General features: G+C 62.4%; 55 protein-coding genes (1 of these 55 cut by a window edge). 12 read left to right on the top strand and 43 right to left on the bottom strand.

The window, feature by feature from the left end; all coding sequences use genetic code 11:
* From ACNFBR_RS15975 to ACNFBR_RS15965, 3 genes are all read right to left on the bottom strand, one after another.
* On the bottom strand, nt 1-563 hold the 5' end (the start) of the coding sequence (locus ACNFBR_RS15975; RefSeq protein WP_416735801.1) for a formate dehydrogenase beta subunit. It extends 997 nt beyond the left edge of the window; the window shows 563 of its 1560 coding nt (coding positions 1-563); it begins with the start codon at nt 561-563; its stop codon lies off the left edge, out of view.
* Nucleotides 557-1039 (bottom strand): formate dehydrogenase subunit gamma, encoded by a 483-nt coding sequence (locus ACNFBR_RS15970; protein WP_416735800.1) that lies wholly within the window; start codon nt 1037-1039, stop codon nt 557-559. The genes ACNFBR_RS15975 and ACNFBR_RS15970 overlap by 7 nt, the downstream gene beginning before the upstream one ends.
* A gap of 352 nt (nt 1040-1391) precedes the next feature.
* A complete protein-coding gene (locus ACNFBR_RS15965; protein ID WP_416735799.1) occupies nt 1392-1973 on the bottom strand; it encodes a hypothetical protein in 582 nt (193 codons plus the stop codon).
* Between the two features lie 293 nt (nt 1974-2266).
* Here ACNFBR_RS15965 and ACNFBR_RS15960 point away from each other — a divergent pair, with 293 nt between their 5' ends.
* Nucleotides 2267-4192 (top strand): AMP-binding protein, encoded by a 1926-nt coding sequence (locus tag ACNFBR_RS15960; RefSeq protein WP_416735798.1) that lies wholly within the window; start codon nt 2267-2269, stop codon nt 4190-4192.
* Nucleotides 4193-4260: 68 nt separating this feature from the next.
* On the opposite strand, the gene ACNFBR_RS15955 is transcribed toward ACNFBR_RS15960, so the two are convergent.
* From ACNFBR_RS15955 to fabG, 3 genes are read right to left on the bottom strand one after another with little or no spacing between them, the layout of a single operon-like run.
* Nucleotides 4261-5571 carry an aspartate aminotransferase family protein gene (locus ACNFBR_RS15955; RefSeq protein WP_416735797.1) on the bottom strand — a complete coding sequence of 437 codons (1311 nt, stop codon included), beginning with the start codon at nt 5569-5571 and terminating at the stop codon, nt 4261-4263.
* Nucleotides 5572-5582: 11 nt separating this feature from the next.
* Nucleotides 5583-7133: an APC family permease gene (locus tag ACNFBR_RS15950; protein ID WP_416735796.1), complete on the bottom strand. Its 1551-nt coding sequence runs from the start codon at nt 7131-7133 to the stop codon at nt 5583-5585.
* Nucleotides 7134-7173: 40 nt separating this feature from the next.
* Nucleotides 7174-7947 (bottom strand): 3-oxoacyl-ACP reductase FabG, encoded by a 774-nt coding sequence (fabG, locus tag ACNFBR_RS15945; RefSeq protein ID WP_416735795.1) that lies wholly within the window; start codon nt 7945-7947, stop codon nt 7174-7176.
* A 229-nt stretch (nt 7948-8176) separates the two neighbouring features.
* Here fabG and ACNFBR_RS15940 point away from each other — a divergent pair, with 229 nt between their 5' ends.
* Nucleotides 8177-9187 (top strand): phosphotransferase enzyme family protein, encoded by a 1011-nt coding sequence (locus tag ACNFBR_RS15940; protein ID WP_416735794.1) that lies wholly within the window; start codon nt 8177-8179, stop codon nt 9185-9187.
* A gap of 195 nt (nt 9188-9382) precedes the next feature.
* The gene (locus tag ACNFBR_RS15935; RefSeq protein WP_416735793.1) at nt 9383-10462 is read left to right on the top strand and encodes an AraC family transcriptional regulator; all 1080 of its coding nucleotides are present in this window, start codon (nt 9383-9385) and stop codon (nt 10460-10462) included.
* A gap of 13 nt (nt 10463-10475) precedes the next feature.
* On the opposite strand, the gene ACNFBR_RS15930 is transcribed toward ACNFBR_RS15935, so the two are convergent.
* Nucleotides 10476-11108, bottom strand: a complete 633-nt coding sequence (locus tag ACNFBR_RS15930) for a hypothetical protein (RefSeq protein WP_416735792.1) — start codon at nt 11106-11108, stop codon at nt 10476-10478.
* A gap of 554 nt (nt 11109-11662) precedes the next feature.
* Here ACNFBR_RS15930 and ACNFBR_RS15925 point away from each other — a divergent pair.
* Nucleotides 11663-12223 (top strand): nucleotidyltransferase family protein, encoded by a 561-nt coding sequence (locus ACNFBR_RS15925; RefSeq protein WP_416735791.1) that lies wholly within the window; start codon nt 11663-11665, stop codon nt 12221-12223.
* Between the two features lie 3 nt (nt 12224-12226).
* On the opposite strand, the gene ACNFBR_RS15920 is transcribed toward ACNFBR_RS15925, so the two are convergent.
* From ACNFBR_RS15920 to ACNFBR_RS15885, 8 genes are all read right to left on the bottom strand, one after another.
* On the bottom strand, nt 12227-13438 hold the full coding sequence (locus ACNFBR_RS15920; protein ID WP_416735790.1) for an MFS transporter: 1212 nt from the start codon (nt 13436-13438) through the stop codon (nt 12227-12229).
* 166 nt (nt 13439-13604) lie between these two features.
* On the bottom strand, nt 13605-14114 hold the full coding sequence (locus ACNFBR_RS15915; protein WP_416735789.1) for a ProQ/FinO family protein: 510 nt from the start codon (nt 14112-14114) through the stop codon (nt 13605-13607).
* Between the two features lie 111 nt (nt 14115-14225).
* On the bottom strand, nt 14226-14780 hold the full coding sequence (locus ACNFBR_RS15910) for a helix-turn-helix domain-containing protein (protein ID WP_416735788.1): 555 nt from the start codon (nt 14778-14780) through the stop codon (nt 14226-14228).
* A gap of 373 nt (nt 14781-15153) precedes the next feature.
* A complete protein-coding gene (locus ACNFBR_RS15905) occupies nt 15154-16512 on the bottom strand; it encodes an aspartate aminotransferase family protein (protein ID WP_416735787.1) in 1359 nt (452 codons plus the stop codon).
* 68 nt (nt 16513-16580) lie between these two features.
* A complete protein-coding gene (locus ACNFBR_RS15900; protein ID WP_416735786.1) occupies nt 16581-17354 on the bottom strand; it encodes a gamma-glutamyl-gamma-aminobutyrate hydrolase family protein in 774 nt (257 codons plus the stop codon).
* Between the two features lie 72 nt (nt 17355-17426).
* A complete protein-coding gene (locus tag ACNFBR_RS15895) occupies nt 17427-18773 on the bottom strand; it encodes a glutamine synthetase family protein (RefSeq protein ID WP_416735785.1) in 1347 nt (448 codons plus the stop codon).
* A gap of 27 nt (nt 18774-18800) precedes the next feature.
* Entirely contained in the window at nt 18801-19355 is a 555-nt protein-coding gene (locus ACNFBR_RS15890) for a helix-turn-helix domain-containing protein (protein WP_416735784.1), read from the bottom strand.
* A 109-nt stretch (nt 19356-19464) separates the two neighbouring features.
* Nucleotides 19465-20370 carry a LysR family transcriptional regulator gene (locus tag ACNFBR_RS15885; protein ID WP_416735783.1) on the bottom strand — a complete coding sequence of 302 codons (906 nt, stop codon included), beginning with the start codon at nt 20368-20370 and terminating at the stop codon, nt 19465-19467.
* Between the two features lie 158 nt (nt 20371-20528).
* Here ACNFBR_RS15885 and ACNFBR_RS15880 point away from each other — a divergent pair, with 158 nt between their 5' ends.
* The 3 genes from ACNFBR_RS15880 to ACNFBR_RS15870 all read left to right on the top strand — a co-directional run bounded on the left by ACNFBR_RS15880 (nt 20529) and on the right by ACNFBR_RS15870 (nt 22907).
* Nucleotides 20529-21638, top strand: a complete 1110-nt coding sequence (locus ACNFBR_RS15880; RefSeq protein ID WP_416735782.1) for an S-(hydroxymethyl)glutathione dehydrogenase/class III alcohol dehydrogenase — start codon at nt 20529-20531, stop codon at nt 21636-21638.
* Between the two features lie 43 nt (nt 21639-21681).
* The gene (locus tag ACNFBR_RS15875) at nt 21682-22080 is read left to right on the top strand and encodes a VOC family protein (RefSeq protein WP_416735781.1); all 399 of its coding nucleotides are present in this window, start codon (nt 21682-21684) and stop codon (nt 22078-22080) included.
* Nucleotides 22081-22214: 134 nt separating this feature from the next.
* Entirely contained in the window at nt 22215-22907 is a 693-nt protein-coding gene (locus ACNFBR_RS15870; RefSeq protein ID WP_416735780.1) for a tellurite resistance TerB family protein, read from the top strand.
* Nucleotides 22908-22923: 16 nt separating this feature from the next.
* On the opposite strand, the gene ACNFBR_RS15865 is transcribed toward ACNFBR_RS15870, so the two are convergent.
* On the bottom strand, nt 22924-23640 hold the full coding sequence (locus ACNFBR_RS15865) for a murein L,D-transpeptidase catalytic domain family protein (protein WP_416735779.1): 717 nt from the start codon (nt 23638-23640) through the stop codon (nt 22924-22926).
* 85 nt (nt 23641-23725) lie between these two features.
* On the bottom strand, nt 23726-24760 hold the full coding sequence (locus ACNFBR_RS15860) for a L,D-transpeptidase (protein ID WP_416735778.1): 1035 nt from the start codon (nt 24758-24760) through the stop codon (nt 23726-23728).
* Nucleotides 24761-25056: 296 nt separating this feature from the next.
* Here ACNFBR_RS15860 and ACNFBR_RS15855 point away from each other — a divergent pair, with 296 nt between their 5' ends.
* Nucleotides 25057-26577 carry an NCS1 family nucleobase:cation symporter-1 gene (locus ACNFBR_RS15855; RefSeq protein WP_416735777.1) on the top strand — a complete coding sequence of 507 codons (1521 nt, stop codon included), beginning with the start codon at nt 25057-25059 and terminating at the stop codon, nt 26575-26577.
* 103 nt (nt 26578-26680) lie between these two features.
* Here the strand turns inward: ACNFBR_RS15855 and ACNFBR_RS15850 are convergent, their stop codons facing one another.
* The gene (locus tag ACNFBR_RS15850) at nt 26681-27550 is read right to left on the bottom strand and encodes a DMT family transporter (RefSeq protein WP_416735776.1); all 870 of its coding nucleotides are present in this window, start codon (nt 27548-27550) and stop codon (nt 26681-26683) included.
* Between the two features lie 121 nt (nt 27551-27671).
* Between ACNFBR_RS15850 and ACNFBR_RS15845 the strand changes: the two genes are divergently transcribed.
* The 4 genes from ACNFBR_RS15845 (at nt 27672) to ACNFBR_RS15830 (ending at nt 31186) form a co-directional block, all read left to right on the top strand.
* On the top strand, nt 27672-29054 hold the full coding sequence (locus tag ACNFBR_RS15845) for a PLP-dependent aminotransferase family protein (protein WP_416735775.1): 1383 nt from the start codon (nt 27672-27674) through the stop codon (nt 29052-29054).
* Between the two features lie 90 nt (nt 29055-29144).
* Nucleotides 29145-29537 carry a GFA family protein gene (locus ACNFBR_RS15840; RefSeq protein WP_416735774.1) on the top strand — a complete coding sequence of 131 codons (393 nt, stop codon included), beginning with the start codon at nt 29145-29147 and terminating at the stop codon, nt 29535-29537.
* A 148-nt stretch (nt 29538-29685) separates the two neighbouring features.
* Nucleotides 29686-30555 (top strand): AraC family transcriptional regulator, encoded by an 870-nt coding sequence (locus tag ACNFBR_RS15835; RefSeq protein ID WP_416735773.1) that lies wholly within the window; start codon nt 29686-29688, stop codon nt 30553-30555.
* Between the two features lie 208 nt (nt 30556-30763).
* Nucleotides 30764-31186, top strand: coding sequence for an anti-virulence regulator CigR family protein (locus tag ACNFBR_RS15830; RefSeq protein WP_416735772.1), 423 nt, complete (start codon nt 30764-30766; stop codon nt 31184-31186).
* Nucleotides 31187-31941: 755 nt separating this feature from the next.
* Here the strand turns inward: ACNFBR_RS15830 and ACNFBR_RS15825 are convergent.
* The 25 genes from ACNFBR_RS15825 to ACNFBR_RS15705 form a co-directional block, all read right to left on the bottom strand.
* Nucleotides 31942-33291, bottom strand: coding sequence for an SGNH/GDSL hydrolase family protein (locus ACNFBR_RS15825; RefSeq protein ID WP_416735771.1), 1350 nt, complete (start codon nt 33289-33291; stop codon nt 31942-31944).
* Nucleotides 33292-33358: 67 nt separating this feature from the next.
* Entirely contained in the window at nt 33359-35731 is a 2373-nt protein-coding gene (locus tag ACNFBR_RS15820; protein WP_416735770.1) for a GDSL-type esterase/lipase family protein, read from the bottom strand.
* Between the two features lie 65 nt (nt 35732-35796).
* Entirely contained in the window at nt 35797-38352 is a 2556-nt protein-coding gene (locus ACNFBR_RS15815; protein WP_416735769.1) for a hypothetical protein, read from the bottom strand.
* Nucleotides 38352-40322, bottom strand: coding sequence for a hypothetical protein (locus ACNFBR_RS15810; RefSeq protein ID WP_416735768.1), 1971 nt, complete (start codon nt 40320-40322; stop codon nt 38352-38354). The genes ACNFBR_RS15815 and ACNFBR_RS15810 overlap by 1 nt, the downstream gene beginning before the upstream one ends.
* Nucleotides 40319-42358, bottom strand: a complete 2040-nt coding sequence (locus tag ACNFBR_RS15805; protein ID WP_416735767.1) for a hypothetical protein — start codon at nt 42356-42358, stop codon at nt 40319-40321. The genes ACNFBR_RS15810 and ACNFBR_RS15805 overlap by 4 nt, the downstream gene beginning before the upstream one ends.
* A 2-nt stretch (nt 42359-42360) precedes the next feature.
* Nucleotides 42361-42822 carry a hypothetical protein gene (locus ACNFBR_RS15800; protein ID WP_416735766.1) on the bottom strand — a complete coding sequence of 154 codons (462 nt, stop codon included), beginning with the start codon at nt 42820-42822 and terminating at the stop codon, nt 42361-42363.
* On the bottom strand, nt 42822-43265 hold the full coding sequence (locus ACNFBR_RS15795; protein WP_416735765.1) for a hypothetical protein: 444 nt from the start codon (nt 43263-43265) through the stop codon (nt 42822-42824). The genes ACNFBR_RS15800 and ACNFBR_RS15795 overlap by 1 nt, the downstream gene beginning before the upstream one ends.
* Before the next feature lies 1 nt (nt 43266).
* Nucleotides 43267-45591, bottom strand: a complete 2325-nt coding sequence (locus tag ACNFBR_RS15790; RefSeq protein ID WP_416735764.1) for a hypothetical protein — start codon at nt 45589-45591, stop codon at nt 43267-43269.
* On the bottom strand, nt 45588-46223 hold the full coding sequence (locus tag ACNFBR_RS15785; RefSeq protein ID WP_416735763.1) for a hypothetical protein: 636 nt from the start codon (nt 46221-46223) through the stop codon (nt 45588-45590). The genes ACNFBR_RS15790 and ACNFBR_RS15785 overlap by 4 nt, the downstream gene beginning before the upstream one ends.
* 54 nt (nt 46224-46277) lie before the next feature.
* Entirely contained in the window at nt 46278-46733 is a 456-nt protein-coding gene (locus tag ACNFBR_RS15780) for a hypothetical protein (RefSeq protein WP_416735762.1), read from the bottom strand.
* Nucleotides 46734-46742: 9 nt separating this feature from the next.
* Nucleotides 46743-47189 (bottom strand): Bbp16 family capsid cement protein, encoded by a 447-nt coding sequence (locus tag ACNFBR_RS15775; RefSeq protein ID WP_416735761.1) that lies wholly within the window; start codon nt 47187-47189, stop codon nt 46743-46745.
* A 39-nt stretch (nt 47190-47228) separates the two neighbouring features.
* Complete coding sequence (locus tag ACNFBR_RS15770) at nt 47229-48221, bottom strand: major capsid protein (protein ID WP_015269594.1); 993 nt, start codon at nt 48219-48221, stop codon at nt 47229-47231.
* 10 nt (nt 48222-48231) lie between these two features.
* Nucleotides 48232-48942 (bottom strand): hypothetical protein, encoded by a 711-nt coding sequence (locus tag ACNFBR_RS15765; RefSeq protein WP_416735760.1) that lies wholly within the window; start codon nt 48940-48942, stop codon nt 48232-48234.
* Nucleotides 48939-49337: a Gp49 family protein gene (locus ACNFBR_RS15760; RefSeq protein WP_416735836.1), complete on the bottom strand. Its 399-nt coding sequence runs from the start codon at nt 49335-49337 to the stop codon at nt 48939-48941. The genes ACNFBR_RS15765 and ACNFBR_RS15760 overlap by 4 nt, the downstream gene beginning before the upstream one ends.
* Before the next feature lie 2 nt (nt 49338-49339).
* Nucleotides 49340-49639 (bottom strand): hypothetical protein, encoded by a 300-nt coding sequence (locus ACNFBR_RS15755; protein ID WP_416735759.1) that lies wholly within the window; start codon nt 49637-49639, stop codon nt 49340-49342.
* Nucleotides 49640-51334, bottom strand: a complete 1695-nt coding sequence (locus tag ACNFBR_RS15750) for a portal protein (RefSeq protein WP_416735758.1) — start codon at nt 51332-51334, stop codon at nt 49640-49642.
* Nucleotides 51335-51336: 2 nt separating this feature from the next.
* Nucleotides 51337-51600: a hypothetical protein gene (locus tag ACNFBR_RS15745; protein ID WP_416735757.1), complete on the bottom strand. Its 264-nt coding sequence runs from the start codon at nt 51598-51600 to the stop codon at nt 51337-51339.
* 11 nt (nt 51601-51611) lie between these two features.
* Entirely contained in the window at nt 51612-53108 is a 1497-nt protein-coding gene (locus ACNFBR_RS15740; RefSeq protein WP_416735756.1) for a terminase, read from the bottom strand.
* Nucleotides 53086-53628: a terminase small subunit gene (locus ACNFBR_RS15735; protein WP_416735755.1), complete on the bottom strand. Its 543-nt coding sequence runs from the start codon at nt 53626-53628 to the stop codon at nt 53086-53088. Before ACNFBR_RS15735 ends, ACNFBR_RS15740 begins: the two co-directional genes overlap by 23 nt.
* A 6-nt stretch (nt 53629-53634) precedes the next feature.
* Nucleotides 53635-53880 carry a hypothetical protein gene (locus ACNFBR_RS15730; RefSeq protein ID WP_416735754.1) on the bottom strand — a complete coding sequence of 82 codons (246 nt, stop codon included), beginning with the start codon at nt 53878-53880 and terminating at the stop codon, nt 53635-53637.
* Nucleotides 53877-54329 carry a lysis system i-spanin subunit Rz gene (locus tag ACNFBR_RS15725; RefSeq protein ID WP_416735753.1) on the bottom strand — a complete coding sequence of 151 codons (453 nt, stop codon included), beginning with the start codon at nt 54327-54329 and terminating at the stop codon, nt 53877-53879. Before ACNFBR_RS15725 ends, ACNFBR_RS15730 begins: the two co-directional genes overlap by 4 nt.
* Nucleotides 54326-54838: a glycoside hydrolase family protein gene (locus tag ACNFBR_RS15720; protein WP_416735752.1), complete on the bottom strand. Its 513-nt coding sequence runs from the start codon at nt 54836-54838 to the stop codon at nt 54326-54328. Before ACNFBR_RS15720 ends, ACNFBR_RS15725 begins: the two co-directional genes overlap by 4 nt.
* Entirely contained in the window at nt 54835-55080 is a 246-nt protein-coding gene (locus ACNFBR_RS15715; RefSeq protein WP_012271404.1) for a holin, read from the bottom strand. The genes ACNFBR_RS15720 and ACNFBR_RS15715 overlap by 4 nt, the downstream gene beginning before the upstream one ends.
* A gap of 174 nt (nt 55081-55254) precedes the next feature.
* Nucleotides 55255-55596, bottom strand: coding sequence for a hypothetical protein (locus ACNFBR_RS15710; RefSeq protein WP_416735751.1), 342 nt, complete (start codon nt 55594-55596; stop codon nt 55255-55257).
* Entirely contained in the window at nt 55593-56222 is a 630-nt protein-coding gene (locus ACNFBR_RS15705; RefSeq protein WP_416735750.1) for a hypothetical protein, read from the bottom strand. Before ACNFBR_RS15705 ends, ACNFBR_RS15710 begins: the two co-directional genes overlap by 4 nt.
* Between the last annotated feature and the right edge of the window lie 11 nt (nt 56223-56233).

The following is a 56233-nucleotide window of genomic DNA, read 5'->3' as shown; positions in this document are numbered from 1 at the left end:
AACGTGCCGGAGTCACCCTCGTCGGCGTTGCACACCACGTATTTCTGCCCGGCGCCGGCGTCACGCACGGTGCGCCACTTGATGCCGGCCGGGAACGCCGCACCACCACGGCCGCGCAGGCCGGAATCGAGCACGGCGGCGACCACCTCGGCAGCGTCCAGGGCCACAGCAGACTCAAGGCCGGCGAAACCACCGTGGGCACGGTAGTCGTCCAGCGACAACGGGCAGGTGATGCCGGCGCGGGCGAATAGTAGGCGTTGCTGGGTCTTGAGATAGGGTATTTCTTCGACCGCCCCCAGCGCCAGCGAGTGCCCTCCGGGCTCACCGGCCAGAGCATCGAGCAGTGACGGCACGTCTTGTGGGGTAACCGGACCGAAGCCCAGGCGCCCTTGCGCACTGTCGCACTCGACCAGCGGCTCCAGCCAGTACAGCCCGCGTGAACTGGTGCGCTGGATGTGCAGCGGCAACTGGCGGCGCTCGGCCTCATGCTGCAGGGCCTGGGCGACCTGGTCGGCGCCCACGGCGCGGGCTACCGAGTCACAGGGAATGTACAGTTTCAGCATGCTGCGTCCTCCCGGCACCCGTTGACCAGTGCGCGCAGGCGCTCGGGAGTGAGGCGCGCGTGCACTTGCCCGTCCAGCTCCAGCGCCGGCGAGCAGGCACAGGCACCCAGGCAGTAAACCGGGCGCAGGCTGATGGCGCCGTCGGCACTGGTGCCATGGTCGTCCAGTGCCAGTTGTTCACGCAGCTGCGCGGCCAGGGCCTCGGCGCCACGGCTCTGGCATGACTCGGCGCGGCACAGGCGCAGGGTGTGGCGCGCAGGCGGCGCGGTGCGGAAATCATGGTAGAAGCTGATCACCCCGCGCACCTCGGCCAGGCTGAGGTTCAGGGCATGGGCGATTTCGGGGACAGCCGCATCGGGGATGTAACCGATGTCGTGCTGGATGGCATGCAGGATGGGCAACAGGGCCCCAGGGGTGGCCTTGTCGCGGGTCAGGATGCGCTGGATCGCGGGCAGGTGGAGCACTTCATCAGGCATACAGCGGACCTCGGCATCACGGACCCTGCCTGAATTATTGTGAGGGCAGGTATCCGGCGTGTTCTGCTGCGGCGCACCGGCCACGTCACGGTTACGTGTACTGGCGGCCTCCTCGCCCACGGCCGCACGTCTGCGCGTGCTGGTCCTTGGGCATCCTGCAAGCATGGCACTTGTGGCGCCGAGGGGTTGCGTGCGAACGACCAGGCGCATCCTGAAACCGACCTAAGGTCAACAAGCTGGCCACCCAGCTTCGACCCTGTTCCAAACCGCACAGGCTTGCTCAAAATCTAAAAGTCCACCCGCCCCTGTGGGAGCAGGCTTGCCTGAGAAGCTGCTGGAGCCAAGGGTGACCTCAAGGCGCGCCCTTCCCCTCCACCGCCTTGGCCGTTTCAATCAGCTTGTCGAACTTGCGATTGAGCTGGGCAAACTTCTCATCGCTCTTGGCCCGCGCCTTGATGTTGGCCGCCGAGCTGGCCTTGTCGGCAATGGTCACAACCGTCCAGTCCCAATTCCTGGATACCCAGTAAACCAGCTCGCCCTCTGCGGAAAACGCCTCCAGCCGGCCACCGGTATCCGGTACCAGCTTCGCATCCTTGGTCATCGGCAGCAGTTGCTGCACCCGCGCTTCGTCGGTGGTGTCCAGACGCACTTCGATCTGACGCAGCTGGTCTGCCTCATTGAACGCCGCCTGCACCTGGGTGATGGCGATACCGCCCAGGTTCAGATCCCCTTTCGGTTTGGCCCCCTGATAAAACTCGGTAGGCACCTGATAGTGATAGCCGGTGAAATGTTCTACCTCGCCAAACTGCTGCTGCAGAATGGCCAGGGTCTGGGCCTTGGGCATGCCCAGGGTGAACTGGCCGACTTCAAGCGCCGACCAGGCTTGCAGGGGAAAAATCGCGCAGGCGAACAGGAGCGGTAAGGTCCGTTTCATGGGGGTGTCTTCCTTGAAATGAGTGCGTCAACCTAACCCCTGCACGACAATCCGACAATACTGGCAGGGTGCCAAGGCTGCCCTGCCACGGCTTCAGGCTACCGCTTTCTCCGCGCTACACGCGGCCTCCAGCTCGCGCACCAACGGTTGCGAAAACGATAGAAGTCGCTGCCTGCCAAGCGTTCGACGGTCAAGTAATTGTGCCCGCCGGTCAAGCGACCCTGCGCGTTGACTGGGAGGATTGCAGCAGGCCGCAAGGCCGGCAAAACAATAACAGCAACCAGGAGAACCCCATGACTCGCTACCTGCAGGCCTACGCCCGCGCTGCCGATGACCCCGAAGGTTTCTGGCGCGAACAAGCCGCCGCACTGGACTGGCATCGCTTTCCGCAACAGATCTTCACGGCCCAGGCCGATGGCAGCGGCCACTGGTTCGCCGATGGCCAACTCAACACCTGCCACCTGGCTGTAGACCGCCACGTCGCCAACGGTGCAGGCGAGCGCTGCGCCATTCTTTACGACTCACCCGCCACTGGCGTGAAGGAGCGCATCAGCTACCAGCAGCTGCAAGCGCGCGTGGCCCGCTGTGCCGGCATGTTGCGCGCACTTGGGGTGGCGCGCGGTGACCGGGTGATCATCTATATGCCGATGATCCCCCAGGCGCTGGTCGGCATGCTGGCCTGCGCGCGGCTGGGCGCCGTGCACTCGGTGGTGTTTGGCGGCTTCTCCGCCGCCGAACTGGCGGTGCGTATCCGTGATGCCCAACCCAAGGTGCTGCTCAGCGCCAGCTGCGGCATCGAGTACGACCGGGTGGTGCCCTACAAGCCGCTGCTCGACCAGGCCCTGCAACTGGCCGTCGGGCATAGCCCGCACCTGGTGATCGAGCAACGCGAACAGGCCCTGGCCCCGCTGCATGGCCCGCGCGAGCACGATTGGCAACAGCTGCTGGCCCAGGCCGAGGCCGTGCCCGCAGTGCCGGTGAATGCCACTGACCCGCTGTACATCCTCTACACCTCAGGCACCACGGGCAAACCCAAAGGTGTGGTGCGTGACCACGGCGGGCATGCCGTAGCGCTCAATTTCAGCATGCAGGCCCTGTACGACGCCCACCCCGGTGAGGTGTTCTGGGCCGCCTCGGACATCGGCTGGGTGGTGGGCCACTCGTACATCGTCTATGCCCCGCTGATCCGCGGCTGTACCACCTTGCTGTACGAGGGCAAGCCGGTGCGCACGCCCGACGCCGGGGCCTTCTGGCGGGTGATCGCCGAGCATCAGGTGAATGTGTTCTTCACGGCCCCTACCGCCTTCCGCGCCATCAAACGCGAAGACCCGCAGGTACAGTTGGCCGCCGGCCGCGACCTGTCCTGCCTGAAGGCCGTGTACGTGGCCGGCGAGCGCCTGGACCCACCCACCAGCGAATGGCTGCAGGGTTTTCTGCCCTGCCCGGTTGTCGACCACTGGTGGCAGACCGAGACCGGCTGGGCGATTGCCGGCAACCCGCGCGGGCTGGATGACTTGCCGATGAAGACCGGCTCGGCCAGCGTGCCGATGCCGGGCTACCGGCTGGACATCGTGGATGACGAAGGCCAGCCGGTACCCTGCAACCAGCCGGGCAACATCGCCCTGCGCCTGCCCTTGCCGCCCGGCACCTTGACCACCCTGTGGGGCGACCCGCAGCGCTTTGCCGACAGCTACCTCAGCAGCTTCCCCGGCTACTACTGCAGCGGTGACGGCGGCTACCTGGATGAAGACGGCTACCTGTTCGTCATGGGCCGGGTGGACGATGTGATCAACGTGGCCGGGCACCGGCTGTCCAGCGGCAGCCTGGAAGAAGCCTTGGGCGACCACCCGGCCGTTGCCGAATGCGCGGTGGTGGCACTGGCCGAAGAGCTCAAGGGCGAGGTGCCGGTGGGGTTCGTGGTGCTCAAGCACGGCCAGCAGCCCGACCCCGCGCTGCTGGAAAGGGAACTGGTCGCCAAGGTGCGCGATGCGGTCGGCGCGGTCGCCTCGCTACGGCGAGTGTTCATCCTCAAACGCTTGCCCAAGACCCGCTCTGGCAAGATTCTGCGCAAGACCCTGCGCTCCCTGGCCGCCAGCCCCGAAGTAGCCCTGCCACCAACCATCGAAGACCCGACCGTGCTGGATGAAGTACGCGCGGTGTTCGAACAGGCAGGTTGCTATGACGCCGCCCAGGGGCGCAAGGCAGCCACCGGGCACTGATCAGTGCAGAAAAACAAACCCCGCCAAGGCAAACCTTGGCGGGGCGCGCGTACAACCGGGTCAAACCGTCACAGCTGGTGCAACACACGCTGCAAGGCGCTGAGGAACTGCTCGACGTTTTGCGCCGAGAAGCACAACTGCGGGCGTATCTTCAGGGCATTGTTGTCGGCCCCCGACACGCCGATCAGCATGCCTTCCTCCCGCAGCAGGTTAACGATACGCCGCGCCGTGGCGCCATCGGCATCCCCCGACGGCGTCACCACGTCCACACCAATGAACAACCCCGCGCCACGTACCTGGCCAAGGCAGGCATGCTCGCGCGCTAGGCCCTCCAAGCCCTCCTTCAGTTGGCCCCCCACCTGCCTGGCATTCTCCTGCAGGCCTTCCTCCTCGATCACCTGCAACACTGCCAGGCCTACGGCCGCAGACACCGGGTTGCCGCCAAAGGTGTTGAAGTAACTGGCGTTGCGCCCGAAGCGTTCAAGGATTTCCGGACGCACCGTCAAACCCGCCAGCGGGTGGCCATTGCCCATCGGCTTGCCCATGGTCACCAGGTCGGGCACCAGGCCATGGCGCTGGAAGCCCCACATGTGCGTACCGGTGCGGCCAAAGCCTGGCTGCACCTCGTCGGCGATGAACAGGCCACCGGCAGCGCGCACCGCCTCCACCGCTTCCACAAGGAATCCGGCAGGGTCGGCAAACACGCCATCGCTGGTGAACAAAGTGTCGACCAGCAACGCCGCCGGGCGGATGCCATGACGCTGCATGTCGGCCAGTGCGGCGCGCACCTGGGCCGCAAACAGCTGGCCGACCTGCTGCGGGGCGTGCGGCAGGTGCACGGGGGCGTCGACCACACGGATGTCGCGCCCCAGCGGTACATAGTCACCCACCGACGGCGACAGCTCGGCGATGGCCGCCGTCATGCCGTGGTAGGCATAGCGAGTAACGATCACGCCGGTGCCCCCGGTGTAGTCACGGGCAATGCGCAGCGCCAGGTCATTGGCCTCGCTGCCGGTGCAGGTGAACATCACGTTGCCCAGCTGCGCCGGCATGGTCGCCAGCAGCTTTTCGGCATAGTCGAGCACACCTTCGTGCAGGTAGCGGGTGTGGGTATTGAGCGCAGCCGCCTGCCCGGCCAGGGCCTCGACCACCCGCGGGTGGCTGTGGCCGACCGAGGCGACGTTGTTGTACAGGTCGAGGTAGGCCCGGCCAGCGGTGTCGTACAGCCAGGTACCGGCGCCGCGCACCAGGTGCAGCGGGTTGTCGTAGAACAGCTGGTAGGCCGGCCCCAGCAGGCGCTGGCGGCGCTCGATCAGGCGACGCTCGGCGGCATCCAGGGCCGCGGCCTGCTCGGGCTGGAAGGCATTCACTTTCAACATGGTCGGTCTCCTCAGGTGTCCTGGCGCGCGTCGTCCATGACGATGCTGCCGATGATGTGGTACTTGCGGCGGTCGAAGTAACGGAAGTAGAGGGCGATCGAACCGCCCAGCGCAAAGCTGGCAGCGACGATCCACGGAATCAGCCGGAACAGCAGCGATTCAGCCGCACTGCCGGCAGCGAAGCTGAGGTTGGCGAACAGCAGGTAAACCACGTACAGCATGCCGATGCCGCCCAGCAGCGGTGCCAGGAAGGTCTTGAACCAATGCGCCTGGGCGCGGCGCTGGGTGCCGACATGGAAGTAGCAGATCACGGCAAAGGCGCACAGCGCCTGGACGATCAGAATGCCCATGGTGCCGAGGATCGCCAGCAAGGCATACAGGTCGGCGTAAGGGTCTTTGCCGGTGAGCAGGAAGGCCAGCACGATCAGCGTGGCGATCACGCTTTGCACGGTCGAGGCCACATGCGGCGAGCCATGGCGGGCGTGGGTCCGGCCAACGGTGCGGCCAAGGAACACGAACAGGTTCTCCCGGCCCAGCGCATAGATGTAGCGCGCCGCGCAGTTATGGAAGGCCATGCCGCAGGCAAACGAGCCGGTCACCACCAACAGCTTGAACAGGCTCACGGCCCATTCGCCCAGGTACAGGCGAGTCGGCCCGTAGAACACCTCGGCGGCGCTGGCCGGGTCCTGCGCCAGGCGAATGGCTTCGGCAGGGCCGGAACCGGCGATGGCCATCCACGAGACGAACACATAGAACACGCCAATGCCGATCACCGCCAGCAGCGTTGCCAACGGGATGATCTTTTTCGGGTTGCGCGACTCCTCGCCATACATGGCCGACGACTCGAAGCCGACCCAGGACCAGAAGGCGAAGAACAGGCCGATGCCAGCGTTTGCACCTATCACCCCCTCGGCTGGCCGAAAGGCGTTAAGCGGGTTGATCGACTCCACCGCCATGCCCTGCGGCCCACCGCCATGAAACAGCACGGCAAAAGCCATCAGCGCCAGCATTAGAATCTCCAGCACCAGGCACAGCCCGAGCACCTTGGCGGTGAGGGAAATGTCGAAGTAGCTGAGCACTCCGTTGGCCAACAGCATGGCCAGGGCGAATACGATCCACGGCACATGCAGGCCGGCGACACTGGCCAGCAAGTCTTCGCAGAAGAAAGCGAAAATGCCCACCAACGCCGCTTCGAAAACGATGTAGGTCAGCGTCACGGCAAGCCCCGAGGCCATGCCCACCACCCGCCCCAGGCCATGGGAGATGAAGCCGTAGAAGGCTCCGGTGGCGGTGATGTACTTGGCCATTTGCGCATAACCGATGGCAAACAGCGCCAGGATGATGGTGGCCACCAGGTAGCCCGCCGGCGCGTACTGGCCATTGCCGCTGCCGATGGCAATTGGCACGTTGCCAAGCATGGCGGTGATCGGCGCCGCTGTGGCCACCGTCATGAACAGCACACCCATCAAGCCCACCGCGTTCTTGCGCAGGCGCTGCACCTCAAGGGGCTGTGCCTGGCTGTCACGCACGCGCTCCAGTTCACCACTGTAGGTCTCGCTCATCAGGATCCACTCCGTGCTCTTATGGTTTTGGTGGAAAGGGTCAGGCCAGTGCTTGCAGGGACTCGGGCAGGATCTGCCCGCCATCGACGATCAGGCTCTGTCCAGTGATGTAGCCGGCTTCTCTGGAGGCGAAGAACAGCGCGGCATTGGCGATGTCCTCGACCTGGCCGAGGCGCTTGAGCGGAATGGACGCGGCCATGCTGGCCTGGTAGTCCTCGCCCATGCCCTGCAAGCCTTCGGTCACGATGTTGCCCGGCAGCACGGCATTGATGGTGATGCCATCGCGGGCCAGCTCGATGGCCGCGGTTCGCATGAAACCCAGCTGCGCCGCCTTGCTCGCGCCGTAGTGCGCCCAGCCGGGGAAGCCGGTTACCGGGCCGGTGATGGACGAGGTCAGGATCACCCGCCCGTACTCGGCCCGGCGCAAATAGGGCAGCGCTGCCTGCACGCAAAGGAAGGTGCCTTTGGCATTGGTGCCGAGTACCTGATCCCAGTCTGCGTCGCTCATGTCGGCCAGTGCGGCCGAGGGGAACACGCCGGCATTGGCGCACAGCACATCTAGCCCGCCCTGGGCCTGTACCACTTCTTCGATCATCCGTACCACCTGCGCTCGGTCGCCCACATCGGCCACCAGGCCGATGACCGTCAGGCCTTGATCACGCAAGCGACTGGCAACGGCTTCAACCTTGTCCCGGTGCCGGCCACTGATCGCTACCTTGGCGCCCTGGCGGGCGAAGCCGACGGCGATACCCAGGCCGATACCGCTGGTACCGCCGGTGACCAATACGCTTTTGCCTTGTAGTGAAGTCAGCATGCTCCAGCCCTCGATCCGCTATGTGTGCCAGTGATGGGGACCGATGGTGGGCCGGCCGGCAGGTGGCGACTTGACCGCAGGGCACAAGTTGAGGGCTGCAGGATCAAATTCTCGAAGCCGTCCAGCTGGCTTGTGGCGTGTGGTCAAGATTTCGCGGTTTGCGGTCAAGCCAGTGGCACGGGGCTCGACTCATGCTGGCAGCCAGACCCCTGCCAACGGAGCGTGCCTGATGACCAACGATCACCCATCCCACACCCGCCCTGCCGTGCTTGAACGTTTTGCCCAGCATGCGCTGGCTGGCTATGCCGATACCTACCAGGGCCAGATCGAGTTGCTGGTGCACTCCGAGAACGCCACCTACCAGGTCCGGGGCCTGCGGCAGCGGTTTGTGATGCGTGTGCACCGCGCCGGCTATCACCAACACGCCGACATCGCCAGTGAACTGGCCTGGCTGGCGGCGCTGGAGCAGGCCGGCCTGGAAGTGCCGGTACCCATCGCCGGGCTGGACGGCGAAGCGATTCAAACAGTCGAACTGCCCGGCCATGGTCACCGCTATGTGGTGCTGTTCCATTGGATCGAGGGCGGCGAGCCCGACCAGCAACAGCTGAATGCGTCGTTCCGCCGGCTTGGCGCCATCAATGCCCACCTGCATCGCCATGCCCGCAGTTGGCAACGTCCCGGCAATTTCCAGCGACTGACCTGGAACCACCAAAGCATGCTGGGTGAGCACGGCCACTGGGGCAGCTGGCGCGAAGCGCCCTACCTGGATGCCCGGGGCAGCGCGCTGATCAGCGAAGCAGTCCAGGTGATCGGCACGCGCCTGGCCGACTATGGCGAAGAACCCTCACGCTTTGGCCTTATCCACGCTGACCTGCGCCTGACCAACCTGCTGGTGCAAGGTGATCGCACCCGCATCATCGACTTCGACGACTGCGGTATGGGCTGGTACCTGCACGACCTGGCAGCGGCCCTGAGCTTCTTCGAACACCACCCCGACCTGCCACAGTGGATCGACAACTGGCTAGCGGGTTACAGCAGCGTGGCCAGCCTGGACGCCAGCGATATCGCCATGCTGCCGACGCTGATCATGCAGCGGCGCCTGCAACTGCTGGCCTGGACCGGCACCCACCGCGGCACGCCGCAGGTGGAATGCCTGGGCCCGCAATGGGTCGAACAAACCGTGGGCCTGTGCCAGCTTTACTTGCAGGAGCGGCCGGTGGGCGCACTGGCGCGGGCATGATCGAAACAGTTTTGTAACCAAAGGCTACGCACCGTGCTGGTGCGTAGCCTGCGTCAGGAGGGGCCCCGACAGCGCCGCAATGAATTGCCCTTGAGCGGTCGACGGGCTGGCGTGCGGCCTTTGGCCCGGCGTGGAATGAAAATTGCTCCCTCAGTTACCCAGCAACAGCCGGTAAACGACCGAGGAGGATGCTTCGTGCACGTTATCCATTCAGGCTTGCGCCAACCGGCGAGTGCCGCGCTTGGCAACTCGATAGGCATCCTGGCCTCGGCGGCGACCGGCCTGGTCGGTTTCATCGGCCAGCAAGGTGGCGACGCCGAACGCATCCTGGGGCGGGCCGGTATCGACAGCGAGCGCCTCGAGCACCCTACCCTCACCCTGGATTTGAACCAGTACTGCCAAGTGTTCGAGGAGGCGGCCCGGCAAACCGGCAACGACAACTTCGGATTACGCTTTGGCCAGCAGTTCAAGCCCGACGCGCTAGGGCTGCTCGGCTATGTGGGCATGTGCTCTGCCACCTTGGGCGATGCCCTGCGCAACGTGGTCGACACCTTCCCGGTGCACCAGCAGAGCAGCCTGTTGCGGCTTGAGGAAATGGGCGAGTTCTACCGCCTGGACTACCAGGTGCAATACGGCGCCATCTTGCGCAAGCGCCAGGACGCCGAATTGTCGCTGGGCATGTTCTTCAACTTGATGCGCCATGCGCTGGGGCAGAACTGGGCACCGGAAAAGGTGTTGTTCGAGCACCCGCAGCCCGAGGCCTGGCACGAGCACTGCAAAGTGTTCGACGCGCCAGTGCTGTTTGGCCAGCAGCGCAACGCCCTGGTGTTTCGCCGCAGTGTGCTCGACCGGCCAATGCCGGGCCGCGACCCACGCTTGCTGGCCATTGTCATCGAAAGCATGCGCTTGCTCGGCGGCCAGGGCGGCACGCCCAACCGCCCAGGCATTGTCGACGATGTGAAAACCCAGGTTCGCGCGCTGCTGGGCGACGGCTACCCGAGCCTTGAGCAGGTGGCCGAGCAATTGCGCCTGCCCAGCTGGACCGTGCAACGCCGCCTGCAAGACCAAGGGCTGAGTTTTTCGACCCTGGTCGACACCGTGCGCCAGGAGCTGGCGACCTACTACCTGCAGCAGTCGGCGCTGCCGATTTCCGAGCTGGCATTGCTGCTGGGGTACTCGGAAATCAGCGCGTTCTCGCGCGCGTTCCGCCGCTGGTTCGATGTCAGCCCCAAGCAATGGCGCCAGGCGCACAAGGGCCAGAGGGTGGATGCCTAGCATTTGGACGGTGTTACAGCGCCAAGCGCGCCAACCGCTGCAGCGCCAGAATCACTTCCTCGTCCCGCTCCTCAAGCACATCCGCCTGGATAAGGGCGATCAACGCCTTCAGCAATTGCGTCTGGTTCATCCCGGTTTGCTGTTGCAGCGCCAGCATGTCCTCTGCCATGTGCGGGTTGACCTTCATCGACAACCGTCGAGTAGCACTGGAGCGCGCAAGCCCGCGCTGCTCTCGCTGCTCATCCAGCGCCTGGACGAACGCCAGGTGCGCACCCTGCAATTGCTCCCCCTGCTGTGCCTGCACCAATTGCTGGACATAACGGGCCAGGAACAACTTGCGCAAATTGGCCCCGGCCTCGCTAGTGACCGTATGCATGGCCGCATCCAGCACGTCCAAGTAAACGGCCGGCAAACGCGCCTCGATCGACTTGAGCTGCTGCGTGCGCGCCTCGCGAATGGCTGGCGTGGATTGCGCTGGAAGAGCGACTACAGCATCGCAATGGGTACACACACCGACCAAAATATCCTTGGCTACCCCCTGGCCATCACTGAACGGTACATCCCGTCGTGCATACAGTGTCGGGACCACGGCCTGGCAGTGCTCGCAAAGTGCTTTTCCGCTATCCCCTTCGAAAAGGATCTTCATGATCTGACTACTCACTGATGAACGCTGATAAACCAGGTGGCTGGTTCGATAAAGAAGAACTTGATGTACCAGCCATCCCGTTTGAGCACATGCACCTCAATGGCTGCGACAGCATGGTGAGGGCTGCTTGTATGGTGAATACCCCTACATGAGCGAACGACCTCGACAACCTCGTGAGCTGACACCTCGCCTGTAGCCAGCTGGTTTTTATGTCGATATCCCCGCGTGAAGCGTGTAGGTACTCCCCTGACTCAAGCGCCGCAATCACGGCGTGCTGAGCCTCTCTGAAGCCGATTTTCATAACTCATCCCTGTCAATACGAAAATCATCGTACAAAATCCAAATCGAATCTACCGCTTGTGAAGCCGAAGCGACCAACGGCACGGCTAACGATTCGAGCGACGATCCGGAACACACATGAACTATGGCCCCGCCAAGCGCAAGTCAGCACAAAGCAATGTAACCAACGCTTTCATGGCCGTTTGCAGCAGCCCATGAAGGCGCCTTTCACATAAACTGACTCCTCGGCAACGCAGCCATCAAGGACGACGCTCATGCATTCACTGAACGATGAACAAGTACTGGCGACCATCCGGGAAAACCCGATAAACCGGGCACTCCTGGCCATCCTGCCAACGCTGGATATTCCTCACTGCATGCTGACGGCAGGCGCGCTGTTCCAGACCTTCTGGAACCAACGCGCCGGGCTGCCTGTGGCGTGGGGCATCAAGGACTACGACATCGCCTATTTCGACGCCGACTTGTCCTGGGAAGCAGAAGACCGGGTTATCGCCAAGGTTCAGCGAGCGTGTGCGCACCTGGGCGTCAACGTCGAAGTGCGCAATCAGGCCCGCGTTCACCTGTGGTACCAGGCGAAGTTCGGCGGCGCCTACTCGGCATTGCGCAAGGTTACCGACGGCATTGACCGCTACCTGATCCGCTCGACCTGCCTGGGCGTCGATGTGCACACAGGTACGTTGTACAGCACGCATGGCCTGGAAGACTTGCAGAACAATCTGCTGAGGATGAACGAACTGAACCCACGCCCCGACTTGTTCAAGGCAAAAGCCGCCAGCTACCAGGAGCGCTGGCCATGGCTTGTCTTGGCCGAGTGAGGGCTACGCCATGGCGTTGCGCACACTGCTTTTGCGCCAAACCAGACGCCCAAGGGTAATCGACCAGTTGAACAGGGATATCCCCAGCAGGATCAGCAGCATCATCGATAATCCTTCATCGATGATGATTTTGCCGGCAAGGAACGGGAATCCGAATACGCCAACAAAATAGGAAAGGCTGAACAGCAGCAGAGATTGCGTGGTTGCGCCCTCTGGCGCTTCGTTCGCCGCAAGGCCATTGATCACCGAATAGGTCAGGCCGTAGCCGACACCCAGAATGATCGCTGCCAGGATGTAGCCAAGGTTACCGGCAACGAAATACTTGAACATCAGTAGAGACACTACGATCAGCCCCGACAGCAGACACGACATTCGATAGGGATCGCGCCTTACCACCCACCCCGCTACAAACATGCGCCCGGCGATGGCAGCACTCATGAACCCAATGAAGAAAACCGAGTAGTCGAGTGCTTTTTCGTGGGCATAGCTGGTTTGAAAACTTGAAAGCCCGCCAAAGATCGCCCCGCCCAGACCGACCATCAGAATTGGGAATACAGCCCTTGAGCCCAGGACTTTCTGGGCTGCTTGCCAAGACAGCCTGGACACGGATGCGCTAAAGCGGTTGGGTAATTGGCCGAACGCATTGGCCATGCGCCAGAACAGCATGACCCCGATCAAGCTGGCCAGTGCAGCAACGTAAAAGGTGGCAGTGACCGGCAGCCCCATATGGCTAGCCAGGCGCCCGACCAGGGGTGCCGAGCCGATGCCGCTCATCATGCTGCCCGAGAGCAACGCGAAGTAGCGCGAGCGCTGTGCCGGAGGAACAATGGTTGCCACGATGATCGGGCCCAGGGTGTAGAAAACACCCCAGCCTACGCCCAGCAGCAAGCCGAACATCAGCATCAGGTTTGTAGAGTTGGCACTCACGGCAAACCCCAGGTTTGCAACCACCAGCGCCAAGCCGCAAAGCGCAATCGAGCGGGCAGCGCCGAGGCGATCGGACAAATGCCCGGAAACCAGTACGGCAGCAAACGTACTCAGCATGGCGGCTGAGATCACATGGCCGGCGTCCTGTTCGTTGCCGCCGTGAGTACCCACCAGCAAAGCCAGCAGGAAGGTCGAGCCATAGGACAGCGACAATAGGTAACTGGCAAAACAGAACACGCTGAACAGGGGCTTTGACACGACCGTATTGCGTTCATCCTGGGAAAGCATGAGAGACCCTGAGTAATTGGACCGAACACGCAGTGTGCGTGGTGGGCACAAACAGGGTAAATCCAGGATTCTTGATCTGAAGGTAAGGCGCCACACACCTAAGCCAGGTGGCAGCCCCGACAAGGGCTGCCCTCCAGCGTGGCTACTAGACAGAGCGTGACTGAGTTCAGTCGGTAGACTGCACCGCTGCGGTGTCCGCTGCCGGGGCTGGAGCCTGCGCTTTCGACTTCGCCCGATTGCGGCGGTCCTGGCTGCGTTGCCGCGAGGCTTGCTGCTTCGCGTGCAGCGCCTGGGCGGCGGTCACGATGCCTGCTGCCTGGCCGTTCAAGTCCAGGCGTGGGGCATCTTCCACCATGCTTGCCCAATATCGAGCGCCCCGGCACCAGGTAGAGATGCCCAGCTTCAGCTGCTCACGGGTTAGCCCAAGCAGCTCCAGGTGTTGCTCGGCATCCTTGAAAATGCCCTCCTTGAGCGGCACCTTGGGGGCCGGATTGACCGGGAAAGCCAATGGAAAATGCTTCTGCAATGGCCAGATCGCTGCCACCGCCGGGTCCTGCTCACGCGCCTTCGCCTGCGGGGGCGACTTGCGCTTGGGCGGTTTCGGGCTATCGACCTTGGTCTGCTCTTTTTCCGCCCGCAGGCGGTCACGTAGCTCAGCTAGTTGTTCAAAACCCATCGTTCAATTCACTGCTTGGAAGTTGATTGCGTGGCGTAAGGATACCCCATGCAGCCAGCAGATTGCTTGCAGGCTAACTTTCCCGGCCAGCCGGCTACAACCAAAGGCGCCTCAGCTGAATACCCAAAGCACGCGTGTAGGCTTGTCGGTGAGGTTGGCGTAACGAAAACTGGCGTGGGGTTGCAGTTGAAAACTGTCACTGGCGTGCAGCGTGACCGGCTCACCGCCGTCCAGCCAGACGGTCAGCTCGCCTTCGAGCACGAAGCAGCCCTGCTCCGAGCTGTCGTCCAGGTATTCCTCGCCACTGCTGGCCCCTGGCTGCAAATGGCTATCGAGCATGGAGAACGCGCCCGTTATCGTGGGGGATGCCAGCACATCGGTGATACCGCCTGCCAGGTGCAGCGTGCGACGCTCGTGAGGGCGGGTGACCCAGTCGAGTTCGCGGGGTTTGTCGAGCTTGTAGAAGTAGGCGGTCGAGACACCGAGTTCTTCGCTGATGGCCGTAAGGTCGGCCACGGTCGGGCGTGATACGCCCCGCTCGACCTGGGACAGAAACCCCACCGAGCGGCCGATGCGCTGGGCCAGCTCGCCCAGTGTCAGGCCTTTGAACTTGCGCAAGTCGCGAATCAGTACTGCCAGGCCTTCGATTTCTTCGTGCACTTTCATAGTTGAATCGCGATTTTCGGACGGAAAATTAATGCCCTGAAAAGTACATGATTCATTTCACAAAGCAAGATGCTTTGGGGGAGGTACCTGACGTGGGGTTTGCGGTGGGGCGCAGATCGAGCGCCGCCCGCGCGGCGCATCGCGAGCAAGCTCGCTCCTACATTTGTTTCGGGCCAGTATCGCCTGTGGCAGACGCGCGCGACCGCCTTGTTTGTACGACGCGATATAGCGCCATGCGCCAAGGCGTTCGCGCGCAAATGGCACAGGAATTATTGGCCCGAAACAAATGTAGGAGCGAGCTTGCTCGCGATGCGCCGCGCGGGCGGCGCTCGATCTCACAGGCGCAAAAAATCTACCGCCAAGCCCTCTGCCCTCACCTAACAGCCTCGTACGTCAGGTCCAGGCACTTGCGAGCCTTCGCTACCAGCTCGTCGATCTCCTCGATACTGATCACCAGCGGTGGCGCGATGATCATGGTGTCGCCCACGGCGCGCATGATCAGGCCATTGTCGAAGCAGTGCTGGCGGCAGATCATGCCGACACCTTTGCCTTCGTAACGGGCGCGGGTGGCCTTGTCCTTCACCAACTCGATCGCACCGAGCATGCCCAGGCCGCGCACCTCCCCTACCAACGGGTGGTCGGCCAATTCGCGCAGGCGTTGTTGCAGATAAGGCGCGGTCTTGTCGTGCACCTGCTGGATGATCTGCTCGTCACGCAGGATACGCAGGTTCTCCAGGCCCACCGCAGCCGCCACCGGGTGACCGGAATAGGTGAAGCCGTGGTTGAAATCGCCGCCTTCGCTGATGACCTTGGCCACTTCGTCGCGCACGATCACCCCGCCCATGGGGATGTAACCGGAGGTCAGGCCCTTGGCGATGGTCATCAGGTCGGGCTTGAGGTCGTAATAGTCGGTACCGAACCACTCACCGGTACGGCCGAAGCCGCAGATCACTTCGTCGGCGACGAACAGGATGTCGTACCTGGCCAGGATTTCCTTGATCTTCGGCCAGTAGGTCTGCGGCGGAATGATCACGCCACCGGCGCCCTGGATCGGTTCGGCGATGAAGGCGGCAACGTTGTCCACGCCGACTTCGAGGATCTTCTTCTCCAACTGCTCGGCCGCCCACACGCCGAAGTCGGCCTCGGTCATGTCACCGCCTTCGCCGTACCAGTACGGCTGCGGGATGTGCACGATATCCGGGATCACCCCGCCCTGCTGGTGCATACCGCTCATGCCGCCTAGGGCCGCGCCCGCCACGGTAGAGCCGTGATAACCGTTGATGCGGCCGATGATGACGTTCTTGTTCTTCTTGCCCTTCAGCGCCCAGTAATGGCGAACCATGCGCAGCACGGTATCGTTGCCTTCGGAACCGGAGCCGGTGAAGAACACATGGTTCATGCCTTGCGGGGCCACATCGGCGATGGCCTTGGCCAGCTCCAGCGCAGGCGGGTGCGCGGTCTGGAAGAACAGGTTGTAGTAAGGCAGCTGCTTCATCTGCTGGCTGGCGACCTCGGCCAGCTCATCGCGACCATAGCCGACCGCCACGCACCACAGGCCCGCCATGCCATCGAGAATCTTGTTGCCTTCGCTGTCCCAGAGGTACACGCCCTTGGCCGACGTGATGATGCGCGGGCCTTTTTCGGCCAGTTGCTTGACATCGCTGAACGGGGCCAGGTGGTGGTCGCGGCTCAGCGCTTGCCAGGCCTGGGTTTGCGAATTCTGTTCACTCATTGACTGCACTCCATCAAGTTGCGCAGCTGTGCTGCGCGGGTATTTTCGTAGGTGGGCAAGGTGGCTGTTCAGGCGGACAGCAGCAGCCGCTGGCGCAGCACCGAGCGCTGCCGGCAGGCCTTGCCGAATGACTGGAAGATGGTCAGGTACTGCGGGTTATCCATGACCTGGAACTCGGGGTGCCATTGCACGGCCAGGGCAAAACCCTTGCTGTTCTCGACCGAAATCGCTTCCACCAGGCCATCGGGTGCCAGCGCTTCCACCCGTAGCCCTGGAGCCAGTGCATCGATGCCCTGGCCATGGATGGAATTGACGTCGAAGATCGCCGGCAACCCCATGCGGTCGAGCAGGCCACCCGGTTCCACATGCATGGTGTGGCGCGGGCCGTATTGCTTCTCGATGGGCTCGCCCTTGCCTTCACGGTGGTCCATGAACACACCGGCCTCATGGACCTTCTGGTAAAGGGTGCCGCCCAGCGCCACGTTCATTTCCTGAAAGCCACGGCAAATGCCGAGTACCGGTACGCCGGCGGCGATGGCCGCACGCATCAGCGGCAACGTGGTGGCATCACGCAACGGGTCGTGCTGGGTGCCTGCCGCACTGGCCGGGCCGTTGTAGTGGAACGGCTCGATGTTGGACGGCGAACCGGTGAAGATCAGCCCATCCACCACGTCGAGAATATCGGCGCTGTCCATCAGCTCGCCGAGGCTGGGTATCACGATGGGCAAGCCACACGCCGCCTTGGCTGCCGCGCGTGCATACTTCTCGGCGATGGTCTGGGTGGCATGCTGCTCAATCATGCTGGTGCATGCGGTAATGCCAATAACGGGCACACGTGGCATATCTTCCTCCGGCAAATCGGTATTGCGCGTGGTATTCAAACGTTGGGAATGCGTCTGTTCGGACTGCTGCACCTACAGGAACCAGCGGTATTCGCGGGCATCGATGTGGCGCATGAAGTCCAGTTGCTCCTGGTACTTGTTTTCGCAATAGACCATCACGAACTCACTGCCCAGGCCTTCGTTGACCACCGGGTGGTGACGCATGGCGGCCAGGGCGCCGAGGGCATCCTTGGGGAAGTCGATGCCGCTCTGACGGTTGTCGTTCAGCGGGGCGATGGGTTCCACGCCACGGTCCAGGCCATGCTCCATCCCGGTCAGGATGGCCGCCAGCACCAGATACGGGTTGGCATCGGCGCCCGCGAGGCGATGCTCGATGCGCAGGTTGCGTGGGTCGGACTCGGGGATGCGAATGCACGCATCACGGTCTTCGAAGCCCCAGCTGGCCTTGCTCGCCGCGTTGACCATGGCGCCATACCGGCGGTAGGCATTGTGGTTGGGGGCGAAGATCGGCATGCAGTGCGGCAGCAGCTCCAGGCACCCGGCCACCGCATGGCGCAGCTTGCGTTGCTCGGCACCGGCGAGGATGTTGTTGCCGGCAGCGTCATACAGGCTGACATGCACATGCATGCCGCTGCCTGGCGCGTCCAGGTACGGCTTGCTCATGAAGCTGGCACGGTAGCCGTGCTTCATCGCGATACCACGGGTACTGCGGCAGAACAGCGCCGACCAGTCCGCCGCGCTCAGGGCATCGTCGCTGTGGGAGAAGTTGATTTCGAATTGGCCGGGGCCCAGCTCGGCGGTGATGACGTTCGCCGGCACGCCTTGCTCGTTGGCGCCATCGACCATCTCGTGCAGCACCGACGAGAAGCGCGACAGCCGCTCGATGTGCATGTTCGGCTGGTCGTCCTCGTCCCCGGTCGCAGTGTCGCGTGGGTACTGCGGCAGGCCGTTATCGAGCTTGCGGTCGAACAGGTAGAACTCCAGCTCGAACGCCACCACCGGGCGGATGCCGCGCTTGGCCAGGCGTTGAAGCACACGGGCCAGCACTTCGCGCGGCTCGAACTCGATCGGTTTGGCGGTGCCGTCGGAGGTGATGAGCATCTGGGCGATCACTTCCTTTTCCCAGCGCACCGGCTTCAGGGTGCCCGGCACCAGGCGCCGGGCAGCATCCGGGTCGCCGTCGGCGAAGCAGTAGTCACCAATGGGGTAAAGGCCACCCTGGGTGCCCAGCAGCACGCAGTTCTGCGGCAGCTTCAGTGGCGCGCCGGCCGCGACTTTTTCCAGCATGTCCATGGGGTAGCGCTTGCCGTAGAAATGCCCGGGGATGTCCAGCGCAATCAGGTCGACATAGCGTATTGCCGGGTGTTCTGCTCGGAACGAGCGCACTTCAGTCAGCAGATCCGGAAAGATGACACTCATCTTCTTATCCTTGTGAGTTGAACGAATTCAATTGAAGACCCAGAGCACACGGGTGGTCTTTTCCGTCAGGTTGGCGTAACGGAATTGCGCGTGGGGTTGCAGCTGGAAGCAGTCGTTGGCCTGCAGGGTCACGGCGTCGCCCTGGTCCAGCCATACCGTGAGTTCGCCTTCAAGCACGAAACAGCCTTGCTCGGAGCGATCGCTCAGGTACTCGTCGCCACTGGTGGCGCCGGGCTCCAGTTGGCTGTCGAGCATGGAGAACGCGCCGGCGATGGTCGGCGAAGCCAGCACATCGGTGATGCCCGACTCCAGGTACAGCGTGCGCCGCTCGTGAGGGCGCGTGACCCAGCCGATGCTGCGGGGCTTGCTCAGGTTGTAGAAGTACGCGGTGGATACGCCGAGTGCTTCGCTGATGGCGGTGAGGTCCGCCACGGTTGGGCGTGAAACACCGCGTTCGACCTGGGAAAGAAAACCGACCGAGCGGTTGATGCGCTCGGCCAGTTCACCCAGGGTCAGGTTCTTGAATTTGCGCAGGTCGTGAATAAGGATCGCGAGGGCTTCAACCTCTTCGTGCATCTTCATCGTTTCTGACTGCCGTGAAATTTTTAGAGTTATTTTTCATGAAAAATTACATGAAAAATTTCACGAGTCAAGCCAAACGTTGGAAATGTCTATCCGCGCTTCAGGCGTGTCAGCCTAAAGCTGGCAACGCCCCAACAGCGACCAGCAGTTCGTCAAATACCGCTCGAACCCTCCCCGGAACAGGGCCACGCTGAGGCCGATAGACGTACAACCCCCATGCCGGAGGCTCTTCGTGCTGCAATACCTGCACGAGTTTGCCGCTGGCAATGTAGGGAGCCGCCATGTAGTCCGCTAGCTGGGCGAAGGCGACCCCAGCCAGTGCGGCGCCTAGCTCCATGTCGGCATTGTCGGCAATGAGAGTGGGAGCCGCAGGTGTCCACTGCTGTCCCGCTTTGAAGTGCCACGGCCAGGGGCGGCCGGTATTGATATCCAAGGCTGCGGCGATCGGCAGGCCAGCCAATGCATCGATATCGGCAGGTACGCCCACTTTTTCGACAAGACGTGGCGCGGCAACGATGGGCAGCCTCATGTCGGCTGCCTTGCGCGCAACGAAGCGGCTATCGCGCATGAAGCCGACCCTGATGCCAACATCGATCCCGTCGTCAACCGTATTGCTGATGCGGTCGGACAGGCGCACATCCAGCGTGATCCCGGGATGACGCTCGGCAACGCGCTCCAACGCCGGTAAAACTGCCCTGCTACCCAGGCTGTGCGGTGCGGTGATGCGCACCGTGCCCGACAGGACATCCTGCTGGTCGGCCGCAGGTGGTCGCCATAGATCTTCGAATCGCTCCAGCACGGGGCGCACCTGTTCCAGCAAGCCCTCAGCAAAGGCAGTGACTCGCACCTGGCGCGTGCTGCGATGGAACAGCACTTCGCCGTAGTGTCTCTCCAGTTGCTGAATCGCACGCGTGACACCTTGAGGGGAAGTGCCCAAGCGCACGGCTGCGTCGCGAAAACTGCTGCTCTCGGCCGCCACCCGAAATATACGCAGCAGTTCGATGTCGTTGTTCATTACCCATGCCCCGTGGTCAGCTTCGTTGCCCGTCAATAATTCCAATTAATGGAATTATAAAATCGAAACAATTCCATATACAGCAACCCACCCGTTTCCCAAACTGTCAGCACAGCGGAACGCTCCGCTCCTGAACCCGCAAATTAGGAAACGACATCATGAAATCACGTGCAGCAGTCGCCTTCGGGCCTGGCAAGCCGCTGGAAATCGTCGAGATCGACGTCGAGCCACCGCGCAAAGGCGAGGTGCTCGTCAGGATCACCAACACGGGCGTTTGCCATACCGACGCCTTCACCCTGTCGGGCGACGACCCCGAAGGGCTGTTCCCGGTCGTACTGGGCCACGAGGGGGCCGGTATCGTCGTGGAGGTAGGTGAAGGCGTGACCAGTGTAAAGCCTGGTGATCATGTCATTCCCCTCTACACCGCCGAATGCGGCGAATGCCTGTTCTGCACATCCGGCAAGACCAACTTGTGCGTTGCGGTTCGCGCAACACAGGGCAAGGGGCTGATGCCCGATGGTACGACCCGCTTCTCGTACAACGGCCAGCCGCTTTACCACTACATGGGCTGCTCGACCTTCAGCGAATACACGGTGGTCGCCGAGGTTTCGCTGGCCAAGATCAACCCGGACGCCAATCCCGAGCATGTCTGCCTGCTGGGCTGCGGTGTGACCACTGGCATCGGTGCCGTCCACAACACGGCCAAAGTGCAGCCGGGCGACTCGGTGGCGATCTTCGGCCTCGGCGGCATCGGTCTCGCTGCGATTCAGGGTGCACGCCAGGCCAAGGCGGGCCGCATCATCGCCATCGACACCAACCCGGCGAAGTTCGAGCTGGCCCGCACCTTCGGCGCGACCGAATGCCTTAATCCGAAGGACTTCGACAAGCCGATTCACGAGGTGCTCATCGAGATGACCGGTTGGGGTGTGGATCACACCTTCGAGTGCATCGGTAACGTCAACGTAATGCGTTCGGCCCTTGAAGCGGCTCACCGTGGCTGGGGCCAATCGATCGTCATCGGCGTGGCGGGTGCCGGCAAGGAAATTTCGACGCGCCCATTCCAGCTGGTCACCGGTCGCACCTGGAAGGGTTCAGCGTTCGGTGGGGTCAAGGGCCGCACTCAGCTTCCCGGCATGGTGGAAGACGCAATGAAAGGCGAGATCGATCTCGCCCCGTTCGTCACGCACACCATGGGCCTGGACGACATCAACAAAGCCTTCGACTTGATGCATGAAGGCAAGTCGATTCGCACAGTGATCCATTACTGATCACATACTGTTCATTCAACACCAACCCGCAAGGAAATCTCCCATGTCCAATCCTGTCATTTCCGGCGACGGCATCTTCTCGCACGTCTTCATCGGCGCCGCCGACGTTCAGCAGTCGGCCGCGTTCTACGACGCCGCGCTGGGCGCCCTCGGCATCAAAAACCTCGGTCCTTTCGGCAACGGATGGGTGCTTTTCGGTCGCGACAAGCCGGCGTTCATCATCGCCCGCCCGGGCAATGGTGAAGCGCCTTCCAGCAACGGCGTGACGGTCGGCTTCGCGGCCGCCACCCCCGCCGAAGTGGATGCCTTCCATGCCGCCGGCCTTGCGGCAGGCGGCACCGACGAGGGCCAGCCTGGCGCACGTAGCCACCTGCCGGGTGCCTATGCGGCCTACCTGCGTGATCCGGCAGGCAACAAGGTCTGTTCATACACCTTCGCCTGAACCCAAGGAGGCCGACGGCGTTCTGGATGCTCGGCAAGCTTCAGATCGCCCGTCGGCCAAACGGTCATGGCGATTCGCCTTGAGAGGGCTATCGTTGCTTGTCTGGGCGACGACTACCGACCAAGGGTGCTGCCATGAACACCAGTGATCTACTCGAACAGTTGCTTCGTGCCGGGCAACGTTCGCAAACACAACAAGGAGGCGGTGGCCTGGCGTCGCAAGACGGCCTGGGCGGCTTGCTGGGTGGGCTGCTTGGCGGCGGCAGTGCAACGGGTGGCCTGGGTGGTTTACTGGGTGGCCTTTTGGGTGGCGCTGGCGGCTCTGCACAAGGGCGCTCTACGGGTGGCACAAATTACGCAGCCCTGGCGTCGTTGGGCATGATGGCGTTCCAGGCCTACCAAAGCTGGCAGCGCAGCCAGGCCGCAGCACCGCAACAGGCGGTGCGCACGGTCGATCAATTGTCCGGCCCAGAGGCCGAAGACCATAGCCACGCCGTGTTGCGCGCACTGATCGCGGCCGCCAAGGCTGACGGTCGCATCGACCAGAACGAAGAACAGTTGATCTACGCCGAAATCAAACGCCACACCAGCGACCCGCAACTGCAGCAATGGCTGGATGAGGAAGTCAGCAAGCCACTGGACGCCGCCGAGGTGGCACAGTCGGCCCAGGACCCGGCCATGGCCGCGGAAATGTACCTGGCCAGCGTGATGCTGGTCGATGACCAGCAGCCCGCGGAACGCGCCTACCTGGACGAACTGGCTGGCGCACTGCAAATCGATCCGACCCTGCAGGTGCACCTGGAGCAACAGGCCAAGGGCGGCCTGTAGCTACCCACCACTGGCTCTACTTGCTAGCGATCGACTGGTTAGCCAGCGGACAGCTCTGGGCGTTGAGAAAACGCGATGTTTTCAGCCAGTCTTGCTGCGGGTAGTAAGCGAACACATAGCTGCCGCGTTGCAGCGTCTCGATCAGCTTGCCGGCAATGGCCGGCCGAACGGCAGGGCAGCCCTGGCTGCGCCCCAGGCGCCCGAGGCCGGGCACGACCTTGGGGTCGGCATACGCGGCGGCGTGCATCACGATCGCCCTCGACATGCTGTTGTCATTGAAGCCCGGCTCCAGCCCCTGCAGACGAAGCGAGCGACCGTGCTTACCGCTGTAGGTCTGACCGGTTTCATACAGGCCGATGGAGGATTGGTAGCTGTTCGGCGCGTTGGAGAACGTGGTCGGTACATCTGCACCGCTGTTCTTGCCGTGGGCGACCCACTCTTCGAACAGCAGTTTCCTGGCGCGCAGGTCGAACACCCACAAACGTTTGTCACGCGAGGCCTTGGAGTAATCGATCACCGTCAGCAACTTGTCCGCGTCGCTGTGACTGGCGCATGAATAAGCAGTCAGCGCCAGCGCCAGGGTCGACAGGCTGGCGTTCGGCGCCAACTGCTGCAACTCGGCGGCGCTAGGCAGCGATTGCGCGTGGGCGGTTTGCCAGGCGCTGAGGAAAAACAGGCCAATAGTGGCCATCGAGAGCCTGAAGGCTCCCCGCAAAGGTTCGAACATCGACATGAAATACCCTGTTGAAAAGCTGTCTTTTCTTGCCTTGTTTGCAGCCAAAAGCCACTACTTTGCTTGATTTATTGAAGATTGCCGATCACTTCTTGACCAATGGTTTAGTTTCTTCGCTGCCTTCGGTACTGATCACCGTGAATTTTCCGTCGCTGCGGGTATCCCGAGTTGACGCCCAGTCGGTGATCACCAGCATCGTGCCAACGTCCATCGCCGCGCGTAGATGACGGCGGAATTCCGGGTTGATGTTCAACTGCCCCAATTGTTCATAGGGCGTGGCCCCGTACTCCGGGTTGCTCAGGCCTACCACCGACCAGCGCAATGGTAGTGCCGCGTCGACGGCCAGGGCGGATGGCTTCTGCAACAGCGAATACACCGCCATGCCACTGCGGTGCTGACTGCCTTCAAGCGAAAGTGCCGGTGAAGAGCCGATCAACTGGCCACTGCGATACACATAGGCACGCCGGTCGGCGCGACTGATCAGGATCGACAACGGCCCCGCCGTTGGGTCGGGGTCGTTCCAGAACTGTTGGTTGCTCAATACCAGCGGCCCCTGGGCTTTGCCATCGCTGACCGTAGGCGCCAGCACACCGGGGTGGTAGACCTCCACCGGTGCGCTGTTGGTGTCGGAAACAATGACCGTGGTCGAACTGAAGCCGGTGACCTCGTAGAGCTTCTTGGCAAACTCCATCGGCAGGCGCACGCAACCATGCGAAGCAGGGTACCCCGGCAGATGGCCAGCGTGCAGGGCAATGCCGTCCCACGTCAGGCGCTCCATGTAGGGCATCGGCGCGCTGTTGTAGAGGCTGGATTTATGCTCGACCTTTTTCTGCAGAATGCTGAATACCCCGGTGGGGGTCTCCCGGCCTGCCTTGCCGCTGCTCACGGTGCTGACGCCGATGGCGATGCCATTGCGATAGACGTAGGCACGTTGCTCGGTAAGGCTGACCACAACGGTCACCGGCCCCACCGGCGAAACCTGCGGGTACCAGAGAAACTGGCCAGGCTTGAGGCTTTCGAGCTGGCTCCTGAGTGCAGCCGGGGTGGGCACCTGCAGCGGGGCCGCTTCGACCAAGGCGGCGGCAAGTAAAAGACCCAGTCCGAGCGATACATGCATCATCGAAAAGCCCCCAAAGAACCCCTGCAGGCAGAGTAGTCCGAACACGCCCTGGAAAGCCACCTGCTCGATGCGCCCACTCAGCTTGGTGGGCAGGCAAGCATCCTCGTTTGGTGCGCGCGGTAACAACTTTGCACAAAGAATGTGCACAAAATTCCCACTTTACGGCGCTAAGCCCCAGGTAAAAAATGCCGTATGAAGGCTACGGAAGCGCGAACTCAACCAAACGCATGAGCTGGTATGAATCTTGTTTGTATACAAATCCAAAAATAAAAGTACACAACCATCATGGAGTTCCGATGGCGTCGATTTCACGTTCCGATGTTGGTCAGCTCGATGCTCTCCCCGCCGATACCGCCGGGCCCAGTCAGCCGGCGTTGAGCCCACGCCTGTACAACGCCGACCTGGCCCCGACCCGCGCGGCAAATCGCACCTGGGGGCGCTATAGCCTGTTTGCGCTGTGGACCAACGATGTGCATAACATCGCCAATTATTCCTTCGCCATCGGCCTGTTCGCCCTGGGCATGAGCGGCGCGCAAATCCTCGCCGCCTTCGCGCTGGGCGCCCTGGTGATCTACGGCCTGATGAACCTGTCCGGCTACATGGGCCAGAAGACCGGCCTGCCCTACCCGGTCATGTGCCGGATCAGCTTCGGCATCCACGGTGCCCAGATCCCGGCCCTGATCCGCGCGGTGATCGCCATCGCCTGGTTCGGCATCCAGACCTACCTCGCCTCGGTCGTGCTGCGCGTCCTGCTGACTGCCATCGCTCCAGACCTCAAGGCCTACGACCAGAACTCGATCCTCGGCCTGTCGACACTGGGCTGGATCACCTTCCTCGGCATCTGGTGCGTGCAGGTGGCGATCTTCGCCTATGGCATGGAGATGGTGCGCCGCTTCGAGTCCATCACGGGGCCAATCATCCTGGTCGCGTTCGCCTGCCTGGCCGGCTGGATGTACTGGCGCAGTGGGCTGTCGATTGCCTGGTCGAGCGGCAACGCGCCAAGCGGCTCGACAATGTGGCTGAAAGTGTTCGGCGCCGCCGCCCTATGGGTTTCGCTGTACGGCACCATGATTCTCAACTTCTGCGACTTCACCCGTAACTGCCCCGACCGACGCACCATCAGCGTGGGCAACTTCTGGGGCCTGCCGGTGAACATGCTCGGCTTCGCACTGATCGCCGTGGTGCTCGCCGGTGCGCAGTTCAGCATCGACGGCAAACTGGTGCAGGGGCCGACCGAAATCGTCGCCGCCATCCCCAACACCGCCGGCCTGGTACTGGCCTGCCTGGCCTTCCTGATCGTCACCGTGGCGGTGAACATCATGGCCAACTTCGTCGCCCCGGCCTATGTGCTCGCCAACCTGGCACCGAACCTGCTGAACTTCCGCCGCGCCGGCTTGCTCAGTGCCGGCATCGCGGTGGTGATCCTGCCCTGGCACCTGTACAACAGCCCGTCGGTGATCGTGTATTTCCTCGGCGGCCTGGGCGCCCTGCTCGGCCCGCTCTACGGCATCATCGTCACCGACTACTACCTGGTACGCCGCAGCCGGGTGAACCTGCCGCAGCTGTACAGCGAAAGTTCAGCGGCTGCCTATCACTACAGCGGTGGGGTCAACCTGCGCGCCGTTGCGGCGTTCATCCCGGCTGCACTGATCGCCATCGTGCTGGCGCTGGTGCCGGCGTTCGACACACTGTCGCAGTTCTCGTGGTTCTTCGGGGCAGGCTTGGGCGGGTTGATCCACTACGCCATTGCCGACCGTAGCGCCCGGCACACCGACGTGTCCGGCGAAAGCATCGCGGTGGATAGCGCGCAGCACTGACCAGGGCCGGATGCAGGAAGCGGTTCATCGTGCGCCCAGGCACGATGAGCCTGTTCCGGTGTTCTGCGCGGCAGCTGCGCCATTCAGCCTTCGCCCAGGCCCTCTACCGGGCGTATTTCTTGGCCCCGGCAACACAGATGACCGCCCCCAGCGTCACCACAAGCATCATCCAGCTGACGTGCTCGTGCAAAAGCAACGCTGCTAGCCCAAGCCCCATGAACGGCTGAAAGAGTTGCAGTTGGCCCACTGCGGCAATGCCACCCTGGACCAGCCCTCGATACCAGAACACGAACCCAATCAGCATGCTGAACAGTGATACGTAGCCGAAGCTGAACCATGCAGGGGCGCTCACCTTGGCGAAGGCATCCGCCGCTGGAAGATTGGCGATCGTCAGCAACAGCATCAACGGCAACGCGACAAGCAAGGCCCAGCTGATCACCTGCCAGCCCCCCAATGTCCGCGAAAGGCGCGCCCCTTCCGCATAGCCCAACCCGCAAACGACTACCGCAGCCATCATCAGCAGGTCTCCGACCGCCGACGCTTCTCCACCATTCATCAGCGCATAGCCCGCGACCAGCCCAGCACCCGTAAACGAGAACAGCCAGAACAATGGCCGAGGTCGTTCACCGCCCCGCAGAACGGCAAAGGCTGCGGTACAAAGCGGCAGGAGCCCGACATAGACAATGGAATGAGCAGAGGTGACATGCTGGAGGGCCAGTGCCGTCAATAGCGGGAAACCGATGACAACGCCAAGCGCCGTTATGGCCAATGGCGCCAAATCTCCACGTTTAGGTCGAGGCTGGCGTAGCACGATCAAGAAAAGCGCCCCCAACAGGGCGGCAATCGTTGCCCTGGCACATGTCAGAAATGTCGGCTCGAAGGCCGCCACCGCCACACGGGTTGCTGGCAACGAGCCCGCAAAAATTGCGACGCCTATGAAGCCGTTGATCCACCCGCTCGTTGTTTTTTCCATCGGTAACTCCTCGATAAGCCAGGGCGCAGTACATCACCGACAGGCTCACCAAGGCCATGTACAATCCAATACAATTCAACCAAACTGTTATGCACACAAAGCCAACACAGTTGAGGGTGCAATGAGACGGGACGGAACGCGAATTCAAACTGTGATGGGTGAAGTCCAGTCCAAGATTGCCTCTCGAACCTATACACCGGGAGCGAGGATTCCGTCCGTCCGCGCAATGGCGCAAACCCTGCACGTATCGGTCTCTACCGTCCTCGAGGCGTATGAACGGTTGATGGCAGAGGGCGTACTCAGCTCCCGCCCTGGCTCAGGCTTCTACGTAGCGGGGCCAGTGGCGCCATTGGCGCTGACCGAACTCGGCCCCAAGCTTGATCGTGACGTCGACCCGCTGTGGATCTCGCGCCAGTCTCTTGAAACCTCCAGCGATGCGTTGAAACCAGGCTGCGGCTGGCTACCGCCATCCTGGTTGTACGAAGCGGGCATGCGTAAGGCACTTCGAAACGCTGCCCGCTCGGACGCCATGAAACTGACTGAGTACGCTTCACCGCTCGGACATCCGCCTCTCAGGCAATTCTTGTCGCGTCGACTGGCCGGTATCGGGATCGAGGCCCCTCTGGAACAGATCATGCTCACGGAGTCCGGAACTCACGCCATCGACCTGATATGCCGTTTTTTGCTGGAGCCAGGCGACACCGTCCTGGTCGACGACCCCTGCTATTTCAATTTTCACGCACTGCTCAAAGCACACAGGGTGAACATCGTAGGCGTACCCTATACCAGGACGGGCCCGGACATCGATGCGTTCGGCGCCGCCCTGCTCGCACACTCTCCTCGGTTGTACATAACCAATGCCGGCATCCACAACCCAACCGGGGCCACTCTGTCGCCGGTCACGGCACACAAGCTGCTGAAACTGGCCGACACCTCTAGCCTGGTGATCGTAGAGGACGACATCTTCGCCGATTTCGAACATACGCCCGCGCCACGCCTGTCCGCCTTCGATGGCCTTTCTCGCGTCATCCAGATTGGTAGCTTTTCCAAGACCGTTTCCGCTTCAATTCGATGCGGCTACATCGCTACTCGCAGCGACTGGATCGAGAGCCTGGTCGACCTCAAGATCGCGACCACATTCGGGGGTGGCCGCCTGGGCGCGGATTTGATCCACCAGGCCATTACCGATAGCGGCTATCGAAAACATATGGAAGGAGTTCGCCTCAAGTTGGCCGGAGAAATGGACAGAACTGTAGCGAGGCTACAGGCCATTGGCATCAAGCCATGGATGATTCCTCAGGCGGGCCTGTACCTCTGGTGCCAACTCCCTCAAGGCAAGGATGCGGCAACGCTGGCCAGAGCATGTTTGAATGAAGGCGTAGTGCTCGCGCCTGGAAATGCTTTTAGCCAGTCCATGACTGCGGGCGATTTCCTGCGTTTCAACGTTGCCCAATCGGCTGACAGCAGAATCTACGACGTGTTGAAGCGCGCATTGCGCGCCTAGTCGCGAAACCACCGCGCCGGTATCAATGACCAGTCGACTGATCACCCCAGGCCAGTTACGCTGGCTTTTTCCACCTGCACGGAAGCGCCAGTGAAAGAGGCATACCAAGGAAGCTGCCTGTGCGCAGCGGTCAGTTATCTGGTACTCACCGCCCCCAAGGCAGTGAGCCATTGCCATTGCAGCCAGTGCCGCAAAAGCCATGGCGCCGCATTCGCGTCCTACGGCAGCGTTCCGCGCAACATGCTGCGGATACTGCGCGGCGCTAACAGCATCAAGGCTTTTGCCTCTTCACCCACGGCAGTGCGCGAGTTTTGCGCAGCCTGCGGCTCGAACTTGTTCTGGTCACGCACCCAGGGTGAGTTTGCCGACTGGGTTTCGATAGCCCTGGGCACCCTCGATACACCGTTCCTGCCCAAGAAGCAGAAACATGTTCACGTCGACGCTTCTGCCCCCTGGTATGCCCCCTGCAACCATGCCGAGTAACACAGCACAGGCCTGCGCAGCCCAATCGCGCAAAAATGAGGTAGCCGCCAGGGTCAAGACAATCCCCGATAGAGCAATCACGGCTAGGCACCTCGATGCCTGAACAACGGATGCTAGCGCTCACCGCACCTTCCGGAGATTCCGTTCGTTGACCGACTCACAGCACAACCCTACCTACGCCAAACGGTTCGAAGCCGTGCTTGCCTACATCGACAGCCACCTCGAAGGTGACTTGTCGGTGAATGCCCTGAGCCGCGTCGCCAACTTCTCGGCGTTTCACTTCCATCGGCAATTCACCGCCTACATGGGGGTACCGGTTTCACGGTATGTGCAACTGATGAGGCTTCGACGCGCGGCGCACCAACTGGCAGCTTCGCCCTCGACGTCCGTACTGGAAGCCGCGTTCGGCGCTGGCTTCGAAAGCCCCGAAGCTTTTTCCAGAGCGTTCAAGCGTGCTTTTGGCATGGCGCCGAGCGTGTTCGCCAAGGCACCGAACTGGCAGGCCTGGAGTGCGGTATTCGTTGTTCCTCACCTATCCAGGAGTATCACCATGCAGATCCGTATCGTGGATTTCACCGAAACCCGCGTGGCCGCGCTCGAACACCGAGGGGCGCCCGGCCTGGTTGGCGAAAGCGTCGCGCGTTTTCGCCAATGGCGCATGCACAGCGGCCAATCGCCAGTGGCCAGCAGCCGCACCTTCGGCATCCCCTACGACAACCCCGACACTACCCCACCCGAAGCCTTTCGCTTTGCCGTTTGCGGTGAGATTGACGAGGTTGTGCAGCCCAACGATTTCGGCGTGCATGAGCGGGTTATCCCGGCAGGACGTTGCGCTGTGATTCGGCACATTGGTTCACCTGACTACATCGGCGAAACCATCTACCCGCTTTATCGTGACTGGCTGCCAACGAGCAATGAAGAACTGCGCGACCATCCATTGTTCTTCCAGTACCTGAGCGTGTATCCGGAAACACCGCTGGAGCAATGGCAAACGGATATCTACGTGCCGCTGAAGTAGATTGGGCCATGGGCCGCGGCCAACGCCAACCATCACCAGCCCCGGGCAACCGAGCCGGCGGTTGCGCGTTGCGCTTCGTGGCATCGCAGGCACTTGAGTTCTCGCTTCCCGACGGAATGCCAAGCCTTGTTCAGATCCCCCAGTATCAATTGCCTTCAGTAGTAGAGCGGCTAGGCTGTTGAAGGGAAAAAGGTCAAGGAATGCTCTCATGGATATGAAGTTACGTGTCGCCGTAGCGCTGTCGCTGGTAATGGGGGTAAGCCCTATATTGCTGGCAGACCCAGGAAAGGGGAAAGGACATGACAAAGGTGACCAACACGGCAACCAGAAGCATGTCGACAGCGACGCCTGGCACGGTGGGCCCTCCATCGACTTAGGCGGGGTGCGAGTTATCCTCAATGACAACCGCGGGTACTGGAGTCCAGGTTCTTCTCTGCCACCAGGTATCCAGAAAAATCTAGCACGCGGCAAACCTCTACCTCCTGGCATCGCCAAGAAGCTCGACGGTCGACTGGTCGGACGTCTTCCGCACTACGATGGCTATGAATGGCAACAAGCCGGTACTGACTTGCTGCTCGTGACCATTGCCACAGGCGTGATATACGAGGTGCTGCATAACGTACTGGATTGATCGTCACGGCCGGATTGCAAAGGGCTGGGGCTGTATGTTCGGCGGTGAATAGCCGCATCAGCGATATGACGGCCGGTGACACTGTGTAGACGTTTTCTTCATCTTTTTTTCACAATCGCTCGGGCAGTCTGGAGTCATCCCTACGTGATAGACCTTGCCCGCCTCGGCGGGCTTTCTTTTGCCCGCAATTCAGTGATGGTCGACCATCTGTTTGACCGTGTGCCCTACCCGGCTCGCACGCGCGATAACACCTGGTGCAGCCAACTCGACTTCCCATCACTCGCCCAGGCGGACGCAGCCCGTTTGCGGGCGAACCCTTGGCACTCTTGGTAGAATGTCTACCTTGCCGCGATTGATGCGGATCTGGACGAGGTAACTGGTGCTGCCATCGTCCTTTTTACGCGTTCTCATCATTGCCATTTGAGATTGGCACTCGTCGTCTGTCGCTTGGTAAAAACGCCCCAAAATCCCGAAAATTGGTACAAAACACGTTGAACGAAATGACCGCAAAATCAGGCTCCAAGCCAGAAACCACGCGCCCTGAGCCGTCACGCCGCTTCAGCGTTGCACCCATGATGGATCGGGTCGATTAATCGGAAAGGCCCAGTGTTTACGGGGCCTGTAGACATGCCTTGTTTTTGCTGTAGCAAAAATTAAGCAAGAGGGACGGGATAGCCACATAAGTGGCTATTTTTTCGACAGGAAAAAGGCAGCACTCCGGTATGGCACTGCCGGTGTTCGTCTGAATGATTGGACTACCGCGATGGGTCCATCATGAGCGGGCTGCGTAGCAACGAGACTGACGGCACATAGAGTGTGTCCATTGCATACCGCCGCGACTTGATCAGCTGGTTTTCACCGTTGCCCGGCGCGATTGCCCCAACGGTCGGGTTGAACAGAATTGGCTTGGCACCGATCGAGCGGATGTAGTCCACCAGGTAGGTGACCTGAGCCTGGAACAGCCAGCCGGTGGTGTTGTAGTAGTAGTCATTCGTGCCGACCATGATCCAGACGTAGTCCGGTTTTTCTCCTGGCACGTCCTTGAAGAAGCGCGCCACCAGCTGATCACTGCGGTTACCAACAATGCCCTTGCTGACAACCGTCGCCTTGTTCAATCGCTTGATCAGGTGGTTGTGGAACCTCCCGCCCGAAGCGAACCAGCTATCACCGAACAAGACATGCTTGCCACGGTTGATGTCTTCGGCCGGCGACAGCGCATGGTAGTGGGTGATCGAGCCAGGGTAGAACACCGATTCAGTCGAGGACGGCACCGTTATCTTGACGCGCACCTTGCTACCGGCCGTGATCGTGTAGGGAATATCAACTGAAGCGATGGTGTCGTCTCGGGTGACAGACGTTTTCGCTACATCTATTACCTGGCCGTCTGCTTTCAGCTCGGTGACCACGATGTCGAGCGTGGCAGCTTGCTTCCCCGCCTGCTTGCCAGGGTTCACAACCACGTTCGTGACCATGTTCTCGTAGAACGAGACAACAGGCTTCGAAGCTACGCCGCCGCCAGCATTGCCAGCCCTTACCGCGATACCGACGCCATCATCCACATCACCGTAACCGGTGGTTGGTGCTGGTTCGGAGCGCGCTCCGTTGATGACCTCCCAGCCGGATGAGCCTTTGAACTGCGCGGCACGGCGCAGCATTGGCCTGACTGCCAACTGCCGCAGCGCGTCATCGGCAACACAGGCAAACCCCATGCGGTTGGCGTGGGCGTCATTACCGTAGAAGTTGTAGAGCTTGCCGCCTTCGAGCATGGCCTTTGGCAGCGGCCTGTCCACCACCACACGGTCTTGGGCAACATCCTTGAGCACTACGGGATACAGCGTGTCGTCTTCGCCCTGATAGCACGCGAGCTGGCCACGACTGAACCCCTTCGTGCCGTTCAAGGCGATCTGGAAAGAACCGGCAGGCACCGCCTGGGTAGAGACGGCTTCGACGACGCCGCCAGGCTCGTTGCTGTACCAGCCAACACCAGACAGCGTGCCGAAGTGCAGGTCGATGAATGCGGGGTTGGGGGTGCGGGGTGACTCAGGCTCTGCGAATACTGAGTGGGTGAATAGCAGAGCCGAGACAAGTAGAGCGGTGAAGCGCATCGGGATGACATCCGTCCATGATTTTCCTGAATGATCTCATAACGGGCCATCCCTTTGCCTGCATCAATCAAACCAGCGACTGGCTCCAGCAGATATCCGCGATGACGGTGGCGGTGATGCCAGATCCCGATGGGTTGGTAGCGCGGAGTATCACGAAACGCAGATCATTGCTCGCCCTTGGCGCTGGCTGATCCTTGAACGGTCCAACGCCGGTAAAGGTCGTGACATCCACCGGGCTGGTGCCGTCGGCCGTTGCACAGTACTCGATGCTCAGCTGCAGTCCAGCAACGGACTGATGCAGGTAGCGAATCAGCGCTGGCAAGCGCGTATTGCCAGGCAAGACACCGATGATCTGCGATGAAGACGCGCCAACTGTTGCACGGGCGTAGAAGTTCGAGCTGCGCTGAACGGTGCCCGCCGCGTCAGGCTGCAGGGCCTGGCCGGTATAGCGAACGTTGAGTGCATAGCTGCGCGACTTGACCAGCTGATCGCCGCCCCCTGCAGTTGGGGCAATGGCGCCAACACTTGGGGTGAAGAAGATCGGCTGTGCACCCAGAGACTGAATCAGCCTGCGCAGCTGCAGGATCTGCTGTTCGAACAGTGCTGGCGATACGCTTGCGTAGTAGTCGTTTGTGCCGATCATGATCCACACGAAGTCCGGGTTTTGCGGCACAACGTCTGTTCCGAAGCGGGCAAGCAGGTCCGACGCTTTGTTGCCGCTGACCCCCTTGTTGATGATCGTTGCCTTGGGCAGCCGGGCAACCAGGCGGTTGTACAGGTCGCCACCCGCGAACCAGCTGTCACCCAGCAGGACGTGGCGCCCACGGTTCAGCGAGCCAAGGAAGCCCCGCACGCTGTAATAGCTGACCTGCCCCAGGTAGAACGTCCAAGGACCGCCGTTTGGCGAGGTGACGCGCAACTGCACCATGGAGCCAGGACGCACGGTGAAGTCGATATCGCGGGAGCGGATCGCGCCATAGCTCAGGATGCCGGTATCGCTGGCAATCTGGAATTCAGTGCCATCCGCCAGCTTTTCCCATACCGCGATATCTACGGAGCCGGAAAGGTTGCCAGGATCTCGGGTGCCGGGGTTCAGCACCAGGTTCACCACCTTGTCACCACCGGTCAAAGCCACCCAGGACGAGGAAGCACCGGCATTGATGGTCGAGCTAGTTACAGAGATTGCCCGCTCACCTACAGGGCCGCTGCCTGGGTTGGTGTAAACCGACGCGGTTTGGCTGACGAGCGTGGCGCCGAGGATTGGCGACCAGATGGCGCCGTCATTGGCTCGGTACTCCAAGATGGAAATGCGCTTGGAGGTCAGCTGCCGGAGGGCGGCGTCTGCAATCGCGTTGAAGCCGAAGGTGTTGGCGTGCGCGTCATCGCGGTTGAAGTTGTACACCGGGGCGCCCGAGGCCACGGCCACACGCATCTGGCGATCCATACGCAGGACCGGGCCCGCCTCGATGATCTTGACAACGCCGGTGTCGTACTGCCCATCGCTGGACAGCCAGCAAATCAGTTGCCCTACAAAGAAGTTCGTGGCCGATGCCACAGCCAGTGCCGTCGTGTTTTGGGCGGCCGAGGCGGTCGTGGTGGTGCTGACGATTGCGCCAGGCTCGGACGCTCCGGCCCAACCAGTGCCGCACAGCGGGCCGAAGTGCAGATCAATAACCGCCGGATCAAGCACGTTGCTGAACACCCGCCCGATACCGGCAATCGCATCGGTGTTCGTTTGGATCTGCGTGTTCTGGGTCGCATCAGAGCTGGCCAGTGCAACAAGCGCATCACGCACCGTGCCGTTGTTGTGGGCAATACCAGACGACCCCAGCAGCGGGTCGTTCTTGGTGGCCAGGGTCTGGACGGAGCGCGCAACGCCATCTGGGTATACCAGCATCACGTTGCTGGCATTGTTGATAGGTCCGGTGAATTGGCTCAGAAGGCCGGCAATGTACTGCTCGTTATAAAGCTTGGGGACTGCGTCCTGGTTCTTGGTTGGATTGCCCAGGTTGGAAATCCGACTGCCCTGGGCATCGTAATAGTCCTTGCCAATTGGCTTGAGTAACGCCCTGCGCAAGATGGCAAACCCCTGCTGAATCAGCATCGTCAAACGATCGAAAACCGTCTCATGCGTCTCGGCCAGGAACTTGCCCTGGTTGCGCAAGTCGGTCGGCTGAACTGCTTCCATTACCCTGGAAATGGTGAGAGACGCACCAGGCGTCGCAAGGAAGCCAGCAGCATAGGTGGAAGTGAGGGTTCCACCAGACTGAGTTCCTGCGCCGGACAGCGTGTATTGCGCGCCAGTTAGGGTTTCCGTCGTGCCATCCTGCTTGACCAGGACGGCCTCGATATCGGAATCCTGCAGGAACGGATATGGGATCGGGAACGCCGGGCCGCCGGATACGTATTCAACGACGCTATCAGTGGTCGATACGGTCAATTTTCAATGCTCCAGAAATGCGAAAGCCCCGCATTTGCGGGGCTCTCTGTGGGGAGGTAGTTGCGTTAGTTGTTGGCGGCAGCGCCCAGGTCAGGCGCCCTGGAAGGCGCTGCTTCGCCAGGCTCCCACCAATAGCTTTGGCCGAACTCGCGCTGGGCTCGTCGCTGCATCCGGCTGAGGTACCCTGGCGAGAAGTACTCTTGGAGCTGATGGAAGATCATGTGGTCAGTGGCGGCCTTGGTGTACCAGAGGTTTGCCCCGGGAATATGGCCTTTGGCGAGCTGGAGCAGACGGGCACCGATCACATCGGCATCACGATCTCCCAAGGCGGCATCGGCAGTAACGCCGCGCAGGTTTAGCAGCGTCTCTACGTCTCCGGCCAGCGGTCCGCCAAATGTAGCCAATGCTGAGGTTCCGCCTTGCGTGGTGTTGGAGAACAGGAAGTCGCCGTATAACGACAGCGCGCCACCTTTGAGCATTGAGGCCAATCCGAAGCGCAGGCCGGGCACGCCGCCCAGCTCGTCATCCAGCATGTTCTTGGGGTCACGGCCCGAGGCGATCTCGTTGACCTGGGTAGCGATCGCTCCCAGCACCGTGGCTGTGGCGAATAATGCCGCACCGTACGCAGCCTTGCCCCATCCAGTTTCCTGAGCCATGGCCCGTCGCCAGTGCTTCATGATCATCGACACGGGGAACGACTTGAACTGCCAGAAACTGCGCTTGAACTCACCACTCCAGGTCCCGCGCTGGTTGTTTCCATGCATGAAGGCTCGTTCGCGGGCGCCAGGCGCAGGGATCGCCATGTTGGTTTCATCCAGCACCATTCCAAGCAGCCGGGTGGCGGCCTGCTCGCGCAGTCGCGTAGGGGAAACACCGACCTGCTTGGCCAGCGGCGTCAGGGCTGCATCCGAAATCCGGTAGATGCTTCCTGGGGTCAGCACCTGGTCACCGGCGCCGCGCCAGTCTTCCGGCTGGGCCAGGCGCCATACCGACCAGTCCTGATCGGTAATGCCGCGCTGCTGCATCAGGCGGCGGTCGCCCTCTTCAAGGGCTGCCAGCGAATCGTACTTACGGGTCAAGTCGCCGGTAACGTCCATCATGGTTGCGCCAAATGCACGGCGGTTGCCAGCGTCAATGGCGTTCATACCTGACAGCTGCATTACCTTGGTGGCGGCGGCCTGCGACCATTTGGCAGCACGGCCTGCGACTTCTGCGTCGGTGCCAAGTCCATCCTCCCCCCAGCGCGCCAAGCTACCAATGAGCTGGTCGATACCGAGGCCGGCACGTAGAGCCAGGCGCCGGTGGCCGGGGTTGGCCGGGTTGAGCATGCGCAGCTCGTTGCTCAGAACCTGCATGACCGGCATGCCGTTCATCTTGGCCACCAGAGCCAGGGTTCCCTGGTCGCTCAGGCCAGTGATGACGGCAGAGCCCAGCTTGCCAGCCACGTTGGTGGCTCGGTAAGTGTCGAACGCGTTGGCCAACCTTGCCGAAGCCGGCGGCTCACGGGTGCCAGCCACTTCCGTATACAACTGCTGCAGCCGCTTTGCTCGCCTCTCGATCTTCGCCTTGTCCTGTGGCCTGTCATTGATCATCTGCTGTGCGGCCGTCTCGGCGTGGTATTTCATAGCATGGTTCGGGTTTGGGCCCATGGCTTCGACCAGGGCGATGTCGCGGGCAGCCCGATCGATGTGGCCGAACATCAAGTCCATCAGACCTTTGTCGCCGTACTTCGCCTGGGCCGCCAGGTAAGCATCGGCATCACGGTAGTGGATCTGCCGCGACTCGCTGCCACGGTTCGCACGGGCGCCGTTGCCGGTTACCCGGCCGGGCTCGATCTTGTTGACGCCACCGGTGGCTACTGTCTCCCATGCGTGCGTGAAGAAATCCCTCAACTCGGCATCGTTCATGCGCGAGCCGTCGGCGTTGATGTACTTGTTCCGGTTTGCCCACTGGACGTGATCGGCAATCCACTGATCCTTGGCCCTGGCCACCTTCAACTGGCTGTGGCTGCGCGGAATCGCCCAGTCATCAAGGTATCCGACATCGCCGCCGGCACGGTTGAACCGCTCGCGCAGGCGGTTGGCAACGTCTGCGAACTGCTTTGCCCCGACCTTTGCCTCTGGCACACCACTGTCCTGGCCGTGCAGTTCCTGCACCAGGGCGCGGGCCTTGGCCTCATCGGCGAACAGCCCCAGAAACTTGCCTCGTGTCATCTCGATGGCGTCGAGCATGGTGCTCATTGCCTCGTCGCGTATGGCCCGGCTGGCCGACTCGACCGACATGATCCCGGGATAGTCCGAGGCAAAGGCCAACAGCCGGTCAAGGCCCTTGAGCGGGTCGCCCGGGAACTGGGCCATGACGTTCTGCACGCGGTCATGAGCCAGGATGGTCAGCGCCACGCGCTGCTTCTTCTTGGCGGCCTCGGCCTGCAGCTCCTTGGCTGCGGCGTTGGCCGCCTCGGTCAGACGGTCGGATGCGGTCTTGGTCTGCCAGGTGGCTGGATCGGATTGGGCCAGCTGCCGCATGTTTCGGCTGATGCGCCCTTCGATGTCTTTGATCTGGTCCTGGGTGAGTGTGCGGCCGATGGCCTGTTGTACCGCCTGGATGCATTGCTGTTTCATCAGTTACCGAACCTCAGCGCGCACAGGGCGGCAGCAAGGAAGCCTTTGGAATCGTTGGCAGCCTGGGCGATATCGGCATCAGCCTCGGCCAGGAGCTCGCGGGCGGATACGGTGACGGGCGTTCCGTCCTCGTTGATGGCGCCGGTCGGCACCTGCAGGTCGCGTTCGCCGGCGGCTACGGCATCGAGAAGCGCAGGCAGAGCTGGATCAATACCAGCAACGGCATCAGCGCTTTGGGTGCCAGCGGTGATGGATTCCGTCGATGGTGTTGCGCTTTCCGCCCCGGATGTTCCGGTTTGGACTGCTTCTGTTTCAGGAGCTGCGGGAGCGGAACCGCTTGTTTCAGCCTGCTGAGCTGGCTGCGCAGCCCGTGGTTGCTGGGCTTGAGCTGTGGGAGCGACATCAGCCTCAGGCGTGCGCGGCGATGTCGGTGCCGCTGGCTCTTCTATCAGCTGGCCGCTCTCGCGCAGCATGCGCTGGATGTCCTCTGCCGCCAGCCTGTTCAGCGCCATGCCGTGATCCGGCGAAACGCTGCTGGCCAGGGCCGAACGCTTGAAGGCGCTGCCGATCTGCTCTGCACGCTGGTCGACCTGCGCCTGCAAACGCGCTGGGGTTTCACCGCGATCCATGGCGGCCAGCTCGGACTTGGCACGCTCGGCAGCGCGGTTGCCTTCCAACTGCTGTGTCAGCTCATCGATACGCGCCTGAATCGCTGTGCGCTGCTCGTCGATGGCCTGTCGCTGCTGAGCGATGCTGTCGCGGGCCGCGCGTTCGGCCTGCTTGCGGGTCATGCGCTGCTGCTGGAACTCCTTGGCAGCCTGCCGATAGGTGTTGCCAGCGGCTTCGTGCGCCTGGTCCAGTTCGCCAAGACTGCGGCGCAGACCAGTCACTTCGGCCCGAATGTCGCGAACGTTGGGCAGGCCTGCTGCCGCCACCGGCTCAAGCTCTGCCCGGGCAGTGGCGAACACCTCTTGCTGCGCCTGATCGCGCACCACCGCTTCCTCGGGGCCGACACGGTTGGAGCGGATGAAAGCGGTATCGTCCATGAGGCCGGTGACGTTGACTGGTTCGCCACGGCTCATCTGCTCGAGCGCGAGGTCCAGGGCATTCTGGTGTGCAGCGCTCGACCGGGCGTTGACCGGCGCACCAGGTGCCGTGCCGTGCTGGGCGTGCAGCCCATTGTTGCCAGCCAGCGCCGCGTCGACGGTTTCAGGTGATGCAGCGGGAGCACCCGACATGGCCCGGCCAAGTCCCCAGAAAGCGCCACCGAGCAGGCCGTCGATGGCCATGGCCTGGCCATCCAGCGCCTTGTACTGCTGGGCCTGCTGCGCGTAGCCGTTGCTTTCCAGCACCTGGCCAACACCACCGCGCGCTACAGCACCGAGCGCAACGTTGGCGCCGGCAGTTGCGGCAAGGTCCGCAACAGGCTGGGCCAGCAGGCGGGCCGCCGGCAGGAATGCACCGGCAGCCAGGGTGCCGCCCTCGATCGCGCCTGCAAGCGCCGCGGTCTTGGGGTCTACACCCTCCCCGCGCAGTTCGCTGAAACGTTGCTCGCCCATGGACAGGCCGACCCCGCCGGCGGCAACCGGAAGGCCGCCAGAAGCAGCGCCGAACGCGAAGCGGGTACCGACATCGCCAAGGCCGAACAGGATCTGCGCGGCTGTGCCGTTGGTTTCGGCGTCAGGGCGCAGGCGCTCGGTCACCGCCAGGCGCTGCTGGCCGATGGCTGCGCGCCGGGCAATCTCTTCTTCATCGGTTGGCACTTCGAACAGGATGGCCTGGTCCGGGTCGTTTCCGTATTGGGCCGCCTGCAGCGCCAGCTGGGTGGCGCCCTGGGCGATACCGCTGAACAGCGCTGTGCCAGAGCCATCCCAGAAATTGGGCTCTGGCGGGGTCAACGCCGGGTTGGCCAAGGCATCCTGCTCGAGCGCCTGCTGATCGTTGAAGGCCAGGTCAGTGATAAAGCTCACTGGTCACCCCCGTTCACGTTGATCATGAGCGGCTTGCCATCGGCGCCGTACTTGTACTGGTTGCCCTGCATCACGTAATACACGCCGTCCCGGGCTTGGCGCAGGGTCAGTGCGCTGGCCGTGGCCAGGTCCTGTTCACTCATGCCCTGGGCTTTCATGGTTTCCACCAGGCGCTGCTGGGCGACCTGCTCGAACGTATCGCCCGGCATGCCCCATGGCGCGAGCGTTGACGAGCCGTTGAAGTCGACGACATCACCCACGGTGGCCTTGATGGCTTTCTTCATGAGCGCGTTATTGACCTCGCCCGACACATCGCCGGCCTCGGCCGCAGCGCCGGTGTAGTAGGACTTCACAGCCTGGGCCGCCAGCGAATACGACTGAGGCTGACCGGCGAACACCGTTCCGAGCTGCTTGCCCAGGGCTAGGTCAAAGTCGGTTTGCTTGGGGATCGGGAACCTGCCGCCGCCGTCCTGCCCCTTCTGGGCCTTGGACTTGTTCAGGATCGACTCGCCCAAAGCCATGGTCTTGGCAACATCGCCGCTTTGGACCACATCATCTGGGCGGAACCAGTGGGTGCCGGTGGTCAGCGACCGCTGCTTGCCCGCCAGCATGCCGGCCAGCGCGCGAACTGGCGAATCCGGGGCGATCTGCTGCATTGCCCCGGCATACGCCCGGTCATCGCCCATGGCGGCATGAAGCTTGCCGAACAGTTGGGACTGCTGGTCGGGGCTCATCTGATCGATCTGGGCGGAGAGTGCCTTGGCCTCCTGTGGCAGCAACGGTTTCAAGGCGACCGTGGGGCCGAACTTCTGGCGCATTCCCTGAAGCGCGGAGACACGGTCAGCCAGCACGGTCGGCAGGTTCTCCGAATTCAGGTCCAATGGCTCAATTCCGCCACCCAAGCGCTGCTGGAAGTAGTCGAGCGGCGCCTCGGCCATCATCTTGGCGTTCGTTTCAATCGCCCGGCCCAGCCTGGCAAGGTTGTTGGCCTGGGCAACGGTACCGCCATTGTTCTGCAGCTCGGCCTGCAGCTTGCCGTAGTAGGCGGCCTGTTGGTCAATAGGCTGGCGCAGCACCTGCTGGGTGGCCACCTCCTGCTTGCGCAGTTCGTTGAACTCGGCTGCGGCCGCTGTGCCCTGAACCTGTTTACCCCAGTTGTCCCACATATCGTCGGTAGCGGGGATGCCGCTGGCAATCTGAGCGCTGATCTTCCCAAGCGCCCGGTCGGCGCGGGCTTCGGCGCGCAGCTGCGCCATTTCCGCCTTCTGCTGCAGCCGTTCGACCTTGCCGTCGATCGAGCTGCCCACCTGAGTGAGGTCATCGGCAGTCAGGTACTGCTGGTACTGCTTGAGCGCAGCCTGGGCTTTATAGGGGTCCTGGGATGCCTGGCGCTTCAGGATGTCCGAATACATGCTGCTGGTGGCCTTGGTGCGGTTGGCCTCCAGCACCTCGGGGGCCCAGCCATTGCGCTGCGCCTGCAACTGCAGGATGCCGTCAATACGGGCATGACTGGACGCGATAGCGTCAGGGTCGTTGTAGTTCAGCGCAGCCGTATTCAGCGCGGTGGCAATGGCAGCCTTGTCGACCTGGTTCTTGTACTCCTGCTGCTCACCAAACTCATAGCTGCCCAGTTTCCCTTGCAATTGGGCCCGGCGCTGAAGAGCAGCCTGCGTGAACATCTGCCGTTGCTGCTCGTTGGCCAAGCTGCTGGCGATGGCTTCGCGCTGCTGGTCGAACTGGGTCAACGTGTCATTGGTGACGTTCAGGGCGGCCTGGCCCTTCTTGGTGAAGGCGCCGGTCTCCGGGTTGAAGATGGCTTCGTTCTGCCAGGTGCCGAGCTGGTTGTCCGCATTGAGCACGGCCGTCTGGTTGGCCTCACGCATTTCGCGCTGGTGTACGTCGGCCAGGTCGCCGGCAAGGCTGGAAAGGCCGCGCGCCAAGCCGGAAGCATCAACGGATGCCTGGGCGACTCGCGGTGCGGCGACGACTTCCGGCGCCACGCGGCGCATCTGGAGTTGTGGGATTCGTGCGGCCATGCTCAGCCCCTGCTGTAGATGTTGTATGCCTGACCGCCCCCGGTGAGCAGCGAGCCAAAGGCGTTGAGGCGGGCGGTACGGTTGTTGGTCTTGGCCTGGCGTACGCCCTCGTTGCCCTGGTCGACAAGCCCCATGGCCTGGTTGAAGGCGTTGCGGCGCAGCTGGTCTGCATCCTGCTTTGCAAGATCCAGCGTACTTTGCTCAACACGGCCGGCCGAGCCTTGGCCCACTGCCACGCCATTTGCTGCGAAACCTGTGCGCTGGCTGGCGGCAGTCTGCCTGCCCTGTTCGTTGGCCATGTCAGCAGCGAAATCGCCCTGATTGATCACGTCGCGCGCCTGCTCATTCAGATAGCGCTGCTGGCGGTTCGCTGCCTTGACCCCCTCTTTCCCCTGCTGGATCTGGGAATAGGCGTTGAGTATCCCGCCGCCGGCCGCCAGGCCTGCACCTGCTGCTGCGCCCATTACAGCCCCCTCAATGTCATTGGATGGAACAGTTCGCCGTTGATCCCGTAGGGCACGGCGTCATGCATGTGGAACCCGAGCCAGCGCAGCCAGCGCAAGGCCTTGGTGTAGCGGGCATCGGTGTAATTGATCAGCACCTGGTAACGCTGGCGCATGGCAGCGACTTCACGGTCGCACTCGACCAGGAAGGATCGGTGGTGACGGTCTATTTCCGTGGTGCTGATCAGCCATGGCACCCCGGTCTGCTCATCGAGCTTGATGTCGCCGAACATGGCGACCACCCGACCATTCACCACGTAAGCCAGGGGCCTCACGCTCCTTTCCACCGAATACCGAAGTTCTTGCTCTACGGTCAGGCCACGGATGGCTTCGAACTCACGGCGGTCAGCCATGCGCGCATTGGCAACCGTCATCGCGATCAGCCGGTCATCAGCCGGCAGCATTTCAGCCACCCGACTGGACATTGGGCATGACCCCCAGAATGGTGAGCGGTAGCGGGTCGGACTGGCGGATAAACAGGCGCCCGTAGTTATCCCACTGGCACTGGATATCCATCTCGGCCCGGCCGGTCAGCAACTCGATCGGCTCGCCATAATCCTCGTCGGCGCGCTGCTTGAACTCGTCCAGGTGGTCGGCGTCCGGGCCGGCGAAGATGCCGCGGCTTTCCTGGCAGATCACCACCACCTGGTTTATGCGCTTCTTGCTGCCCAGGAAGGCCTGGTTGTTCTGCAGGGTGATGTCCAGGGTTTCGAAGTCGGCGGTGATCGGCAGGCCGATGTGCGCTACCAGGGTCGGGCTGTCCAAGGTGATGGCGCCACCGGTGACGACCTGCTGAGGAATAACGTTGCCATCGCCCAGGATGCTGACTGTCTTGCCTTCGAGATGGCCAAGGCTGCTGACAACGGACGCCGCCAGGCCCCAGCGGGTCGCGGATACGCCGCGCAGCGAATCAGGCACCACAGACTGCGGCTCTACCGTGACCACGGTTGCTGAGATAAACGCAGTGATCTTCACGGTCAGCACGTCGCCAATGGCGTATTCACTGCCACCGCCGTACAGAACCACGCTTCGGCCAACCATGCCGGCATCAAAGGTCGCAGTGCCTACAGTAAGGGTCAGCAGGTTCGGATATTGCCAAGTGGTGCCACCGCTCAGCACGGCAGTACCGGTGCGCCGGCCGTCATAGGTCAGCCCGCAATCCACGAAGAAGGCCCGGTCGAACCAGTAATCGCCGCTGCCGAACTTGGTCAGCTGCCGAGTGGCCATGCGCTCGATGTAGCGCTTGGTCACACCGTTGATGGTGCGCTTGACGATCAGGTACAGCGCGTCCTCGTCGTTCTCTGGGACCGAGGCCACCGACTCGACCTGACCGTCGGTGTCGTGCCAGTGCCAGGCATAGACCTGCTGGTCTGGCAGGAAGGTGAAGCCCAGCAGCATCCCGTCGTTGCGGGCCATCCACAGGATACCGTTGGGCTGCAGGGTGAAGGCCATGTCTTGGATGGTGAAGCCGCGCAGCAGATGCGACGACAACACGCTCACGTCCTGGGGCTGGAAGCCGTCCGAGACGTAGTTGTAGGCCAGCGTCGACAGCTTGCCGCCCCGGGCCTGGATGTACAGCGCCGTGTTGGCGTAGATCGCCGGTGGCACGTCGCTGGTGCCGAAATAGCTCTGCTCGATCGCCGAGACGTTGGCAGCCGTGACCCCGGAATCGGTCGAGCCGGTGATGGCGATCTCTGCACCAGAGGTCATGGCCAGGAGCTCGCGCAGCGACACCAGGTGACGGATCTGGTTGACCTGGCGGCTGGCAATAACGAACTCGATGCCGTCGTCATCCTTGTTCGGGTCGGAGTAGCCGAAGTTATGGAAGTCACCGGTACGCGACATCCAGACCGTTTGCGGGTTGGCCTTGCTGGCCGCAAACACCATGCGCTGCTGGTAATAGCCGACCACCGAAGGATTGTTGCCGCCGGCGAACGGGTTGTATGCAATGGGGGCGGTATTATCGGTTTCGGGGGTGATGTTGATGTCGGTGAAGGTCGTGCCGGTGGCCTGACCGATAAACCCGAACACGCCGGAAGACTTGTTCTTGTAGATGTTGTAGTGGTCCGCGCCGGCCGACGCGGTCCAGCTCAGGGTAGCCCCTGGCTTGTTGTCGAAGCTGCTCACACTTGCCGTGTTGCTGGCATTGGACTCCACCGAACCCTCTGAAATGCTGCTGACAGCGGTCACCTTGTACTGGTATTCGGTCACATCACCAGATCCTCCGGAACGCGCCGACGCAGTCAGCCCCGTGGGCGCGGCAATGCTCGGCTCGAACAGGATGGCCGTTAGGGTCCAGTTGGTCGGCCCCAGACGCGAAAGCTCGCGGGGCGGATGGTCCGGATGGACGATAGTCAGCACGTCGGCCGACTGGGTGAACTTCAGGGCTGCCAACTGCGCCGCAGTGTACGGCGAGGCGATTTCATAAGGCGTAGTACCGACCACAACTTGCCCGCCCATGCTGATGAAGCGGATATACAGGTCGCCGAACTCAAGGATGTAGGTCTGCTCGGTCGAGAACTGGAACGGGATCAGCCTGGACTTGGCCGCGCTGTTCTTCGTTTCAACGATGAATCGGGTGCCGGAGCGGTTCTGCGCGCCGCCCTCCGGCAGGACCTGGTAGTTGCGGCAGGTCTTGAGCGCGGTGTAGTAGCGGCCCAGGTCAACCCGGGCATAGGTGGCTGGCGATACCTCGCCGGCGCTGAATGACGGCTGGATAACTTCAGTCATGCCCCGCGCCCCGTGATGAAGGTGGACTCGCGCTGGTACTGGGTGGTGCCTTCATTGAGCGCTGTGGCAGCGGCCTCCAGCACCGTGGCCTTGTACTGGGCAAAACAGGCGCTGGCGATTCCGGCATCCTTGGCTAGTGGCCCGGCGATCTCGCTGGCCAGATACCACGCCAGGGCCGACACAAAGATCGGGTCGAACAGTTCAGGCGACGTGACCTTGAGTGTGTATTCCAGGGTGGCCGGCGACACACTGGTACTGATCAGGCGCTGGCTGGACCCATTGACCACGCGGAAAGGGATGCGCGGCAATTCGGGCATGTAGCACTCATAGCCGGCCGGGATGGCTCCCTGTGGCCAGCCTGGATTGACGATTCGGCGCACGCGCATGCAGTCGTTCGGCACGGCGTAGGCGTACTGGTAATCTGGGTTCGGGTTGTCGGCCACCTCGGCCAGCTGGGCAAAAGCCGTGGCGAAGCCCCAATCGCAGTCGGCGCGCAGCACAAAGTCGCGGCTGCTCTCGTAGAACTGCTTGCAGATCCGGGCCGGCTGGCTGTTCTCTTCCAGGTCATCGATACGGGTACCGTTTCCGATGCGGAAGATCGCCATGTTGCAGATGTCGATTACCGAACTCATGAAAAGCTGACTCCATGAAAAAGGGCCCCGAAGGGCCCTTGGTGAGTTGCTGACTCAGGCGTCCGGGCCGTCATCGTCGTCGCTGCCGTCATCACCGGCGCCGCCGTCCTGGCTGCCGGTGCCGGTGCCGGTGCCGGTGCTGGCGGTGGTTGAGGTGGTGTCCTCAGGCTTAACGTACGGCTCGCCGCCGGCATTCAGGCGATCCGCCTCGGCCTGTGCCTCTTCCTTGCTTGCACCGATGAAGTCACTGAACCACTCGCCTTTGGCATCGATGACGCGCCAACGGGTTCCACCGTTGAACTTGGCGGCATAGCCCAAGGATTGCTTGGTCTGGCTGCCGGTGTTGGCGGTGGTTGAGGCCTGGGCTTTACCGGATGGCTTCCAGCCCTGGGGCTGCATCCATTTACCAAGGTGGGCTTCGCTCAGGATGTCGAACGGCTGGCCGCCAGCCTCAGGCGGGTCTTGGATCTTCCCGCCGTAATAGCCGCGTTCAAGTGCGATAACTTTCATGGTCGCTCCTTAAACGATGGTGAAGCCGCTGGCGTAGTAGGAGGTGTCCTGGACGTCTTTGACCAGGCCAGCCCAGAACGTGCCAGCGGTGAGTGGGCCCGTGCCAACGGTGTAGTTGACACGGAGGTAGCGGCGGACGCCGCGCGGGACTGCCACAGCAACCGGGCGCTTGCCGGCGGCCATGTCAGTCAACGCGACCGCGCCCGAGTCGTACAGCGTGACCCAGGTGGAGTTGTCATCACTGGTCTGCAACTGGAAGTTCACAGTGGCGGCGCCTGCAGCAGCGGCCGCAACCAGAACGGCGATGACCAGATACAGCGGCTCGCCGGCGCCGATGTCGCGTCGGGTGTTGCCATGGGTCAAGGGGCCCAGGTCGAGAACGTCGGTCGATGCCGCCGTCGCGGTGACTGCCTGGCCAGTCTGCCCGCTGAACATGTTCAGCTTGTCGGTGATCATGGGGATTCTCCGGAATTGATTGGGCGGGTTATGCGACGGTCAGATGACCGGCGCCTCGGAGTTGAGCAGCGCGTCGCAGGTACGGAACGGCACGCCGCGCAGGCTGGTGATGAACTCGCCGTCGTACTCTTGGATCTTGAGACGGACGTTGTTCTTGTTCATCGCCTGGATGTCCAGGCACTCGGCGATGGTGCGATTCATGTAGAACGCTGCGCGGCCCATGCGCAGGTTCGGAATGCGGTGCACTGCACGCACCATCGCTTCGATCAGCTTCACGGTGCTGCCGTTGGTATCGGCCACAAGATCGCTGATATCGATGTTGCAAATGCGAACGCAGTAGCGCCAGTCGCGCAGGGCAGCACCGGTTTCCCACTTGTAGTGGTCGCGGTAGGCGCGGAAGTACTTGCCGGTACCGTCGTCTACCAGCTCGACACCCATGTCGTTGTGGTCCAAGCCAGCCTTCGAGCCCTTCGGGAAGATCCCGTGCACGGTCTGATCGCCCCAGACGACCAGCCACACCGAGGTGTTGTCGGAGCCAGAGCCGCCCATCTTGATGATGTTCTGGCCGTTCTTCGCGGTGCTGTCGCTGTAGCGAGGGGCCAGACCGAGAGGCTTGGCAGGCTCAAGCGCACTGTTGGAGTAGAACAGTGCGGTGGCCATGTCCTGGTTCATGCCCTCAATGAAGGCGGCGTTCTCGGACAGGCGGAAAGCTGCGGTGTTGCCGTTTAGGTCTGCCAACTTCTCGTCGACAACGCCCAGGTTTTCCAGCAGCGCACAGGTTTCATCAACCTGCACAGTGGTGGACTTGCCACGGGCGATACCGGCGTTCAGCGCTCGCCAGGTACCCGATGGCAGGCCGGTACGCATGGTGGTGCGGTGACCGGTCGCCAGGTTGCCCTCCAGCCACAGCATGTCGGTCAGGATTTCGTTGGTCTGGTTCAGCATCTCGATGATGCGCGCCGGCTTGCTGTCCGGGTCCTGACGCTTGGCCCAGTCAGCCAGCGTCAGCGCAGTGTTGGCGATAACGGCCATGGTTCACTCCTTACTTTTTACCGTAGAAGACTTCTTCGTTGGATTTACGGGTGTTGTTGCCGGAACCGCTATGCAGCTGGCCCTCGGCCAACTGCTGGCCGATCCGGTGGAAGAGCCGAACAACTTCGGGATGGGAGCCCAGGCCGGACTCCTTGAGCATGGTGCTCAGCTCGGGGGTGCCGAACTGGGCCAGGGCTTTCTGGGCAACGCCGACGTTGGCGTCGAAGTTGGCACCGCCGAAGGCTGCGTCCTCGCGCAGGGACTTCTCCCAGCCGGTGACCAGGCCTTGGCGTTGTTCCAGGCCAGCCTGCTCGGCAGCCAGGGCGCGCTTGGCGTCGAAGGCGACGAGCTTGTCAGCCTGTTCCTGGGTCAAGCCCAGCTCCTTGAACAGCGGGCTGACCTCTGCCAGTTGCTGCTCGCTCATCGCGTAGCCTTCGGGCAGGTCCTTGAAGGCGTAGGCCTCTGGCACAACGGGTTTCTGCGCCTGCTCGCCCTCGCCTTCTTTCTTCTCGCCGGCTTGCTGCTGGCCTTCCTGGGTTTGCTGGTTGGCATCGCCGGCCTGCTGTTGCTGCTGGCCTTGTGCGCCCTGGTCGCCGCCGAGGATGTTGCTCTGTGGCTCGCCAGTGGCAGCAGCTGCCGCAGCGCCACCTCCCTGGCCGCCATCGGCGCCGGCTTCGTTCATGAGGAAGTGGCCGAGACGGCCGTGGATGAAGAGGTTCATGCTTCACCCCCTTCGCTTTGGCCGAACTCAGCACGAGCAGCCAGCTTACTGCGCAGCTCGTAGCCCATCAGCGGCCACACCTTGGCCACAGCGTTCTCGCGGGCGATGCGGCGGCCGATCTCTTCGTCGAAATTCTCAGGGCTGGCACATGCCGACTCGCCAGTGACGGTGAACCCGTTTTTGAGCACCAGAACGCAGAAGGTGAGCAGAGCCAACTCGCCGTGCGCGCCAGTGAGGCGCGTCAGTTCATCCTGCTTGTGCAGAGCAGCCTGCACGCCTTCAGATGCGGTGAAGTAGTACTCGCCGACGATGTTCGCTTTGATGTCATCGGGCTTGATGCGCGGTGCATTAAGGCCCTTGGCCTGAATTTCTTGCTCGATTGCTTTGTCGCTCATGGTCATTCCTCGCTATTGACCGTGGTGTTTTCCGCGACCATCACCTGGTACAGGTGCGGGCACAGGGTGTTGATGCGCTCCAGCAGGCTAAGGCCGTGCTGGCGGCGACCTTCGTTAAAGGCCATCGGGATGGGTTTCGGGTCGTAGACCGGGTGGAACACGCGGGCGGCCTCAAGCTGTTTCCAGACCAGGCGCCGGCCGCGCGGATCGGCCATCAGCCATTTGAAGTCCTGGGCTGCCTGCTCTTGCTCCAGGCGTGCGGCGTCCTCCCGCTGCTGCAGGATCTCGGCGTCTTCGAACATTTAGGCTCCCAGCATCTGGCCCAGGACGTTGTCCGGGGTGACTTCGGTTTCGGACAGGAGCTTGGCGCCTTGGATGGCGGCGCCCATGGCCTGCTGGGCTTGCTGGGCCTGTTGCTGCTGGGAGCGCTGCTCGCGGATGGCGGCAACCTCGTCAGCGCCACGGACAACGGTTGGCACCACGCCAATGGCGTCGGCGTATTCCTCGATGAGCTGGTCGGAGTTGACCTTGTCCAGCACTTCAGGGAAGGCGCCCGACAGGTTGCCGGCCAGAGTCGCGAAACGCTCCAGGCCCAGCACGTTCTGGGATTTCTGCGCCTGAGCCAGGATCGATACGTACTCGGCCTGGATCTCGCTGTTGGATTCGATCAGCTCCTGCGGCGGGGGCGGCAGCAGCGGGTCACCATCTATGATGCCGGCCCAGATCGGCATGGACTGGCGCAACATGATGTTGAAGGTTCGGTCGATCAGCGGGTCAAGCAGCTCATCGTTGATCCGCTCAAGCACGGGGCCGAGCATCAGCATCTTCTCTTCCTTGCGCGCCGCGATCTCGGTAGCGGTGCGCACGGTGTCCAACTGGCTGACCATCAGGAACAGGTCGACGAAGAAAGCTTCGTTGATCCGGCCCTCGTGCTCCTGGATCTTCGCCTGGATAGGCGACAGCCAGGCCGCGTTGGGCTGGTAGATCGGAGCCATCTGGTTCTGGCCGCCCACCATGGGAACGTAGGTCACGCCGCCCGGGATGGTGCTGCTGGGCTGGCCACGCAGCTCAGCCGGCGCCTGCAGCGGCGGGTTGGCCCCGGTCTCGGTCATGCGGGCCGCCTGGCGCTCGTACAGCTGCAGGGCCTTCACGTCGCCAAGGCATACGCGGCCAGGGCCGGTACCGTAGGCATCGCCTGGCATCGCCTCCCAGCGTACGGCCATCACCGGGAATTCGTGGTAGCCGCGATCCTCCAGCACCATATCGCCCGGGGCGCCAGCCTCCCAGACCAGTGAGCTGTACGGCAGGTTGCGGCTTCCGGCCCGGTCGGGATTCGCTCTCAGGTTGAGCTCTACCCGCTGGGCACAGCTGACGAACTGGTCGCCGTTGTTGTTCTCGTACAGCGCCTTCGATGCCGGGCTCAGTGCTTCAAGACCGAACTTCTCCACCAGCTGGTTCACGGTCCACTTGAATTCGCGGTAGATGGCAGATGCCTTGCCGTCTGCGCCGTTCGAAATGAAGTACTCGCCCCAGGTGAAGGCTTCGCAGCGGATCACCGTCTCTGGATGCTCATCCACCCACATGCAGCCGGTGCCGAAGGTGCCCATCTCCTGGTAGCAAGTCGGCAGCACCTGGTACAGGTTCGAGCGCAGGAACACGTCGCGCATGCGCTGGGTGCACTCGTAGAACCACGACTTGACCGGGCCGAACTCCATGATCGCCCGAGCCACTGGCTGCAGGTTGAACCAGGGGCGCGCTGGCGAGGTGATGCCGCTCATCATGCCGGCGGCCATGGTGCGGCTGGCCATGGTGGCCCGGTTGTTGATGATCTTGTTGTTGCGGCGATCACCACGGTTGGTGTCGTCATTCATCACCCGGGAGCGCATGGGCAGGATGAAGTCGGAGATCTCCTTGGCATTGGTGTCCCAGGAGGCGCGCTCGTTCTTCAGCGCTGACAGCCGCTTCTCGGCCAACTTGCGTGGGCTGTCGGTGACCATGGTTATTGCCCCAGCAAGGTCTTGGTGGCGGTCGGCGCTGCTGCCGCATTGGCCCCGCCCAGGATGGTTGACGTGATGCCGGCAGCCTTGGCCCGGCGGCGCTTATCAGCGGCGTTGCCTTCGGCATCTGCGGTCGAAACGTCGTTGTTCTTCACGTCTTCGCCGGTGGTGGTATTGGTTTTCGGCGTCTCGAAGCTGTCGCCGAGCACGGCATCGCTCAGCCCGAGCGTTGCAACGTTGGCCGCCTGTTTGATTGCTCCGCCCATGGGTGAAGTCCTCAGTTGAAAGGGTCGTAATCGGATTGGTGACTGCCGTTGACGCCGCCATTCCCTTGGTACTGGGCCTTCATCACCGGCATGGTGAAGGTCAGGGCCAGCGCGTCACCGTCGTCCGGGCTGATGCCCAGGCGCTTCTTGATGTCCTTCTTCTTCTCCAGCGCGATCTGGTCAGAGGCGTTGTGGTCGTACTCAGGGCTGGTCAGCTCGGTTTCCAGCTCGGTATCGCTCTCGATCGCCAGCCCAGACTTGATGGCCTCGCGCATGCGCCACCAGATCCAGGTGCGCATGTTGGCGTAGTGCCGGTCCGGTGCCTGGCTGGCGAAGTTCACATCGATGATCATCACGCCAGGCAGCAGGCGTCGGAGCTGGTCGGCCACGGGCCCACCAACACCGGTGGAGTCCACAAACACAGCGTCGGGCCTGCGCTCCACCACCTCGGTGCACACTCGGGCGATGAACTTAGTGGTATCCCGCGTCTCGCTGCCGGGGATCTTGATAGGCTTGATGCTCTTCGCATCCATGCCGCGCCGGAAGCGGATGACGTTGTTGTCCATGCCGCCGCGGGCAATGTCGATTCCACAGATCAGGGCATCGTCCATGCCGTACACGCCTTCGCGCCGCATGGCCTCGGCCACCCAGTCAGTTGGGATCAGCTGCAAGTCGGAAGCCCTCGGGAACATGCCGCGTACGCGGATACGGACGAAATCGCTGTCCTCGCCGTAGTCGGCGATCCACTTGGCGATTTGCGTCTTGTTGGTGCCGTCGACAGTGCGGCTGTCGACCTGGCGGTGCCGCCAGCGGTGCTTGAACTTCGTGAAGCACTCACGGAAGCGACCGCTGTTACGGGTTGGGTTGCCGAAGGCAGCCCAGATGATTTCTGTGTCGGCGTCGGTCAGGGCGCCTTCTGCCACTTCCCACACCAGGTCGGCAATGGCCGATGCCTCGTCGAAGATGAGCAAGATGCGCTTACCTTCGTTGTGCAGGCCGGCGAACGCCTCGGTGTTGGTGTCAGACCATGGCACGGCGTCGATACGCCAGTTCTTTTCGTGGCCTGGGTCGGTGCTGATCAGCGCGGTACCGGTCAGCTTGAACCAGTGGGCAGTGATCGAAAGCCGGTTCCACTTGGCCACCTCGGGCCACGTCTTGGTGCGCAGCTGGCTCTCGGTGTTGGCCGTTACCACGCCACGTGTATCAATGGCGGTGTCCAGGGCCCATTTGATGATCCACGACACCAGCGCAGACTTGCCGATACCGTGGCCGCTGGCCACAGCCTCGCGGATGACTTCGCCCAGGTCCTTGGCACCAGCCCTGACCTGCTGGCCGATGGAATCCAGCACCTGGCACTGCCACTCCCGTGGGCCGGTCTTGTTGGCCAGCTCCGTGCCTTCCTCACCCCAGGGGAACGCATAGAGCACGTAGCCCAGCGGATCATCGGCAAAGCTCAGGATGTCCTCAACGAGCTGCTGCTCGTAGTCAATCTCGGCCGGTGCGTTCACGTACGCGCGCCTTTGCCTTGGCCATCCGGTCCGCCAGGCCGGTGACTTTGACCTCGACCTGCTCCTTGAAGGCGTTCACGTTCACGTGCTTGCCCAGCAGCTCAAGGTTGCGGACCTTGTCGGGCCACTTGATCTTCTTGAGGATGCCGACCATATCCCGGTCCTTACCCTGGCCTTCGAACATCTCAGCTAGGTCGAAGCCGACCAGGTACTGGCGCCAGGCCTTGGGCCACTGCTTGAGCGGCTTGAGGGAAAGGTCATCCTCCAGAATGTCCAGCAGGTCCAGCTGGTCGATCTCTACGAGCCGTTGCAGCACGTAGTCGGCGTCGACCTTGAGCCGCCTGTTGCGGTCGCCCATGGCCGCCTTGATGGCCTCTGAAACCTCCGGCAGCTGCATCAGCGCGTAGGCCTGGTCCTTGGCCCCCTTCGTCGCATAGCCGGCCCTGATCGCCGCCTGGGTGGCGTTCAGGTCAACCAGATACTCGGCCACGAACCGATGGCGCTTCACGGTCATGGCCATGGGGAATTACTCGCCGGTGGCGGCCGGGGCTACAACCTCGCCGCTGGTGGTTGATTCGCCGGCATCGGTGCTGGCGGTATCAGTGGTGTCGACGACAGCTGCAACCTGACGCATCCAAGAGAACTTGGGGAAGATCGCGACGACTGCGCTGCCGGTGGCGTACAGGGTCAAGCCGTTGGAGTCGAGCACATGGCCAACCGCCTCGATGCGGTGGATCTGCCCGTCAGGGTCTTTGATTTCATACTGGCTCATTGCGCTGCTCCAGGGCAGGCCGTGCGGACGTAGTCCTGCAGGGCGTTCAGTTGGCGGATTGCGTCGTCACCGTCGTTGGCGATGGCGACAATTCGTTCAGCAGCCGCTGGGTCAAGTTCGGCTCTCGCTTCTGCATGACCCAGGCCGGCGGCGGAGGCAGATCCTGCGGCGCAGCTGGTGGCGAGGACTGACAACCGGCGCTTGCCATTAGCGATAGCAGTACGAAGGCTGGCATTGGTCTGGTTCGCACGTTCGCGCTCCTGGGTGTGCTGGGTGTCGAGGTCGGCCAACAGCTTGATGGTGTTGCGCCTGGACTCGGCCGCGGCCTCAAGGGTTTCGATCTTGCCTACCGCCTGATCGAGCTGGGCGGCTTGGCGATCGATCTTCTGCCACCCGGCGTACATGACGACGCCACAAGCCAGCAGGCCTGCGACCAGATAGTTGGTCATCGTTGGACCTCCATGCACTTGGCGTGGCGATCGAGCTGGCGCTGCCATACGCCCCAGCAACGCTTGTTGCCCGGGGTGGAGCAGTCGTAGCCGGCGGCAAACTTGTACTTGAGCAGGTCGTTGCATGCCTGGACGTAGTTGCCGGCCAGCAGGTCGCGGCGCGGAGAGCCGGATCGCCAGGTGCCAATCCCGTACTGGCCGACGAAGTCCATGTAGAGATCGAACTCTTCCTGGTGGAGCTTCACGCCCGGCAGGCTGCCGGCGAACTCTTTCTCGGCCTGGCTGTTGAGAGCGCGGGCCAGGACCTCGGCACGCTGGCGGGTGATGGTGTCACCCATCTTGACCGGCCTGCCGTCTTCCCACCTGGTGGAGCCGTGGCCGATGGTTGGAACGTCGCCCTTGGTGGGGATGACAGCAACGTCGGTAAAGCCCTCGCTGGCCTTCCAGGCGCCGAAGCCGGCAAGACTCATGGTCAGCAGAGCCACGGCCACACGGTTGCGGGAGCTCATCGCTGGCATTGCTCGCGCAGGGCTTGGATACGCGCCTGGCTCTCTGCCGCCTCCCGGCGATCCTTGCGGATCTGGAAGTACGTATTGACCAGGAAGCCGATCAAGGCGATGGCCACGCCGGCAAAGCCAACCCAGTTCACCTGGGACAGCCAGCCGACAAAGCCGGTGCTGGCGCCGACGAGCATGCCCTTGTTTGCCACCGAGGCGCCGACTGCTTCAACGATGCCTTCCGGTTTCGACATTGGGTTGCTCCTTACTGGGGCTTTCATGGGGCCTCCAGAAACGCGAAACCCCGCTCGATGGCGGGGTCTGAGGATTGTTTGCAGGCAACAAAAAACCCGCTCAATGGCGGGTTTTAGTGTTTCGGGTGCTGCTTGTCACAGTGGGGAAATCATGCCGAAACCCGCACATTTCTGTCAAGGCGTGTGATAGCCGATGTCTGCGGCAAGTTCGGTAATGGCCATGCAGATGGTCTGAGCAACCTGCTCTGGACTCGTATCGCCCAGTGGATTAACCGGGTAGCTGGCCTGCAGCACCCGCGAAGTCGTGCCGACACGGCAGGTAATCTTTCCGCTGTTGATCTGCATGCCGTGAACTGCCACAAGCCACATTGCGTCGTTGCCATCCTGGTGCGGCGTCCAAGGCACCCAGGCGGTGGACTCGCCAACGGCCTTGTACCGGCCTGGCTGGCCATTCTGGTACACCAGATCGATGTTGGCCGACTTAGCGGCCAGATGCAGCAGTTCAACCAGAGTCACGCGGCTTCCCTCTCTTCGCTCAGCACGCGCCCGACTGGGCGCAAGCACATGCCGTCGATGATACCAGCCTGCTCGAACATCAGCTGCACCAGCCAGCCCCACTGCCGGGCCCAGTTGCGGCTATCCAGCTCGACACCGTGGTTGTTGGCCAGCCAATCCCTGAACACCCACTGGGCAGCCATCGGGTCAGGATTGGCGCCCATCCCGCCCTGCACCATGTGCCGGTACCGGACCAGGACGCCGCGGGCAACCCACCACTCGCGACTGTAGGGCCTGCAGGTGCGCTTCTCCCCTCGCCGCTCAAGTTCCAGGTGAACGTGGCCGGCCAGCTTGGCCAGCGCCACTTCCTCCCAGTTGTTCGACACCTCGGTCGTGATGACGGGGGCGTACAGGTGGTGGCCGAACTGCTGGTAGTCCTCAGGCAGGCTGGCGATGGCGTGTTGCACCTTCCCCGCCATCGCCATGTGGGCGCACTTGCCCGTGTTCTCCCAGCGCTCTGGCCGGGTTTCGTTCGCCACGTACCCGCGCTTGGCGAGCTTTGCCCCCTCCAGGCCGTGGTGCATGACGCTGTCCCAGGGCGTGTAGTAGGCGTCGTGCCATGCCAGGCGTGCGCTTCCAAGTCTCATACTGCCCCCTT

It is taken from the genome of Pseudomonas sp. NY11955, assembly GCF_048068035.1.
In the GTDB taxonomy this organism is placed as follows: Bacteria; Pseudomonadota; Gammaproteobacteria; order Pseudomonadales; family Pseudomonadaceae; genus Aquipseudomonas.
Note: the sequence above shows the minus strand (reverse complement) of the source record. Positions and strands in the feature narration are given on the sequence as shown.

What these genes read in the sequence shown, in the direction of transcription:
- ACNFBR_RS15970 (WP_416735800.1), bottom strand. Translation starts at nt 1,039, where the DNA reads ATGCCTGATGAAGTGCTCCACCTGCCCGCGATCCAGCGCATCCTGACC.
- ACNFBR_RS15965 (WP_416735799.1), bottom strand. Translation starts at nt 1,973, where the DNA reads ATGAAACGGACCTTACCGCTCCTGTTCGCCTGCGCGATTTTTCCCCTG.
- ACNFBR_RS15960 (WP_416735798.1), top strand. Translation starts at nt 2,267, where the DNA reads ATGACTCGCTACCTGCAGGCCTACGCCCGCGCTGCCGATGACCCCGAA.
- ACNFBR_RS15955 (WP_416735797.1), bottom strand. Translation starts at nt 5,571, where the DNA reads ATGTTGAAAGTGAATGCCTTCCAGCCCGAGCAGGCCGCGGCCCTGGAT.
- ACNFBR_RS15950 (WP_416735796.1), bottom strand. Translation starts at nt 7,133, where the DNA reads ATGAGCGAGACCTACAGTGGTGAACTGGAGCGCGTGCGTGACAGCCAG.
- fabG (WP_416735795.1), bottom strand. Translation starts at nt 7,947, where the DNA reads ATGCTGACTTCACTACAAGGCAAAAGCGTATTGGTCACCGGCGGTACC.
- ACNFBR_RS15940 (WP_416735794.1), top strand. Translation starts at nt 8,177, where the DNA reads ATGACCAACGATCACCCATCCCACACCCGCCCTGCCGTGCTTGAACGT.
- ACNFBR_RS15930 (WP_416735792.1), bottom strand. Translation starts at nt 11,108, where the DNA reads ATGAAGATCCTTTTCGAAGGGGATAGCGGAAAAGCACTTTGCGAGCAC.
- ACNFBR_RS15925 (WP_416735791.1), top strand. Translation starts at nt 11,663, where the DNA reads ATGCATTCACTGAACGATGAACAAGTACTGGCGACCATCCGGGAAAAC.
- ACNFBR_RS15920 (WP_416735790.1), bottom strand. Translation starts at nt 13,438, where the DNA reads ATGCTTTCCCAGGATGAACGCAATACGGTCGTGTCAAAGCCCCTGTTC.
- ACNFBR_RS15915 (WP_416735789.1), bottom strand. Translation starts at nt 14,114, where the DNA reads ATGGGTTTTGAACAACTAGCTGAGCTACGTGACCGCCTGCGGGCGGAA.
- ACNFBR_RS15910 (WP_416735788.1), bottom strand. Translation starts at nt 14,780, where the DNA reads ATGAAAGTGCACGAAGAAATCGAAGGCCTGGCAGTACTGATTCGCGAC.
- ACNFBR_RS15905 (WP_416735787.1), bottom strand. Translation starts at nt 16,512, where the DNA reads ATGAGTGAACAGAATTCGCAAACCCAGGCCTGGCAAGCGCTGAGCCGC.
- ACNFBR_RS15900 (WP_416735786.1), bottom strand. Translation starts at nt 17,354, where the DNA reads ATGCCACGTGTGCCCGTTATTGGCATTACCGCATGCACCAGCATGATT.
- ACNFBR_RS15895 (WP_416735785.1), bottom strand. Translation starts at nt 18,773, where the DNA reads ATGAGTGTCATCTTTCCGGATCTGCTGACTGAAGTGCGCTCGTTCCGA.
- ACNFBR_RS15890 (WP_416735784.1), bottom strand. Translation starts at nt 19,355, where the DNA reads ATGAAGATGCACGAAGAGGTTGAAGCCCTCGCGATCCTTATTCACGAC.
- ACNFBR_RS15885 (WP_416735783.1), bottom strand. Translation starts at nt 20,370, where the DNA reads ATGAACAACGACATCGAACTGCTGCGTATATTTCGGGTGGCGGCCGAG.
- ACNFBR_RS15880 (WP_416735782.1), top strand. Translation starts at nt 20,529, where the DNA reads ATGAAATCACGTGCAGCAGTCGCCTTCGGGCCTGGCAAGCCGCTGGAA.
- ACNFBR_RS15875 (WP_416735781.1), top strand. Translation starts at nt 21,682, where the DNA reads ATGTCCAATCCTGTCATTTCCGGCGACGGCATCTTCTCGCACGTCTTC.
- ACNFBR_RS15870 (WP_416735780.1), top strand. Translation starts at nt 22,215, where the DNA reads ATGAACACCAGTGATCTACTCGAACAGTTGCTTCGTGCCGGGCAACGT.
- ACNFBR_RS15865 (WP_416735779.1), bottom strand. Translation starts at nt 23,640, where the DNA reads ATGTCGATGTTCGAACCTTTGCGGGGAGCCTTCAGGCTCTCGATGGCC.
- ACNFBR_RS15860 (WP_416735778.1), bottom strand. Translation starts at nt 24,760, where the DNA reads ATGATGCATGTATCGCTCGGACTGGGTCTTTTACTTGCCGCCGCCTTG.
- ACNFBR_RS15855 (WP_416735777.1), top strand. Translation starts at nt 25,057, where the DNA reads ATGGCGTCGATTTCACGTTCCGATGTTGGTCAGCTCGATGCTCTCCCC.
- ACNFBR_RS15850 (WP_416735776.1), bottom strand. Translation starts at nt 27,550, where the DNA reads ATGGAAAAAACAACGAGCGGGTGGATCAACGGCTTCATAGGCGTCGCA.
- ACNFBR_RS15845 (WP_416735775.1), top strand. Translation starts at nt 27,672, where the DNA reads ATGAGACGGGACGGAACGCGAATTCAAACTGTGATGGGTGAAGTCCAG.
- ACNFBR_RS15830 (WP_416735772.1), top strand. Translation starts at nt 30,764, where the DNA reads ATGGATATGAAGTTACGTGTCGCCGTAGCGCTGTCGCTGGTAATGGGG.
- ACNFBR_RS15825 (WP_416735771.1), bottom strand. Translation starts at nt 33,291, where the DNA reads ATGCGCTTCACCGCTCTACTTGTCTCGGCTCTGCTATTCACCCACTCA.
- ACNFBR_RS15815 (WP_416735769.1), bottom strand. Translation starts at nt 38,352, where the DNA reads ATGAAACAGCAATGCATCCAGGCGGTACAACAGGCCATCGGCCGCACA.
- ACNFBR_RS15805 (WP_416735767.1), bottom strand. Translation starts at nt 42,358, where the DNA reads ATGGCCGCACGAATCCCACAACTCCAGATGCGCCGCGTGGCGCCGGAA.
- ACNFBR_RS15800 (WP_416735766.1), bottom strand. Translation starts at nt 42,822, where the DNA reads ATGGGCGCAGCAGCAGGTGCAGGCCTGGCGGCCGGCGGCGGGATACTC.
- ACNFBR_RS15795 (WP_416735765.1), bottom strand. Translation starts at nt 43,265, where the DNA reads ATGCTGCCGGCTGATGACCGGCTGATCGCGATGACGGTTGCCAATGCG.
- ACNFBR_RS15790 (WP_416735764.1), bottom strand. Translation starts at nt 45,591, where the DNA reads ATGACTGAAGTTATCCAGCCGTCATTCAGCGCCGGCGAGGTATCGCCA.
- ACNFBR_RS15785 (WP_416735763.1), bottom strand. Translation starts at nt 46,223, where the DNA reads ATGAGTTCGGTAATCGACATCTGCAACATGGCGATCTTCCGCATCGGA.
- ACNFBR_RS15780 (WP_416735762.1), bottom strand. Translation starts at nt 46,733, where the DNA reads ATGAAAGTTATCGCACTTGAACGCGGCTATTACGGCGGGAAGATCCAA.
- ACNFBR_RS15775 (WP_416735761.1), bottom strand. Translation starts at nt 47,189, where the DNA reads ATGATCACCGACAAGCTGAACATGTTCAGCGGGCAGACTGGCCAGGCA.
- ACNFBR_RS15770 (WP_015269594.1), bottom strand. Translation starts at nt 48,221, where the DNA reads ATGGCCGTTATCGCCAACACTGCGCTGACGCTGGCTGACTGGGCCAAG.
- ACNFBR_RS15765 (WP_416735760.1), bottom strand. Translation starts at nt 48,942, where the DNA reads ATGAACCTCTTCATCCACGGCCGTCTCGGCCACTTCCTCATGAACGAA.
- ACNFBR_RS15760 (WP_416735836.1), bottom strand. Translation starts at nt 49,337, where the DNA reads ATGAGCGACAAAGCAATCGAGCAAGAAATTCAGGCCAAGGGCCTTAAT.
- ACNFBR_RS15755 (WP_416735759.1), bottom strand. Translation starts at nt 49,639, where the DNA reads ATGTTCGAAGACGCCGAGATCCTGCAGCAGCGGGAGGACGCCGCACGC.
- ACNFBR_RS15750 (WP_416735758.1), bottom strand. Translation starts at nt 51,334, where the DNA reads ATGGTCACCGACAGCCCACGCAAGTTGGCCGAGAAGCGGCTGTCAGCG.
- ACNFBR_RS15745 (WP_416735757.1), bottom strand. Translation starts at nt 51,600, where the DNA reads ATGGGCGGAGCAATCAAACAGGCGGCCAACGTTGCAACGCTCGGGCTG.
- ACNFBR_RS15735 (WP_416735755.1), bottom strand. Translation starts at nt 53,628, where the DNA reads ATGGCCATGACCGTGAAGCGCCATCGGTTCGTGGCCGAGTATCTGGTT.
- ACNFBR_RS15730 (WP_416735754.1), bottom strand. Translation starts at nt 53,880, where the DNA reads ATGAGCCAGTATGAAATCAAAGACCCTGACGGGCAGATCCACCGCATC.
- ACNFBR_RS15725 (WP_416735753.1), bottom strand. Translation starts at nt 54,329, where the DNA reads ATGACCAACTATCTGGTCGCAGGCCTGCTGGCTTGTGGCGTCGTCATG.
- ACNFBR_RS15720 (WP_416735752.1), bottom strand. Translation starts at nt 54,838, where the DNA reads ATGAGCTCCCGCAACCGTGTGGCCGTGGCTCTGCTGACCATGAGTCTT.
- ACNFBR_RS15715 (WP_012271404.1), bottom strand. Translation starts at nt 55,080, where the DNA reads ATGTCGAAACCGGAAGGCATCGTTGAAGCAGTCGGCGCCTCGGTGGCA.
- ACNFBR_RS15705 (WP_416735750.1), bottom strand. Translation starts at nt 56,222, where the DNA reads ATGAGACTTGGAAGCGCACGCCTGGCATGGCACGACGCCTACTACACG.